46 protein-coding genes, 1 tRNA gene and 1 pseudogene (2 of these 48 cut by a window edge) are annotated in these 57,671 nt (G+C 71.0%); 30 read left to right on the plus strand and 18 right to left on the minus strand.

The window, feature by feature from the left end:
* The 14 genes from ABZS61_RS11145 to ABZS61_RS11210 all read left to right on the plus strand — a co-directional run.
* A protein-coding gene (locus ABZS61_RS11145; RefSeq protein ID WP_356417899.1) for a sugar ABC transporter ATP-binding protein crosses the window boundary here: on the plus strand, window positions 1-986 show its 3' portion. The gene continues 541 nt to the left of window position 1, outside the view; 986 of the gene's 1,527 nt are visible here — the last part of the coding sequence; the start codon falls outside the window, past its left edge; its stop codon occupies window positions 984-986.
* Window positions 983-2,035 (plus strand): ABC transporter permease, encoded by a 1,053-nt coding sequence (locus ABZS61_RS11150; RefSeq protein WP_356417901.1) that lies wholly within the window; start codon window positions 983-985, stop codon window positions 2,033-2,035. Before ABZS61_RS11145 ends, ABZS61_RS11150 begins: the two co-directional genes overlap by 4 nt.
* 67 nt (window positions 2,036-2,102) lie before the next feature.
* The gene (locus tag ABZS61_RS11155) at window positions 2,103-3,140 is read left to right on the plus strand and encodes a substrate-binding domain-containing protein (protein ID WP_356417903.1); all 1,038 of its coding nucleotides are present in this window, start codon (window positions 2,103-2,105) and stop codon (window positions 3,138-3,140) included.
* 47 nt (window positions 3,141-3,187) lie between these two features.
* Complete coding sequence (locus ABZS61_RS11160) at window positions 3,188-4,426, plus strand: Gfo/Idh/MocA family oxidoreductase (protein ID WP_356417905.1); 1,239 nt, start codon at window positions 3,188-3,190, stop codon at window positions 4,424-4,426.
* Between the two features lie 12 nt (window positions 4,427-4,438).
* Window positions 4,439-5,443, plus strand: a complete 1,005-nt coding sequence (locus tag ABZS61_RS11165) for a sugar phosphate isomerase/epimerase family protein (RefSeq protein WP_356417907.1) — start codon at window positions 4,439-4,441, stop codon at window positions 5,441-5,443.
* A 390-nt stretch (window positions 5,444-5,833) separates the two neighbouring features.
* On the plus strand, window positions 5,834-9,526 hold the full coding sequence (locus tag ABZS61_RS11170; protein WP_356417909.1) for a ThuA domain-containing protein: 3,693 nt from the start codon (window positions 5,834-5,836) through the stop codon (window positions 9,524-9,526).
* A gap of 97 nt (window positions 9,527-9,623) precedes the next feature.
* Complete coding sequence (locus ABZS61_RS11175) at window positions 9,624-10,742, plus strand: inositol-3-phosphate synthase (protein WP_356417911.1); 1,119 nt, start codon at window positions 9,624-9,626, stop codon at window positions 10,740-10,742.
* A gap of 68 nt (window positions 10,743-10,810) precedes the next feature.
* Window positions 10,811-11,935 (plus strand): SCO3242 family prenyltransferase, encoded by a 1,125-nt coding sequence (locus tag ABZS61_RS11180; protein WP_356418432.1) that lies wholly within the window; start codon window positions 10,811-10,813, stop codon window positions 11,933-11,935.
* Complete coding sequence (locus tag ABZS61_RS11185; RefSeq protein WP_356417913.1) at window positions 11,932-12,795, plus strand: sugar phosphate isomerase/epimerase family protein; 864 nt, start codon at window positions 11,932-11,934, stop codon at window positions 12,793-12,795. Before ABZS61_RS11180 ends, ABZS61_RS11185 begins: the two co-directional genes overlap by 4 nt.
* Window positions 12,789-13,412, plus strand: a complete 624-nt coding sequence (locus ABZS61_RS11190; RefSeq protein ID WP_356417915.1) for an EboA domain-containing protein — start codon at window positions 12,789-12,791, stop codon at window positions 13,410-13,412. The genes ABZS61_RS11185 and ABZS61_RS11190 overlap by 7 nt, the downstream gene beginning before the upstream one ends.
* Window positions 13,412-14,260: a TatD family hydrolase gene (locus ABZS61_RS11195; RefSeq protein ID WP_356417917.1), complete on the plus strand. Its 849-nt coding sequence runs from the start codon at window positions 13,412-13,414 to the stop codon at window positions 14,258-14,260. The genes ABZS61_RS11190 and ABZS61_RS11195 overlap by 1 nt, the downstream gene beginning before the upstream one ends.
* A gap of 4 nt (window positions 14,261-14,264) precedes the next feature.
* On the plus strand, window positions 14,265-15,440 hold the full coding sequence (eboE, locus tag ABZS61_RS11200; RefSeq protein ID WP_356417920.1) for a metabolite traffic protein EboE: 1,176 nt from the start codon (window positions 14,265-14,267) through the stop codon (window positions 15,438-15,440).
* Window positions 15,437-16,819: a nucleotide pyrophosphatase/phosphodiesterase family protein gene (locus ABZS61_RS11205; RefSeq protein ID WP_356417922.1), complete on the plus strand. Its 1,383-nt coding sequence runs from the start codon at window positions 15,437-15,439 to the stop codon at window positions 16,817-16,819. Before eboE ends, ABZS61_RS11205 begins: the two co-directional genes overlap by 4 nt.
* Window positions 16,820-16,859: 40 nt before the next feature.
* On the plus strand, window positions 16,860-17,927 hold the full coding sequence (locus ABZS61_RS11210; protein WP_356417924.1) for a sugar phosphate isomerase/epimerase: 1,068 nt from the start codon (window positions 16,860-16,862) through the stop codon (window positions 17,925-17,927).
* A gap of 73 nt (window positions 17,928-18,000) precedes the next feature.
* Here ABZS61_RS11210 and ABZS61_RS11215 read toward each other — a convergent pair whose 3' ends face one another.
* The 4 genes from ABZS61_RS11215 to ABZS61_RS11230 all read right to left on the minus strand — a co-directional run bounded on the left by ABZS61_RS11215 (window position 18,001) and on the right by ABZS61_RS11230 (window position 24,624).
* Window positions 18,001-19,392, minus strand: coding sequence for an OFA family MFS transporter (locus ABZS61_RS11215; protein WP_356417926.1), 1,392 nt, complete (start codon window positions 19,390-19,392; stop codon window positions 18,001-18,003).
* A gap of 126 nt (window positions 19,393-19,518) precedes the next feature.
* The gene (locus ABZS61_RS11220) at window positions 19,519-21,675 is read right to left on the minus strand and encodes an acetate--CoA ligase family protein (RefSeq protein WP_356417928.1); all 2,157 of its coding nucleotides are present in this window, start codon (window positions 21,673-21,675) and stop codon (window positions 19,519-19,521) included.
* Between the two features lie 2 nt (window positions 21,676-21,677).
* Complete coding sequence (gene frc / locus ABZS61_RS11225; RefSeq protein WP_356417930.1) at window positions 21,678-22,916, minus strand: formyl-CoA transferase; 1,239 nt, start codon at window positions 22,914-22,916, stop codon at window positions 21,678-21,680.
* A gap of 16 nt (window positions 22,917-22,932) precedes the next feature.
* A complete protein-coding gene (locus ABZS61_RS11230; RefSeq protein ID WP_356417932.1) occupies window positions 22,933-24,624 on the minus strand; it encodes a thiamine pyrophosphate-binding protein in 1,692 nt (563 codons plus the stop codon).
* A 166-nt stretch (window positions 24,625-24,790) separates the two neighbouring features.
* On the opposite strand from ABZS61_RS11230, the gene sucC reads away from it, so the two are divergent.
* The 3 genes from sucC (at window position 24,791) to ABZS61_RS11245 (ending at window position 28,608) form a co-directional block, all read left to right on the plus strand.
* Entirely contained in the window at window positions 24,791-25,927 is a 1,137-nt protein-coding gene (gene sucC / locus ABZS61_RS11235) for an ADP-forming succinate--CoA ligase subunit beta (RefSeq protein WP_356417934.1), read from the plus strand.
* 2 nt (window positions 25,928-25,929) lie between these two features.
* On the plus strand, window positions 25,930-26,811 hold the full coding sequence (gene sucD, locus ABZS61_RS11240) for a succinate--CoA ligase subunit alpha (protein ID WP_356417936.1): 882 nt from the start codon (window positions 25,930-25,932) through the stop codon (window positions 26,809-26,811).
* Window positions 26,812-27,054: 243 nt separating this feature from the next.
* Window positions 27,055-28,608: an aldehyde dehydrogenase family protein gene (locus ABZS61_RS11245; RefSeq protein ID WP_356417938.1), complete on the plus strand. Its 1,554-nt coding sequence runs from the start codon at window positions 27,055-27,057 to the stop codon at window positions 28,606-28,608.
* A 13-nt stretch (window positions 28,609-28,621) separates the two neighbouring features.
* Here ABZS61_RS11245 and ABZS61_RS11250 read toward each other — a convergent pair whose 3' ends face one another.
* A complete protein-coding gene (locus tag ABZS61_RS11250; RefSeq protein WP_356418434.1) occupies window positions 28,622-29,956 on the minus strand; it encodes a DUF2254 domain-containing protein in 1,335 nt (444 codons plus the stop codon).
* A 220-nt stretch (window positions 29,957-30,176) separates the two neighbouring features.
* On the opposite strand from ABZS61_RS11250, the gene ABZS61_RS11255 reads away from it, so the two are divergent.
* Together ABZS61_RS11255 and ABZS61_RS11260 are read left to right on the plus strand one after the other, a co-directional pair.
* Window positions 30,177-30,264: transfer RNA gene (locus ABZS61_RS11255), tRNA-Leu, on the plus strand.
* Window positions 30,265-30,592: 328 nt separating this feature from the next.
* The gene (locus ABZS61_RS11260) at window positions 30,593-33,259 is read left to right on the plus strand and encodes a SpoIIE family protein phosphatase (protein ID WP_356418437.1); all 2,667 of its coding nucleotides are present in this window, start codon (window positions 30,593-30,595) and stop codon (window positions 33,257-33,259) included.
* A gap of 55 nt (window positions 33,260-33,314) precedes the next feature.
* Here the strand turns inward: ABZS61_RS11260 and ABZS61_RS11265 are convergent, their stop codons facing one another.
* The gene (locus ABZS61_RS11265) at window positions 33,315-34,196 is read right to left on the minus strand and encodes an ABC transporter substrate-binding protein (RefSeq protein ID WP_356417941.1); all 882 of its coding nucleotides are present in this window, start codon (window positions 34,194-34,196) and stop codon (window positions 33,315-33,317) included.
* A gap of 275 nt (window positions 34,197-34,471) precedes the next feature.
* Here ABZS61_RS11265 and ABZS61_RS11270 point away from each other — a divergent pair.
* The 6 genes and pseudogenes from ABZS61_RS11270 to rbsD all read left to right on the plus strand — a co-directional run.
* A pseudogene (locus ABZS61_RS11270) lies at window positions 34,472-34,966 on the plus strand (glycoside hydrolase family 65 protein); the annotation flags it as partial.
* A 225-nt stretch (window positions 34,967-35,191) separates the two neighbouring features.
* The gene (locus tag ABZS61_RS11275; RefSeq protein WP_356417943.1) at window positions 35,192-36,217 is read left to right on the plus strand and encodes a LacI family DNA-binding transcriptional regulator; all 1,026 of its coding nucleotides are present in this window, start codon (window positions 35,192-35,194) and stop codon (window positions 36,215-36,217) included.
* Complete coding sequence (locus ABZS61_RS11280; protein WP_356417945.1) at window positions 36,214-37,770, plus strand: sugar ABC transporter ATP-binding protein; 1,557 nt, start codon at window positions 36,214-36,216, stop codon at window positions 37,768-37,770. The genes ABZS61_RS11275 and ABZS61_RS11280 overlap by 4 nt, the downstream gene beginning before the upstream one ends.
* Window positions 37,760-39,727, plus strand: a complete 1,968-nt coding sequence (locus tag ABZS61_RS11285) for a substrate-binding domain-containing protein (protein WP_356417947.1) — start codon at window positions 37,760-37,762, stop codon at window positions 39,725-39,727. Before ABZS61_RS11280 ends, ABZS61_RS11285 begins: the two co-directional genes overlap by 11 nt.
* A gap of 31 nt (window positions 39,728-39,758) precedes the next feature.
* The gene (locus tag ABZS61_RS11290; protein WP_356417949.1) at window positions 39,759-40,697 is read left to right on the plus strand and encodes a ribokinase; all 939 of its coding nucleotides are present in this window, start codon (window positions 39,759-39,761) and stop codon (window positions 40,695-40,697) included.
* Entirely contained in the window at window positions 40,694-41,083 is a 390-nt protein-coding gene (gene rbsD, locus ABZS61_RS11295) for a D-ribose pyranase (protein WP_356417951.1), read from the plus strand. Before ABZS61_RS11290 ends, rbsD begins: the two co-directional genes overlap by 4 nt.
* Before the next feature lie 9 nt (window positions 41,084-41,092).
* Here rbsD and ABZS61_RS11300 read toward each other — a convergent pair whose 3' ends face one another.
* Window positions 41,093-42,130 (minus strand): questin oxidase family protein, encoded by a 1,038-nt coding sequence (locus tag ABZS61_RS11300; protein WP_356417953.1) that lies wholly within the window; start codon window positions 42,128-42,130, stop codon window positions 41,093-41,095.
* Window positions 42,131-42,388: 258 nt separating this feature from the next.
* Between ABZS61_RS11300 and ABZS61_RS11305 the strand changes: the two genes are divergently transcribed.
* From ABZS61_RS11305 to ABZS61_RS11315, 3 genes are all read left to right on the plus strand, one after another.
* Window positions 42,389-43,801 (plus strand): hypothetical protein, encoded by a 1,413-nt coding sequence (locus ABZS61_RS11305; RefSeq protein ID WP_356417955.1) that lies wholly within the window; start codon window positions 42,389-42,391, stop codon window positions 43,799-43,801.
* A 121-nt stretch (window positions 43,802-43,922) separates the two neighbouring features.
* Entirely contained in the window at window positions 43,923-45,185 is a 1,263-nt protein-coding gene (locus ABZS61_RS11310) for a MoxR family ATPase (protein ID WP_356417957.1), read from the plus strand.
* Window positions 45,182-46,426 (plus strand): VWA-like domain-containing protein, encoded by a 1,245-nt coding sequence (locus ABZS61_RS11315; protein ID WP_356417959.1) that lies wholly within the window; start codon window positions 45,182-45,184, stop codon window positions 46,424-46,426. Before ABZS61_RS11310 ends, ABZS61_RS11315 begins: the two co-directional genes overlap by 4 nt.
* 18 nt (window positions 46,427-46,444) lie before the next feature.
* Here ABZS61_RS11315 and ABZS61_RS11320 read toward each other — a convergent pair whose 3' ends face one another.
* On the minus strand, window positions 46,445-46,792 hold the full coding sequence (locus tag ABZS61_RS11320) for a hypothetical protein (protein ID WP_356417961.1): 348 nt from the start codon (window positions 46,790-46,792) through the stop codon (window positions 46,445-46,447).
* A gap of 165 nt (window positions 46,793-46,957) precedes the next feature.
* On the opposite strand from ABZS61_RS11320, the gene ABZS61_RS11325 reads away from it, so the two are divergent.
* On the plus strand, window positions 46,958-48,559 hold the full coding sequence (locus ABZS61_RS11325; RefSeq protein WP_356417963.1) for a hypothetical protein: 1,602 nt from the start codon (window positions 46,958-46,960) through the stop codon (window positions 48,557-48,559).
* Here the strand turns inward: ABZS61_RS11325 and aac(3) are convergent.
* Complete coding sequence (gene aac(3), locus ABZS61_RS11330) at window positions 48,484-49,338, minus strand: aminoglycoside 3-N-acetyltransferase (protein WP_356417965.1); 855 nt, start codon at window positions 49,336-49,338, stop codon at window positions 48,484-48,486. The genes ABZS61_RS11325 and aac(3) overlap by 76 nt on opposite strands.
* A gap of 224 nt (window positions 49,339-49,562) precedes the next feature.
* On the opposite strand from aac(3), the gene ABZS61_RS11335 reads away from it, so the two are divergent.
* A complete protein-coding gene (locus ABZS61_RS11335) occupies window positions 49,563-49,979 on the plus strand; it encodes a VOC family protein (protein WP_356417967.1) in 417 nt (138 codons plus the stop codon).
* Window positions 49,980-50,109: 130 nt separating this feature from the next.
* Here the strand turns inward: ABZS61_RS11335 and ABZS61_RS11340 are convergent, their stop codons facing one another.
* The 9 genes from ABZS61_RS11340 to ABZS61_RS11380 form a co-directional block, all read right to left on the minus strand.
* Window positions 50,110-50,901 carry an N-formylglutamate amidohydrolase gene (locus tag ABZS61_RS11340; protein ID WP_356417969.1) on the minus strand — a complete coding sequence of 264 codons (792 nt, stop codon included), beginning with the start codon at window positions 50,899-50,901 and terminating at the stop codon, window positions 50,110-50,112.
* A 111-nt stretch (window positions 50,902-51,012) separates the two neighbouring features.
* Entirely contained in the window at window positions 51,013-51,993 is a 981-nt protein-coding gene (gene sph, locus ABZS61_RS11345; RefSeq protein ID WP_356417971.1) for a sphingomyelin phosphodiesterase, read from the minus strand.
* A 164-nt stretch (window positions 51,994-52,157) separates the two neighbouring features.
* On the minus strand, window positions 52,158-52,772 hold the full coding sequence (locus ABZS61_RS11350; protein WP_356417973.1) for a class F sortase: 615 nt from the start codon (window positions 52,770-52,772) through the stop codon (window positions 52,158-52,160).
* Window positions 52,773-52,853: 81 nt separating this feature from the next.
* Entirely contained in the window at window positions 52,854-53,216 is a 363-nt protein-coding gene (locus ABZS61_RS11355) for an LPXTG cell wall anchor domain-containing protein (RefSeq protein ID WP_356417975.1), read from the minus strand.
* Window positions 53,217-53,333: 117 nt separating this feature from the next.
* Complete coding sequence (locus ABZS61_RS11360; protein WP_356417977.1) at window positions 53,334-55,325, minus strand: HAMP domain-containing sensor histidine kinase; 1,992 nt, start codon at window positions 55,323-55,325, stop codon at window positions 53,334-53,336.
* A complete protein-coding gene (locus ABZS61_RS11365) occupies window positions 55,309-56,034 on the minus strand; it encodes a response regulator transcription factor (RefSeq protein WP_356418439.1) in 726 nt (241 codons plus the stop codon). The genes ABZS61_RS11360 and ABZS61_RS11365 overlap by 17 nt, the downstream gene beginning before the upstream one ends.
* 298 nt (window positions 56,035-56,332) lie before the next feature.
* Window positions 56,333-56,821 carry a GtrA family protein gene (locus ABZS61_RS11370; RefSeq protein WP_356417979.1) on the minus strand — a complete coding sequence of 163 codons (489 nt, stop codon included), beginning with the start codon at window positions 56,819-56,821 and terminating at the stop codon, window positions 56,333-56,335.
* A gap of 273 nt (window positions 56,822-57,094) precedes the next feature.
* Window positions 57,095-57,343, minus strand: a complete 249-nt coding sequence (locus ABZS61_RS11375; protein ID WP_356417981.1) for a hypothetical protein — start codon at window positions 57,341-57,343, stop codon at window positions 57,095-57,097.
* Between the two features lie 102 nt (window positions 57,344-57,445).
* A protein-coding gene (locus ABZS61_RS11380) for an ATP-grasp domain-containing protein (protein ID WP_356417983.1) crosses the window boundary here: on the minus strand, window positions 57,446-57,671 show its final stretch. It continues 872 nt past the right edge of the window; 226 of the gene's 1,098 nt are visible here — the last part of the coding sequence; its start codon lies off the right edge, out of view; it ends in the stop codon at window positions 57,446-57,448.

Consider the following 57,671-nt stretch of genomic DNA (forward strand, 5'->3'; position numbering starts at 1 on the left):
TCGACAACCTCTTCCGGATCGTCGACGGTCTCACCGCCGACGGCGTGGCCGTCGTCTACATCTCCCACCGGCTCGAGGAGATCCGCCGCATCGGCGACCGGGTGACCGTGCTCAAGGACGGCCGGGCCGTGGCCGTCGGCCTCCCCGCCAAGTCGACACCCACGCGCGACGTCGTGGCCCTGATGACGGGCCGCAATGTCGAGTACGTGTTCCCCGAGCGGCCCGGGCACTCCACGGAGCGGGCCGTGGCGGAGCCCGTACTGAAGGTCGAGGGACTGGCCAGGAAGGGCGAGTTCGCGCCCGTCGACCTGGAGCTCAGGCCCGGCGAGATCGTCGGCCTCGCCGGACTCGTCGGCTCGGGGCGCTCCGAGATCCTGGAGACCATCTACGGCGCCCGCAAGCCCACGGCGGGGCGCGTCACCGTGGCCGGAAAACCCCTGCGCCCGGGAAGCGTCCGCGCAGCCGTCGCCGCCGGGATCGGCCTGGCACCCGAGGAACGCAAGGCCCAGGCACTGCTGTTGATCGAGTCGGTCACCCGCAACGTCTCCCTCTCCTCCCTGTCCCGCTTCTCGCGCGGCGGCTGGGTCGACCGGGGCGCCGAGCGGAAGGCGGCACAGGCCGCCACCCGCGAACTCTCCCTGCGCCCGGACAACCCGGACGCCCCCGTCCGCACCCTCTCCGGCGGCAATCAGCAGAAGGCGGTCCTGGCCCGCTGGCTGCTGCGCGGCTGCCGGATCCTCCTGCTCGACGAACCCACCCGCGGTGTCGACGTCGGCGCGCGCGCCGAGCTCTACGCCGTGATCCGCCGGCTGGCCGACGAAGGCCTCGCCGTTCTGCTCGTCTCCAGCGAAGTGCCCGAAGTGCTGGGCCTCGCCGACCGGGTGCTGGTGCTCCGCGAGGGCCACGTCGTGCACACGGCGGACGCCCGGGAGCTCGACGAGCACCGCGTACTCGACCTCGTCATGGAAGGGAGCCCGACGTCATGACACAGCCCGCACCGTCGGCGCAGCACCACGGGCCGGACAAGGGGACCCTGACCGGCCCCTCCGACGCGCCGCCCTCGAAGCAGAGCGGTGGCCTGCGCGCACTCGGCCTGCGCGCCGACGTCCGGAACCTCTCGCTGCTGGGCGTACTCCTCGCCCTGGTGGCAGTCGGCGGCCTCACCGAACCCGAGGCGTTCCTGGACACCGGGAACCTCCAGCTGATCCTGACCCAGTCGTCCGTCATCGGCGTCGTCACCGTCGGCATGACCCTCGTCATCATCGGCGGCGGCATCGACCTGTCGGTCGGCGCGATGGTCGCACTCGCGTCCGTCTGGGCGACGACGCTGGCCACCCAGGAGTTCGGCTTCGCGGGCATCCTGTTCACCGCCGTGATCGTCGGGCTGGCCGCCGGCCTCGTCAACGGGGTCCTCATCGCCTACGGGCGCATGGTCCCGTTCATCGCGACGCTGGCCATGCTCGCCTCGGCCCGCGGTCTCGCCCTGCAGATCACGGACGGCAAGTCACAGATCGTCACCGTGGACTCCGTCCTCGACCTGGGTCTTCCCGACTCGTACGTCCTCGGGATCCCGCCCCTGGTCCTGGTCTTCGCCGCCGTCACCCTGGCCGGCTGGCTGATTCTGAACCGGACCACCTTCGGACGCCGTACGGTCGCCGTCGGGGGCAACGCGGAAGCGGCACGGCTCGCCGGCATCGACGTACGCCGCCAGCGGCTCTACCTGTACCTGCTCTCCGGCCTCTGCTGCGGCATCGCGGCCTTCATGCTGATCATCCTGTCCGGCTCCGGCCAGAACACCAACGGCAACCTCTACGAACTCGACGCGATCGCCGCCGCGATCATCGGCGGCACCCTGCTCAGCGGCGGCCGCGGCACGATCGTCGGCTCCGTCCTGGGCGTCCTCGTCTTCACCACCATCACCAACATCTTCGCGCTCAACAACCTGCAGAGCGATGTCCAGCAGATCGCCAAGGGCGCGATCATCGTCGCCGCCGTCCTGGTCCAGCACCGTACGACGCGCCACGGCGAGACCTGAGAAACCCCCGCACGACCACCCACCCGCTGTTCCGCATGCCACGCACCGGATGAAGGGTTTGACAGCCATGCCAGAAACCAGCCGCAGAGGACTGCTCTTCGGAACCGCAGCCGTCTCCGCGGGCGCCTTCCTCACTGCCTGTACCAGCAACGAGCCCAAGGAGAAGGCAGCAGCGCAGACCGATGTGCCCGCCGCCGACGACAAGCCCGGCAAGCCCGTCACCATCGGCTTCGCCGGCCCGCAGGCCGACCACGGCTGGCTCAACGCGATCAACGTCAATGCCAAGTCGCGGGCGGAGAAGTACTCCGAGGTGACCCTGGAGATCACCGAGGGCTCCAACGACACCGCCGCCCAGATCGGCCAGGTCAAGACCCTCATCAACAAGAAGGTCGACGTCCTCGTCATCCTCCCCGCCGACGGCAAGGCGCTCACCCAGGTCGGCCTCGAAGCCATGAAGGCGGGCATCCCCGTCGTCAACCTGGACCGGATCTTCGCCTCTCCGCAGGCCTACCGCTGCTGGGTCGGCGGCGACAACTACGGCATGGGCCTCAACGCCGGGCACTACATCGGTGAGCAGCTCAAGGGCAAGTCGAACGCCAAGGTCGTCGAGCTCGCGGGCATCGACAACCTGGAGCTCACCAAGCAGCGCAGCCAGGGCTTCGCCGACGCCCTCAAGAACTACTCCAACATCAAGCTGGTTGCCCGTCAGGCGGCCGAGTTCACCGTCGAGTCGGGCCAGGCGAAGATGGCCCAGCTCCTGCAGGCGCAGAAGCAGTTCGACGCCCTGTGGAACCACGATGACGACCAGGGTGTGGGCGCGCTGCGCGCCATCGAACAGGCCGGCCGCGACGAGTTCATCATGGTCGGCGGCGCCGGGGCCAAGTCGGCCATGGACGCCATCAAGGCCGGCGACAGCGTCCTCAAGGCCACCGTGCTGTACCCGCCGACGATGGCCGCGTCCGCGATCGACCTTGCGCGTGCTCTCGGCCAGGGCAAGGGCGTCTCGGGTCTCGCCGAGATGGAGATCCCGACATCCCTCACCCTCTACTCGGCCGTGGTCACGAAGGACAACATCGACCAGTACCTGCCGACGGGCTTCAGCTGATCCCGCACCGCCGCCGCCACCGAACCACCGACGAGGAGGAAGTCCGCATGGCCCGTAGGGAAGAGACGGAGCAGGAGCCCGCAGCTCCGCCGCCGGTACAGCAGCCGACGGCGACGCTCGGGGTCGGCATGGTCGGTTACGCGTTCATGGGCGCCGCCCACTCGCAGGGATGGCGCACCGCGGGACACGTCTTCGACCTGCCGATGAGACCCGCTCTCGCCGCGATCTGCGGACGCGACCGTACGGCCGTCGAGGCCGCCGCCGCCCGGCACGGCTGGGCGGCGGCGGAGACCGACTGGCGCGCGATGATCGCCAGGGACGATGTGCACCTCGTGGACATCTGCACCCCCGGCGACAGCCATGCGGAGATCGCCATCGCCGCCCTCGAGGCGGGCAAGCACGTGCTGTGCGAGAAGCCGCTCGCCAACACGGTGGCCGAGGCGGAGGCCATGGTGGCGGCCGCCGAGCGGGCGGCGGCGCGCGGCCAGGTGGCGATGGTGGGCTTCAACTACCGCAAGGTGCCCGCCGTCACCTATGCCCGCACGCTCATCGCGGAGGGGCGGCTGGGCAGGCTGCGACACGTGCGGGCCACCTACCTCCAGGACTGGCTGGTCGACCCGGAATCGCCGCTCACCTGGCGGCTCAAGCGGGAGCACGCCGGATCCGGTGCGCTGGGGGACCTCGGGGCCCACATCGTGGACCTCGCCCAGTACCTGACGGGGGAGCTGCTGGTCGGCGTGTCCGCGGTGAGCGAGACGTTCGTGCGCGAAAGGCCCGTGCTCGCCGGTTCCACGGCCGGTCTCTCGGGCGCAGCGGACGGTACCGCGCGGGGGGCGGTCACCGTCGACGACGCGGCGCTCTTCACGGGACGCCTGGCCTCCGGTGCGCTGGCCTCCTTCGAGGCGACGCGGATGGCGGCCGGCCGCAAGAACGCCCTGCGGCTGGAGATCAACGGGGAGCGTGGCTCGCTCGCCTTCGACCTGGAACGGCTCAACGAACTCTCCTTCCACGACCACACCGAGCCCGCCACCTCGGCCGGGTTCCGGCGGATCCTGGTCACCGAGCCCGAGCACCCCTATCTCGAGGCGTGGTGGCCGCCGGGCCATGCGCTCGGCTACGAGCACACGTTCGTCCACCAGGCCCGTGACGTGGTGCGGACGATCGCCGAAGGGGCGGCGCCCGTACCGTCGTTCGCCGACGGGCTCCAGGTGCAGCGGGTGCTCGCCGCCGTCGAGGAGAGCGCCGAGAAGAACTCCGTACACACCCCGGTACCGGTCCCGTTCTAGGAGGTCCTGCGCATGCCCCGCCCCTTCACACTCTTCACCGGCCAGTGGGCCGACCTGCCGCTGGAGGAGGTCTGCCGGCTGGCCCGGGACTTCGGCTACGACGGGCTCGAACTCGCCTGCTGGGGAGACCACTTCGAGGTCGACAAGGCCCTCTCCGACCCCGGTTACCTCGACGGGCGGCGGCAGCTGCTCGACAAGTACGGGCTCACGTGCTGGGCGGTGTCCAACCACCTGGTGGGCCAGGCCGTCTGCGACAGCCCGATCGACGAGCGCCACCAGGGGATACTCCCCGCCCGGATCTGGGGGGACGGGGAGCCCGAGGGCGTGCGCCGGCGGGCCGCCGAGGAGATCAAGAACACGGCCCGCGCCGCATCCGCGTTCGGTGTCGACACGGTCATCGGCTTCACCGGTTCGTCGATCTGGCACCTGGTCGCCATGTTCCCGCCGGTGCCGCCGCACATGATCGAACGCGGCTACGAGGACTTCGCGGAGCGGTGGAACCCGATCCTGGACGTCTTCGACGCGGAGGGCGTGCGCTTCGCCCACGAAGTGCACCCGAGCGAGATCGCGTACGACTACTGGACCACGCACCGCGCCCTGGAGGCCGTCGGCCACCGTCCCGCGTTCGGGCTGAACTTCGACCCGAGCCACTTCGTGTGGCAGGACCTCGACCCGGTCGGCTTCCTGTACGACTTCCGGGACCGGATCTACCACGTGGACTGCAAGGAGGCCCGCAAGCGCCTCGACGGGCGTAATGGCAGGCTCGGCTCCCATCTGCCGTGGGGCGATCCCCGGCGCGGCTGGGACTTCGTCTCCGCGGGACACGGCGACGTGCCGTGGGAGGACGTGTTCCGGATGCTGCGGTCCATCGACTACCAGGGTCCGATCTCCGTCGAGTGGGAGGACGCGGGAATGGACCGCCTGACCGGTGCGCCGGAGGCTCTGGCCTCGCTGAAGCGGTTCGACTTCGACCCGCCGAGCGCGTCGTTCGACGCCGCGTTCGGGGGCGGCGACTGACAGGTCCGGGCTCCGTCCTGGACCCCGCTCCGCCACCGCCGGGGAGGCTCGATGCACAGCCCGGGCACGTGAGTTGCCGCACGGCACCTCACGTGGCCCGCTGCTTCGGGCCTGCCCGGTGACCACAGCCCGCGGTTCGTGCACACCGCCGCCGGGCCGCCTCGCCCTGCCCCGGCACCGCTTTGTCCTTCCAGAGGAAAAAGGCCGATCCAAGGGCTGCGTAAGGGCTTTCCGTCCGGGACGAACAGGTCTACCGTCCACTGGGTGTACACAGCATGACTCGCGTAACCCGGGTCCCCCACGGTGCCCGGTGTCACGAGCGCGGCAGTCCCCGCGCGCAACGGTACGGCTCCACCCGCCCGTACAACCGGCACTCTCCGGAGGACGCACGTGCACAGAAGCAGCAGACGGCTCCGCGCCCGCAAGACACTCGCTCTCCTCACCGGCGGACTGCTCGCAGCCGCCACCCTCACCCTGGGGTCATCGCCGGCGGCCACCGCCGACGCCCCGGCGGCGGCTGCCGAGGACTTCCAGCAGGTCACCCTCGCCAAGGGCGCCGCCGAGACCGGCGAACCCATGTCGCTGGCGGTGCTCCCCGACCGCAGCGTGCTGCACACCTCCCGCGGCGGAGAGCTGCGCATCACCGACAGCGCCGGCAACACCCGGGTCTCCGGCACCATTCCCGTCTACTCGCACGACGAGGAAGGGCTCCAAGGGGTCGGCATCGATCCGGGCTTCGCCGAGAACCGGGCGATCTACCTCTACTACGCCCCGCCGCTGGACACCCCTGCCGGCGACGCGCCGGAGACCGGCACCGCCGCCGACTTCGCGAAGTTCGACGGTGTGAACCGGCTCTCCCGGTTCGTGCTCAAGGAGGACGGCACCCTCGACAACGCCAGCGAGAAGAAGGTCCTCGACATCCCCGCCAGCCGAGGGATCTGCTGCCACGTCGGCGGCGACATCGACTTCGACGCGCAGGGCAACCTCTACCTGTCGACCGGCGACGACTCCAACCCGTTCGCCTCGGACGGCTTCTCCCCGATCGACGACCGGCCCGACCGCAACCCGGCGTTCGACGCCCGCCGCACCTCGGGCAACACCAACGACCTCCGCGGCAAGATCCTCCGCATCAAGGTCGCGGACGACGGCTCGTACACCGCCCCCGAAGGCAATCTCTTCGCCCCCGGTACGGACAGGACCCGCGCCGAGATCTATGCGATGGGCTTCCGCAACCCCTTCCGCTTCAGCGTCGACAGGGCCACCGGCATCGTGTACGTAGGAGACTACGGTCCCGACGCGGGCGCGGCCGACCCGAACCGCGGACCCGCGGGCCAGGTCGAGTTCGCCCGGGTGACGAAGGCCGGCAACTTCGGCTGGCCGTTCTGCACCGGTGACAACGATGCCTACACCGACTACGACTTCGCTACGAAGACCTCCGGTCCCGCCTTCGACTGCGCGGCCCCGAAGAACGAGTCGGTGCACAACACCGGCCTGGTCGACCTGCCCCCCGCGCAGGCCGCGTGGATTCCGTACGACGGCGGATCCGTGCCCGAGTTCGGCACGGGCTCCGAGTCCCCGATGGGCGGACCCGTCTACCGCTACGACGCGGACCTCGACTCACCCGTCAAGTTCCCCGAGGAGTACAACGGGGACTTCTTCGCCGGAGAGTTCGGGCGGCAGTGGATCAAGCGCATCGAGCAGGACGGTGACGGAGCCGTCCAGTCCGTCAACGACATCCCGTGGACCGGGACCCAGGTGATGGACATGGCCTTCGGGCCCGACGGGGCGCTGTACGTCCTGGACTACGGCCTCGCCTGGTTCGGCGGCGACGAGAACTCCGCGCTGTACCGCATCGAGAACGCGACGGGCGGCCGCTCACCCATCGCCGAGGCCTCCTCCAGCAAGACCTCCGGCATCGCACCGCTCCGGGCGAAGTTCTCCTCCGCGGGCACGACCGACGCGGACGGCGACGCCCTCACGTACGCGTGGGACTTCGGCGACGGCGGAACGTCCACGGACGCCAACCCCTCGTACACGTACAAGAAGAACGGCACGTACACGGCCACGGTGACCGCCAAGGACCCGACGGGACGCACCGGGGCGGCGAGCGTCCACGTGACGGTCGGCAACACCGCGCCCGTCGTGAACCTGCAATTCCCCTCCGACGGACAGCAGTTCGAGTTCGGTGACGAGGTGCCTTTCAAGGCCACCGTCACCGACCCGGAGGACGGCACCATCGACTGCAGCAAGGTCGTGATCAAGTTCACCCTGGGCCACGACAGCCACGGGCACGACATCACCACCGAGCACGGCTGCGAAGGCACCATCAAGACCGCGATGGAAGGCGGGCACGACCCGAACGCCAACATCTACGGTGGCGTCTCGGCCACGTACACCGACGGCGGGGGCGGCGGCCAGGCCGCGCTCACCGGCCGCGACCAGGCCCAGCTGCAGCCGCGCCACCGGCAGGCCGAGCACTTCGACAACTCCTCCGGCATCACCACACCGGAGAAGGCGAGCGCCCACGGCGGCCGGACCGTCGGAGACATCGACAACGACGACTGGATCTCCTTCACCCCGTACATCCTCGGCGGCACCACCAAGCTCACCGCCCGCGTCTCCTCGGCCGGCGCGGGAGGCTTCCTGGAAGTGCGGACCGGATCGCCCACCGGAACGATCCTCGGCTCGGCGCCCGTACCCGTGACCGGCAGCTGGGACACCTTCCAGGACATCGACGTGCCCCTGCGCGGTGCGCCCAAGAAGGCCACCGAGCTCTTCCTGGTCTTCAAGGGCGGTGCCGGTGCGCTCTACGACGTCGACGACTTCGAGCTCTCGAACAGCGCCCCGGACAGAACGGCCAAACGCGTCCTGGTCTTCTCCAAGACCGGCGGCTTCCGCCACGACTCCATCCCGACCGGGGTCGCCGCACTGAAGGAACTGGGCAAGGACACCAACATCACCGTCGACTCCACCGAGGAGGCCGGCCAGTTCACCACCAGCAACCTGGCCCGGTACGACGCCGTCGTCTTCCTCTCGACGACCGGTGACGTCCTCAACGGCGACCAGCAGAAGGCCTTCGAGAACTACGTGGCCACCGGAGGCGGCTACATGGGCGTCCACGCGGCCGCCGACACCGAGTACGACTGGGAGTTCTACGGCGGGCTCGTCGGCGCGTACTTCGACTCGCACCCGCAGATCCAGCCCGCGACCGTCCGCGTGGAGAACCACGACCACCCGGCCACCGCCCACCTGGACGAGGCCTGGGACCGAACCGACGAGTGGTACAACTACCGCACCAACCCCCGGGACAAGGCCCAGGTCCTGGCCACACTGGACGAGACCAGCTACACCGGCGGCACGATGAAGGGCGACCACCCCATCGCCTGGTGCCAGGCCTACCAGGGCGGCCGCTCCTTCTACACCGGCCTCGGCCACACCAAGGAGTCCTACGCGGAACCCGCCCTGCGCACGCACCTGCTCGGCGGCATGCGCTACGCCACCGGCCAGGTGAAGGCCGACTGCAAGCCCGACACCGGCTACCGGTCGATCTTCAACGGCAAGACGCTCGACGGCTGGAAGCAGGGCGGCCCCGGAAAGTTCGACGTCATCGACGGTGAGCTGCGCTCCGAGGGGGGCATGGGCCTCCTGACCTACCAGGCCAAGGAGCTCAAGTCCTACTCGCTGAAGCTCGACTGGAAGATGGCGGGCGACGACAACTCCGGCATCTTCGTCGGCTTCCCGGAGTCCGACGACCCCTGGTCCGCGGTGAACAACGGCTACGAGGTACAGATCGACGCCACCGACGCCGCCGACCGCACCACCGGGGCCGTCTACACCTTTAAATCGGCCAACATCAAAGCCCGTGACCAGGTCCTCAGACCTCCCGGGCAGTGGAACACCTACGAGATCCGGGTCCAGGGCGAACGTCTCCAGATCTTCCTCAACGGAGTGAAGATCAACGACTTCACCAACACCGACCCGGTGCGCAGCCTGAAGGACGGCTACTTCGGCCTGCAGAACCACGGGGCCGCCGACCAGGTGTCCTTCCGCAACATCCAGCTGAAGGAGCTGCCCTCCACGTAGGGCGGCCACCCTCTGCCGACGGTGGGCGGGGGAGGCTCACACACCTTCCCCCGCCCGCCGTCCTCCACCCCTCTTCATCCCCCCAGGGAGGCAGCCCGTGACCGCACACGCCGCTCGTACCGGAGTCTGGTTCATCGGAGCACGCGGCTCCGTCGCCACCACCGCCACCGCGGGGTGCGCCGCCATCGCCGCGGGCCTGCACCCGGCGACCGGCATGGTCACCGAGACACCACCCTTCGCCGACAGCGGGCTGCCACCCCTGACCTCCCTGGTCTTCGGCGGCCACGACACCATCGACTGCCCGCTGCCCAAGCGGGCCGAGGCACTCGCCGCCGGAGAGGTCCTGCCGTACGGACTGCCGTCCGCCGTCCGGGCCGAACTCGCCGCCGCCGACGCGGAGATACGCCTGGGGGGACCCCTCCCCGGTGACTCCCGCTCCGACGAGGAACTCATCACGGCCTTCGCCGCGGACCTCGTCGACTTCGCCCGCCGCCACGCACTCGCCCGCACGGTCGTCATCAACGTCGCGTCGACCGAACCGGCACCCGGCGAAGACGCCACCCGCCTGCCCGCCAGCTCCCTCTACGCGGCGGCCGCGCTCCGCGCCGGCTGCTCCTACGTCAACTTCACCCCCTCCACAGGGCTCCGCAGCCCCGCACTCCAGGACGCCGTCGACTCCTGCGGACTTCCTCACGCGGGGCGCGACGGCAAAACAGGCCAGACGCTGCTCCGCTCCGTGCTCGCCCCGATGTTCGTGCAGCGCGCCCTGCCGGTACGGGCGTGGTCGGGCACGAACCTCCTGGGCGGCGGGGACGGAGCGGCGCTGGCCGACCCCGCCGCCGCGGCGGCGAAGAACGCGGGCAAGGAACGCGTACTCGCCGACACGCTCGGGGCGGCGCCCGAGGGCGAGGTCCACATCGACGACGTCCCCGCGATGGGTGACTGGAAGACCGCGTGGGACCACATCGCGTTCGACGGCTTCCTCGGCTCGCGGATGATCCTGCAGACGATCTGGCAGGGCTGCGACTCGGCGCTCGCCGCCCCACTCGTCCTGGACCTGGCCCGGCTGATGGCACGCGCCCACGAAACCGGTCTGACGGGGGCGCGCCCGGAGCTGGGCTTCTACTTCAAGGACCCGGACGGCGGCCCGGCCGCACTGTCCGAGCAGTACGCGGTGCTGCTGGCCTTCGCCGAGCAGCTGCGGGCGGCCCGGTGAGGCCGCTCCGACTGTTCGCGACGCTGACAGGGGTGCCGGCACTGCTCGGTGCCACACGTGCCCGGAGCGTGCGGAACGACGGCCGCACCCCGGGCGTGAGCTCACCAGACAGCCTGTCCGGTGGGGGCGGGACTGCGCCCGCACCGGACAGGCCCCCCACTCGGGTGCCCCTCCGCGCCTGGGCTGAACTGCTGCGGGTGTCCGCCCTGTTCACCGTCCCCGGTGACGCACTGGCCGGGGCGGCCGCCGCCGGCCGGCGCCCCACCCGTGGCACGGCCCTCGCGGTCGGGGCGTCGCTGTGCCTGTACGAGGCGGGCATGGCCCTCAACGACTGGGCCGACCGCGACGAGGACGCCGTCGACCGTCCTCACCGCCCGATCCCGTCCGGCCGGATCGCACCCGGCGCGGCGCTGGCCGCGGCGGGCGTCCTGACGGCCGCGGGCCTGACCCTGGCGGCACGCGCCGGACGCCCCGCCCTGGCAGTGGCATCCGGTCTGGCAGCCACGGTCTGGGCCTACGACCTGCACCTGAAGCACACGAAGGCGGGCCCGGCAGCCATGGCAGCCGCCCGCGCGCTGGACCTCCTCCTGGGTGCGACGGCCACGAGGCCGGCTACGACGACGGCATCGACAGCGGCTACGACGACGGCATCGGCAGCGGCCACGACGAGGAGGCCGGCGGAACGAGGAGCCACCCGCACCGCGCTCCCCGCCGCCCTCCTGCTCGGGGCGCACACCTACTCGGTCACCGCCGTCTCCCGCCACGAGGCGCAGGGCGGGTCGACGAGCGTGCCCCTCGCGGCGCTCGCGGCGACCGTGGCGCTCGGCGCCGCCGTCGTACGCGAGCGAGGGGGCGGCCAAGGCCCGACCCCGCTTCATGAGACGGGCGCGAAGGGTGCGTCGGGCGCGGCAGCGGCAGGGGGACCACCCCTCCGCCCCCGGGCCGTCACCGACCGGCTCCTGCTGACCACCTTCGCCGGGGCCTACCTCCGAACCGCCGCACCACCCCTGCTCCACGCCGCCCTCAACCCGTCCCCGCCCCTCACCCAGCGCGCTGTCGGCGGCGGCATCCGGGCCATGATCCCGCTCCAGGCCGCACTGGCCGTCCGGGCAGGGGCACCCCTCGGCGGGCTCGCCGTCATGGGACTCGTCCCCCTCGCCCGCACACTCGCACGGAAGGTGAGCCCGACATGAGCCTCCGCCTCGGCTACGGCACCAACGGTCTGACCGACCTCCGCCTCGACGACGCCCTCGGGCTCCTCGCCGACCTCGGGTACGACGGGGTCGGGCTGACCCTCGACCACATGCACCTCGACCCCCTCGCCCCCGACCTCGTCGCCCGCACCCGCCATGTGGCCCACCGACTGGTCGAGTTGGGCCTCGACGTCACCGTGGAGACGGGCGCCCGCTACGTCCTCGACCCGCGACGCAAGCACGGCCCGTCCCTCCTGGACCCCGACCCCGAAGCCCGTGCGGCCCGCACCGCGCTGCTCGTCCGGGCCGTCGACATCGCCGCCGACCTGGGCGCGCACGCCGTGCACTGCTTCAGCGGCATCACCCCGCCGGGCACCACCACGGACACCGCCTGGCAGCGGCTGACCGACGCACTCGCCCCCGTACTGGACGCCGCCACGCGCACCGGCATCCCCCTCGCCATCGAGCCCGAGCCGGGCCACCTCCTCGCGACACTCGCCGACTTCCACCACCTGCGCACCCGCCTCGGCGACCCGGAACCGCTCGGGCTCACCCTCGACATCGGCCACTGCCAGTGCCTGGAACCCGCCCCGCCCGTCGACTGCGTCAAGGCCGCCGCGCCCTGGCTGCGCCACGTCCAGATCGAGGACATGCGGCGCGGGGTCCATGAACACCTGCCGTTCGGCGACGGCGAGATCGACTTCCCTCCGGTGCTCGAAGCCCTCGCCGCCACCGGGTACGGCGGACTCACCGTCGTGGAGCTGCCGCGTCACTCCCATGCGGGGCCCGAACTCGCCCGCACCTCACTGGAGTTCCTGCGAAGCGCCGCCGGAGCGACGAACGGAGCCGCCGCGTGCTGATCAGCCGCAAGGAACTCGACGCCCTGCTGCGCGGAGCGGCCAGGGCCTGGCTGGACGAGGCGCTGGCCGAAGCCGCGCACACCGCCGCACACCCCGGCACCGACACGGGCGCCCCGCCCTGGGAACTGCGCTTCGCCTCCGCGGGCCGGCACTGCGGACTCGAACACGCCGACTCCGTACGCGCACTGCTGCTCCTCGAAGCCCGGGCCGGACTGCCCGCCGTGACCAGGCTCTACGAACAGGGCACCGCCGCCGAGCGCCGGGCCGTCCTGCTCACCCTGCACCGGCTGGACCTCGGAGCCACCGCCCTTCCGCTCGTCGAGGACGCCCTGCGCACCAACGACACCCGGCTGGTCGCCGCGGCCGTCGGCCCGTACGCCGCCGCCCACCTCGACACACACGGCTGGCGGCACGCCGTCCTCAAGTGCCTCTTCACCGAGGTCCCCGTCGAGAACGTCTCCGAGCTCGGCCGCCGTGCCCGAGGCGACGCCGAACTCGCCCGCATGCTCGGCGACTTCGCCGCCGAACGCACCGCGGCAGGCCGCGCCGTCCCGGCCGGACTTCGAACCGTCCTCGATCTCACGGCCCCCGCCCCCGCCCCCACGGAGGAGTCCTGATGCGCATCTTCGACCCCCACATCCACATGACCTCCCGCACCACGGACGACTACCGGGCGATGTACGACGCGGGCGTCCGCGCTCTCGTCGAACCCTCCTTCTGGCTCGGCCAGCCACGCACCTCGCCCGCCAGCTTCTTCGACTACTTCGACGCCCTCCTCGGCTGGGAACCCTTCCGCGCCTCCCAGTACGGCATCGCGCACCACTGCACACTCGCTCTCAACCCGAAGGAGGCGAACGACCCCCGCTGCACCCCCGTCCTGGACGCGCTGCCCCGCTACCTCGTCAAGGACTCCGTCGTCGCCGTGGGAGAGATCGGCTACGACTCCATGACCCCGGCCGAGGACACCGCCCTCGCCACCCAGCTCCAGCTCGCCGCCGACCACGGCCTGCCCGCGCTCGTCCACACCCCGCACCGCGACAAGCTCGCCGGTCTGCACCGCACCATCGACGTCATCCGCGAATCGGACCTGGCCCCGGAACTCGTCCTGCTCGACCACCTCAACGAGACGACAGTGAAGGACGCCGTCGACAGCGGTTGCTGGGCCGGCTTCTCCATCTACCCGGACACCAAGATGGACGAGGACCGCATGGTCACGATCCTCAGGAACCACGGAACCGACAAGATCCTCGTCAACTCGGCCGCCGACTGGGGCAGGAGCGACCCGCTGAAGACCCGCAAGGTCGCGGACGCCATGATCGAGGCCGGATTCACCGAGGACGACGTCGACAAGGTGCTGTGGCGCAACCCGGTCGCCTTCTACGGACAGAGCGGCCGGCTCCAGCTCGACATCACCGCCCCCGACCCCCTCCACGAGGGCAACTCCATACTCCGCGGCGGGGAGTGACACGATGCGCTTCCGCCACCCCGACGGCTCCGTCGTCCACCTCGCCTACTGCACCAACGTGCACCCGGCGGAGACCCTCGACGGAGTCCGCGCCCAACTGCGCGACCACTGCGAGCCCGTACGCAGACGGCTCGGCCGCGACCGCATCGGCATCGGTCTCTGGCTCGCCAAGGACGCCGCCCGCGCCCTGGTCAACGACCCCTCCGCACTGCGCTCCCTGCGGACCGAACTGGAGCACCGCGGCCTCGAAGTGGCGACCCTGAACGGCTTCCCGTACGAGGGGTTCGGGGCCGAGGAGGTCAAGTACCGCGTCTACACACCGGACTGGACCGACCCCGAACGGCTCGCCCACACCACCGACCTCGCCAGGCTCCTCGCCGCACTGCTGCCCGACGACGTCACCGAGGGCACCATCTCCACCCTGCCGATCGCCTGGCGCACCCCGTACGCCGCCGATCCCACAGCCGCCGGCATCGCGCAGAAGGCGCTCACCACGCTCGCACAGCGGCTCGACGCCCTCGCCGAACTCACCGGGAAGTCCATCAGGATCGGCCTCGAACCCGAGCCGGGCTGCACCGTGGAGACCACCGCCGACGCCATCGCGCCCCTGACCGCCGTGGGCCACGACCGCATCGGCATCTGCGTCGACACCTGCCACCTCGCCACCTCCTTCGAGGACCCGGACACCGCACTCGACGCCCTGTCCGCGGCCGGGGTGCCCGTCGCGAAGGCCCAGCTCTCCGCGGCCCTGCACGCGGAACACCCCCACCTGCCCGAGGTGCGCAGCGCACTGGCCGCCTTCGCCGAACCGCGCTTCCTGCACCAGACACGCACCCTCACCGCCGCGGGCCTGCGGGGGACCGACGACCTCGACGAGGCCCTGACCGGCGGGACGCTCCCCGACAGCACCCCCTGGCGCTCCCACTTCCACGTACCGCTGCACGCACCCCCGGCGCCCCCGCTCACCTCCACGCTCCCCGTGCTCCAGTCCGTGCTGGCCCGGCTCGTCGGCGGCCAGAAGCCCCTGACGCGGCACCTCGAGGTCGAGACGTACACCTGGCAGGCACTCCCGGCGGAACTGCGGCCCCGTACCCGCGCCCAGCTCGCCGACGGCATCGCCAGTGAACTCACCCTCGCCCGCGACCTCCTGGTCGACCTCGGACTCAAGGAGCTGCCATGACCACCGACCCCACCCCGCTCCTCGTCCTCGACGTCGTGGGCCTCACCCCCCAGCTCCTGGAACACATGCCGAACCTGCGGGCGATGGCGGCAGCCGGTGTGCAGGCACCCCTGTCCACCGTCCTGCCCGCCGTGACCTGCGCCGCACAGTCCACCTTCCTCACCGGCACCACCCCCGCCGAGCACGGCATCGTCGCCAACGGCTGGTACTTCCGCGAGCTCGGCGACGTCCTGCTGTGGCGCCAGCACAACGGCCTCGTCGAGGGCGACAAGCTCTGGGACGCCGCCCGCCGGGCCCACCCCGGCTACACCGTCGCCAACATCTGCTGGTGGTACGCGATGGGCGCCGACACCGACTGGACGGTCACCCCCCGCCCCGTGTACTACGCCGACGGCCGCAAGGAGCCCGACTGCTACACCCGGCCGCCGGCCCTGCACGACGAGCTCACCGAGAAGCTCGGCACCTTCCCCCTCTTCCACTTCTGGGGCCCGGGCGCCGATCTCGTCTCCTCGCAGTGGATCATCGACGCCACCCGGCACATCCTCGCCACCCGCCACCCGGACCTGGCCCTGTGCTACCTCCCGCACCTCGACTACGACCTCCAGCGCTACGGCCCCGACGACCCCCGCTCCCACCGGGCGGCGAGGGACCTCGACCGGGCCGTGGCACCCCTCATCGAGGACGCACGCGCCGAGGGCCGCACGGTCGTCGCACTCTCCGAGTACGGGATCACCCGTGTCGACCGGCCCGTCGACATCAACCGCGCCCTGCGCCGCGCCGGGCTGCTGGAGGTCCACACCCAGGACGGCATGGAGTACCTCGACCCGATGTCCTCCCGGGCCTTCGCCGTCGCCGACCACCAGCTCGCCCACATCTACGTGCGGCGCCCCGAGGACCTGGACGCGACCCGGGAAGCCCTCGCGGACCTGCCCGGCATCGAACAGCTCCTGGACGACGAGGGCAAGAAGGCCCACCACCTCGACCATCCCCGCTCCGGGGAGCTCGTCGCCGTCGCGGAGAAGGACGCCTGGTTCACGTACTACTACTGGCTCGACGACGCCCGCGCGCCCGACTTCGCGCAGCTCGTCGAGATCCACCGCAAACCCGGCTACGACCCCGTCGAGCTCTTCATGGACCCCCAGGACCCCTACGTCCGGGTCAAGGCCGTGACCGCGGTCGCCCGCAAGAAGCTCGGGATGCGCTACCGCATGGCGGTCGTCCCCCTGGACCCCTCACCCATTCGCGGCAGCCACGGCCGCCTTCCCACGAGCGACGACGAAGGTCCGCTCATCCTCTGCTCCACCCCCCACGCGTTCACCGGCCGGGTCCAGGCCACCGAAGTGAAGTCCCTGCTCCTCCAGCTTGCCGGACTGCACTGACCATCCGCTCAGCCCGCCCACCCACACAGGGAGTTACGTGATGACGAGCCGCACCCCGAAGGACTCCGAACTGGCCCGCAGACTCAGCCGCCGCAACGTCCTGGGCGTCGCCGCCGGAGCCACCGCCGCCACCCTCCTGGGCGCCGCGACAGCCCAGGCGGCAGGCACCACGAGCCAAGGACACGGCCAAGGCCACGGCCATGGTCACGGCAAGGGCCGTGCCGTCCTGCCCCCCGGCCGCCTCGGAATCCAGCTGTACAGCCTCCGCGACAAGGTCTCCACGCTCGGCTTCGCCCCCGTCTTCGCCGAGCTGGAGAACTACGGTTACGACGAGATCGAGTTCGCCGGATACACCCAGGGCTCGGCCGGCGCCATCACCCTCGCCCAGCTCAGGAAGCTGGCCAAGGACCACGGGCTGAACCCCATCGGCAGCCACGTCGGCTACTACGACGACAACAACCCGGGCGCCTACACCTTCGCCCAGAACCTCACCAAGGTCCTCGACGACGCCGAGGCCCTCGGCCTGAAGCACATCGGTACCGCGTCCGGCCCGTTCCGCTACGGCTCCACCGTGGACGGCTGGAAGCGTGCGGCCGAGGATTTCAACACCTACGGAGCGGCCGCCCGCAAGCGCGGCATGAAGTTCTACCAGCACAACCACGCGGAGGAGTTCTCCTTCGCCACCGACAAGCCGGGCGTGCGGCTCTACGACGTCCTGCTCGCCGAGACCGACCCCGACCTGGTCTACCTGGAGATGGACATCTACTGGGCGTTCTGCGCGCAGTTCCGCTTCGGGAAGAAGGCCGACGGCACTCCCGCCCCCTTCAACCCCGTCGACTACGTACTCAGGCAGCCCGACCGCTACCCCCTCTTCCACGTCAAGGACGGCACCCGTGACGACTCCGCGCGCGACGGTTACGACATGACGGACGTCGGCGACGGGGACATCGACTACAAGACCTTCCTCAGCCGCGTCACCGAGCGGACCCACCGGGGCCGCACCTACCACCACTGGCAGACCGAGCACGACAACCCGGTCGAGTCCTTCGCCTTCGCCCGCAAGTCCAGCGAGCACCTGCACTCCCTCCGGGAGCGCTGCGGCGACTGACGCCTGACAGCACCTGCGTGTGGGGCCCGGTTCCAGTAACCGGGCCCCACACGCAGGTGCTGCGGGTGTGCGATCAGTCGCTCTCCCGGCTGATCGGGGACGGGTTGGCCTTCACCAGCAGGTGCCCCTTACGGTCGCGTCCGGGTGCCGCCAGGAACAGGGCGAGGAACCCCGCGAAGAACGAGATGCTGCCCGCCAGGATGAAGGCGCCGTTGAGCCCCCAGGCGTCGACGACCAGGAAGCCCATCCCCGCCCCGAGTCCGGAGACGAGCTTGGAGCTGTAGACCATGCCGTAGTTGGTGGCGTTGTTGTTCTCACCGAAGTAGTCCGCGGTCATCGCGGCGAACATTGGGAAGATGGCGCCGCCCCCGAAGCCGGAGATGGCGGAGAAGAGCAGGAACAGCGGCAGGCTCTTCAGTTCGGCCGCCCAGATGATGCCGAACTGGGCGAGCCCCAGGATGACGCAGACGTAGAGCAGGCACTTCTTGCGGCCGTAGAGGTCGGAGAGCCAGCCGATGACGCCCCGCCCGGTGCCGTTGACGATCGCCTTGAGCGACATGGCGGTGGCCACGATCCCGGCGGCGAACCCCGCGTCCTGGCCGATGTCGATCTGGAAGGCGATACCGAAGATGTTCACGCCGGACGTACAGGCGAGGCAGCACCACATCAGCGCCACGCGGCCGGTCCTCCATGCCTCGCCCGGGGAGAACTGCTTGACGGCCGGCGGGTTCTTCTCCAGCGAACGGCGTGCCCGCGGGTCCTCGGGCGGGTTGAGCGGGTCGACCTCGGCGGGCCACCAGTTCTTCGGCGGGTCCCGGAAGAAGAAGCCGGCGCAGGCCACGAGCGCCGCGAGGAAGACGCCCACCGAGACCAGGACCCACTTGAAGTTGGTGATGTCCATGAACCCGGTGAAGATGAAGACGAACGGCACCGATCCGTAGGCGAAACCGCCGTTGACGAAGCCCGTCTTGCCGCCTCTGCGCTCCGGGTACCACTTGCCGACCATGTTCACGCAGGTGGCGTACACCATGCCCGCGCCCATGCCGGAGAACATACTGAAGCCGATGTACGCGACGATCACGTGCGGCGCGTACGCCAGTGACAGGTAGCCGAGAAGGGTGCCCGTCGCGCCGAGCATCATCGCCCAGCGGGCCGGCAGCCTGCCGGTCTCCCGCAGCCTGCCCGCGGGCATCGCGACCGCGGCCTGGAAGAACACCCAGACGGTCATCATCCAGTAGATGTGACCGCTGTCCCAGTTGTGCGCGTGGTGCAGCGTGTCCTCCGCCGACGCGAACGCGTACTCGGCCGAGCTGATGCCCATCATGCCGATCCACGGCAGGATGACCATCCACTTGCGCTTGCGGCCCATGATGTCGACATCGGTCTCGCCGATGCGGTACATGCGCCCGTTGGCGTCCGTCACCTCCCGGAAGGGGACGGGTGTGGAGATGTCAGTTGTCGTCATTGTCGATCGAACCCCTTGCGTGGAAGAAGTCTGGCCAGCGCCCCCTGCCCGTTCTCACTTCGCGTCGCGCGCGGGGTCCGCGGCCGAGCGGTCGGCCGCAGACCCCGTGGTCCGAGTCCTCTCAGGTCATCGCCCACCGCCCAACAGGCCGGCAGCGCGAGCCCACCGGTACTTGGCTCCCAGCACGGCCACGGGCTTCTCCGTGGTGTACGGGTACGCGACGACCCCGTGCTCGTAGAGGTACTGGCACGCCTCTTCCACTTCCGTGTCACCCGCCAGCGACGCCACCACCGGCTTCTCGATGCCCCGCTCCCTGAACTCCTGGACCACGCGGGCGGTCAGTTCGGCGAAGGCCATCGGGGGAGTGACGATCGTGTGCCAGTAGCCCAGCACCAGGGCGTGGATGCGCGGATCCTCCATGCCCAGCCGGATCGTCGCCTCGTACGTCGACGGCGGCTCGCCGCCCGTGATGTCGATCGGGTTCCCGGCCGCGCCGAACGGCGGGATGAACGCCTTGAACGCCGCGTCCAGATCGGGCGGAATCTCCATCAGCGAGAGCCCGTTGTCGACGAGCGCGTCCGACAGGAGTACACCCGAACCGCCCGCCCCGGTGATGATGACGACGTTGTCGCCCTTGGGCGCAGGCAGCACCGGCAACGCCCTCGCGTACTCGAGCATGTCGTTCAGCCCCGGCGCCCGGATCACCCCCGCCTGCCGCAGGATGTCGTCGTACACCGCGTCGTCGCCGGCCAGCGCGCCCGTGTGCGAACCTGCCGCCTTGGCGCCCGCGGTGGTGCGCCCGGCCTTCAGGACCACGATCGGCTTCTTCGGAACGGTCGCCCGCGCCGCCTCCACGAACGCACGACCGTCCTTGAGGTCCTCCAGATGCATGGCGATGCACTGGGTGTTGGGGTCCTCACCGAACCAGGTCAGCAGGTCGTCCTCGTCGATGTCCGACTTGTTGCCGAGCCCGACGATCGCCGACACGCCGGTCTTCGTCGAGCGGGCGAAACCGAGGATCGCCATGCCGATGCCACCGGACTGGGAGGTCAGCGCCACCCCGCCCTTGACGTCGTACGGCGTGCAGAAGGTGGCGCAGAGGTCCTGCCACGTGGAGTAGTAGCCGTAGATGTTGGGCCCCAGCAGCCGCACGCCGTACCGTTCGCCGATCGCCACGATCTCGTCCTGCAGGGCCTGTTCGCCGGTCTCGGCGAACCCTGACGGGATGAGCACGGCATTGGGAATCCCCTTGCGCCCCACCTCTTCCAGCGCCGATGCCACGAACTTGGCGGGGATCGCGAAGACCGCCACATCCACCTCACCGGGAACGTCGGTGACACTCTTGTACGCCTTGCGGCCCTGAATGTCATCGGCCCTGGGGTTCACCGGATGGATCTCGCCCGTGAAGCCGCCGTCGACGAGGTTGCGCATCACCGAATTGCCGATCTTCCCCTGCTCGTTGGAGGCGCCGATCACCGCGACCGAACGCGGCTCCATCAGCCTGCGCATCGATACGAGGATCTCCTCGCGGCCGTAGGTGCGCCGTACCTTCACCTCCTCGGTGGTGAGCAGGATGCGGATGTCCGCGGCGATCGCGCCGTCCGGCGACGCGATCACGGGATTGAGGTCCACCTCCGCGATCTCAGGGAAGTCCGTGACCAGTCGAGAGACCCGCCGGATCTGCTCCGCCAGCGCCCACCGGTCGACCGGTGGCGCGCCGCGCACGCCGCGAAGGACTTCCGCGGCGCCGATCGAGTCGAGCATCGACTGCGCCTCGTCCGCGGACACGGGAGCCAGCCGGAAGGTGATGTCCTTGAGGACCTCCACCAGGACCCCGCCGAGCCCGAACGCCACCACCTTCCCGAACGTCGGGTCGGTGACCGCCCCGATGATGACCTCCTGGCCCGGCGGAACCAGCTGCTGGACCTGCACGCCGTGGATCCGGGCGTCCGGTGCGTACGCCTTCGCGTTCTCGATGATCCGGCGGAAGGCGGACCGCACCTCCGCGGCACCCGAGACCCCGACCACGACCCCGCCCGCATCCGTCTTGTGCAGGATGTCGGGGGAGACGATCTTCAGTACGACGGACCCTCCGAGACGGTCCGCGAACGCCACGGCCTCCTCGACGTCCCGGGCCAGCTCCTCGCCCGGTACGGCGATGCCGTACGCGTCGGCGACGACCTTCCCCTCCGGTGCGGTGAGCGCGCTGCGCCCCTCGCTCCGTACGGCGTCGAGCAGCGCCCGTACCCGTTGCTGTTCCTTCTCCTCGACTGTTCCGGCCATGCTCAGATGACTCCGTTCGTCTTCAGCAACAGCAGTTCCTCGTCGCCCAGACCCAGTTCGCCGACGTACACCTCGGCGTTGTGCTCCCCGAGCAGTGGGGACGTGCGGATCTCGACGGGGGAGTCGGACAGCTTCAACGGGCTGCCGACCGTGGTGAACGTGCCGCGCTCCGGATGGTCGACGCGCACCACCATCTCGTTGGCGGCCAGGGACTCGTCCTCGACGATCTCCTTGGTGGAGAGGATCGGGCCGCACGGGATGTTGTGCGCGTTCAGCTGCTCCAGGACCTCCCACTTGGGGAGCGTGGCCGACCACTCCTCGATCAGCTGGAACATCTTCCCGAGCTTCGGAAGCCGGGACTCCGGCGACGCCCACTCGGGGTCCTCCGCCAGCTCCGGCCGCCCGATCAGTGCGGACAGGGGCTTCCAGCCGACGGGCTGCACGATGACGTACACGTAGTCGTTGGGGCCGCCCGGTGCGCACTTCACCGCCCATCCCGGCTGGCCGCCGCCACTGGCGTTGCCGCTCCGCGGCACCTCGTCGGCCCCGGCGGTGTCCTGGGCGTTGGGGTACTCGGCGAGCGCCCCGTGCGCCAGCCGCTGCTGGTCACGCAGCTTCACCCGGCAGAGGTTGAGCACCGCGTGCTGCATCGCCACGTTCACCCGCTGCCCGCGCCCGGTGTTCTCCCGCTGGAACAGAGCGGCGAGGATGCCGGCCACCGCATGGACCCCGGTGCCCGAGTCGCCGATCTGCGCACCCGTGGCGAGCGGTGGCCCGTCCTCGAAGCCGGTGGTCGACATCGATCCGCCCATGGCCTGCGCGACGACCTCGTACGCCTTGAAGTTGGTGTACGGGCCGTCGCCGAAGCCCTTGATGGAGGCATAGACGATCCGGGGGTTGATCTCCTGGATCCTCTCCCAGGTGAACCCCATGCGGTCCACGGCGCCCGGGCCGAAGTTCTCCACCATCACATCGCTGCGCCGGATGAGCTCGGTCAGGATCTCCTTGCCGCGCTCGCTCTTCGTGTTGAGGGTGATGCTCCGCTTGTTGCAGTTGAGCATCGTGAAGTAGAGGGAGTCGACGTCGGGCAGATCCCGCAACTGCTTGCGGGTGATGTCGCCGCTCGGCGCCTCCAGCTTGACCACGTCCGCCCCGAGCCAGGCGAGCAGCTGGGTGGCGGAGGGACCGGACTGTACGTGCGTCATGTCGAGGACGCGTACGCCCTCAAGAGCTTTGGTCATGCCAACGGCTCCTCTGCTACTTGTACATGGTCTGGTTCATCGTTCCTGGGGCGTACGCGTCGGGGTCGACCCAGACGTTGATGAGCGAGGGCAGACCCGACTCGCGCGCCCGCTGCAGCGCGGGGGCGATGTCGGCGGGGTCGCGCACCTCTTCGCCGTAACCGCCCAGCATCTGGGCGAACTTGTCGTAGTGGACGTCGCCGAGGGTGTTGCCGACCCGCTCGCGCTCGTCGCCGTACTTGGCCTTCTGGCCGTAACGGATCTGGTTCATCGAGGAGTTGTTGCCGACGATCCCGACGAACGGGAGCTTGTAGCGGACGAGCGTCTCGAAGTCCCACCCGGTCAGGGAGAACGCGCCGTCGCCGAAGAGCGCCACGACCTCCTTGTCGGGCCTGGCCTGCTTGGCGGCCAGGACGAACGGAACGCCGACGCCGAGCGTGCCGAGGGGCCCCGGGTCCATCCAGTGGCCCGGTGTGCGGGGCTGGACCACCTGGCCGGAGAAGGTGACGATGTCGCCGCCGTCCCCGATGTAGACGGAGTCCTCGGTCAGGAAGTCGTTGATCTCGCTGACCAGCCGGTACGGATGGATGGGTGAGGCGTCCGACCTGAGCTGGGGCAGCCGCTTGTCGATCGCGGTCTGCTCGGCGGCCCGGAGTTCGTCCAGCCACGCCTTGCGCTTCACCGAACCGCCGTTGAGCCGCCCGCTCGCCGCCTCCGTGACCGCCTTCAGCACGAGTGAGGCGTCGCCGACGATCCCGAGGTCGATGTCGCGGTTCTTGCCCACCGTGCGGTAGTCGAGGTCGATCTGGACGACGGTCGCGTCCTGCGAGAGCCTTTTTCCGTAGCCCATCCGGAAGTCGAAGGGCGTCCCCACGATCACGATGAGGTCGGCGTTGGAGAACGCGTACCGCCGCGAGAGCTGGAAGTGGTGCGGGTCGCCGGGAGGCAGGGTGCCGCGGCCCGCACCGTTCATGTACGCGGGGATGTTGAGGGTGCGGACCAGCTCGGTGGCCGAGTCCGTGGCCCGCGTCGTCCAGACCTGACTGCCCAGCAGGATGGCGGGCTTCTCCGCGTGGACGAGGAGATCCGCCAGCTTCTCGATGTCGGCCGGGTCGCCGGCCGCGCGCGTCGAGGCCCGGTACTGCCCGGCCTCGGGCACGCGAGCCCTGTCCACCGGCACCTTGGCGTCGAGGACGTCGCGCGGGATCTCCAGGAAGGAGGGCCCGGGGGCGCCGTGGTAGCACTCCCGGAACGCCATCGACACCATGTCCGCCGCCCGCGCGGTGTCCGGCACGGTGGCCGCGAACTTGGTGATCGGCGTCATCATGTCGACGTGCGGCAGGTCCTGGAGCGATCCCATCTTGTGCTGGGTGTGCGCTCCCTGACCACCGATCAGCAGCATCGGTGACTCCGCGCGGTAGGCGTTGGCGACACCGGTGACGGCGTCGGTCGTCCCCGGTCCCGCGGTGACGACGGCGCATCCGGGCTTGCCGGTGATGCGGGCGTAGCCGTCGGCTGCGTGGGCGGCGACCTGCTCGTGGCGTACGTCGACGACCTCGATGCCCTCGTCGACGCAGCCGTCGTAGATGTCGATGATGTGGCCGCCGCAGAGGGTGTAGATGCGCTCCACCCCCTCCGCCTTGAGTGCCTTGGCGACCAAGTGCCCACCGGAGATGAGGTTCTGGGTGTCGTGGCTGTCCTCAGGCATGGCGATGTCCTGTCCCTTCGTAGGGGAGTGCGGGAGCCGGTCCGCCGCTCCCGCGGTACATTGCATACAGTCGACGAATACTGTATGAAGATTGTTATCCCGCATCCGGTGGGTGGTGTCCAGGGGGCGTGCGGCACTTTCACAATCGGCACGATCGGGAGTGGCTATGGATCTGTACGAGCACCAGGCAAGGCAACTCTTCGCGGATCACGGCATATTCGTACCGGACGCCGAGGTCGTGGACGACCCGTCCGAGGCCCGCGCGGCGGCCGAACGGCTCGGCGGCCGCGTCGTCGTCAAGGCGCAGGTGAAGACCGGCGGCAGGGGCAAGGCGGGCGGGGTGAAAATGGCGGCGGACCCCGGGGCCGCCGTCGTCACCGCCCGCCAGATCCTCGGCACGGACATCAAGGGACACCGGGTCCGTACGGTCATGCTCGCCGAACCCGTCGACATCGAGGCGGAGTTCTACGTGAGCTACGTCCTGGACCGGGCCTCGGGCACCTTCCTCGCCATCGCCTCGGCGGAGGGCGGCATGGACATCGAGGAGGTCGCGGCCACCCGTCCCGAGGCGGTGGCCCGAATCCCCGTCGACCCGGTCGAGGGGGTGACGGCGGCCAAGGCGACAGAGATAGCCGCGGCCGCCGCTCTCCCGTCCGCCGCGGTCCCCGTACTCCAGGCGCTGTGGCAGGTCCTCACCCAGGAGGACGCCCTGCTGGTCGAGGTCAACCCGCTGGTCCGCACCACGGACGGCCGGATCCTCGCCCTGGATGGCAAGGTGACGCTCGACGACAACGCCGCATTCAGGCAGTTCCGTTGGGGTACTGACGCCACGGACCCGCACGGGGACCCGCTGGAGGCCGCTGCCGCCGCCAAGGGCCTCAACTACGTCAAGCTCGACGGCGAGGTCGGCATCATCGGCAACGGCGCCGGACTGGTCATGTCCACCCTCGACGTGGTCGCCGGCTGCGGGGCGAGGCCCGCCAACTTCCTCGACATCGGGGGCGGCGCCTCGGCCCGCGTCATGGCCGACGGTCTCACCGTCATCCTCTCCGACCCGTCGGTGAAGTCCGTCTTCGTCAACGTCTTCGGCGGCATCACCGCCTGCGACGCGGTCGCCGACGGGATCGTCCAGGCGCTGGATGCCGTCCACCTGACGAAACCACTGGTCGTACGCCTCGACGGCAACAACGCGGCCCGCGGCCGCGCGATCCTCGACGGCCGCGCACACCCCCTGGTCCAGCAGGCGACGACGATGGACGGCGCAGCCGACCGAGCAGCCCGACTGGCCCTGGGAGGGCACTGATCATGGCCATCTTCCTCACCAAGGAGAGCAAGGTCCTCGTCCAGGGAATGACCGGCGCCGAGGGCATGAAGCACACCCTGCGGATGCTCGCCGCGGGAACCCGGATCGTCGGGGGCGTCAATCCGCGCAAGGCCGGCCGGACCGTGGACCTCGACGACCGTCCGGTCCCCGTCTTCGGATCCGTACGCGACGGAATGGACGCCACCGGGGCGGACGTCACCGTCGTGTTCGTCCCGCCGCCGTTCGCCAAGTCTGCGGTCATCGAGGCGGCCGACGCGGGCATCGCCCTGGCCGTGGTCATCACGGAGGGCATCCCCGTCCACGACGCGTTGGCCTTCCACGCCCACGCGCGCTCACGCGGCACGCGCATCCTCGGCCCCAACTGCCCCGGCGTGATCAGCCCCGGACAGTCGAACGCGGGCATCATCCCGGCCGACATCGCGACGAAGCCCGGCCGCATCGGCCTGGTCTCCAAGTCGGGCACCCTCACGTACCAGTTGATGCACGAGCTCCGCGAGACCGGTTTCTCTTCGGCGGTGGGCATCGGCGGCGACCCGGTGATCGGGACGACGCACATCGACTGCCTGACAGCCTTCGAGAACGACCCCGACACCGAACTGATCGTCCTGATCGGCGAAATCGGCGGAGACGCGGAGGAACGGGCCGCGGCGCACATCGCGCAGCACATCACCAAGCCGGTGATCGGCTACATCGCCGGCTTCACCGCACCCGAGGGCAGGACGATGGGCCACGCGGGAGCGATCGTCTCGGGCTCCTCCGGCACGGCGGCCGCCAAGAAGCAGGCACTGGAGGCCGCAGGGGTAGCGGTCGGGGCCACACCGACGGAAACGGCCCGACTGGTGGAGGAACGGCTTCGGTACTGATCTCTACCAGTGAGGACACCCTTCAAGCCCGTCCGGGCGATCGAGGACGTTCCCGAGCCCTACGGGTGAGGGCACCCATTCAAGCCCGTCCGGCGATTGAGGACCGAGGCCCGGGGCGGAGCCCCGGTTACGGGAAGGGGCGGGCAGGGGACAAGGCCCGCCGCAGGCGCCCCACCCGCTCCGCCCCCCGGACCACAACCGCCCCACCCCCCGCCCGCGTACGTGCACCGAGAGCGGAGACCCATGAAACCCCCAGCACCCAGCACCCTCATCCTCAAACCCCACACCACCTGGCCCGAAGCCTGGCAACGCGCACGAGCAGCCGCCCCCGAGGCCTTCCAGGACGACCACGTCCGCAACCTCTGGGCCGCCACCTGGCACCAGGACGGCCGCACCCTCCCCGCCACCAGCCCCATCGACAACACCCCCATCGTCGGCCCGCCCCGCCTGGACGCGGCGACCGCCCGACAGGCCGTACGGGCCTCCCTCGACCAGCACCGCGCCTGGCGCCACATCCCCCTCCCCGAACGCCGCGCCCGCGTGGGAGCCGCCCTCGACGCACTCGCCGAGCACCGCGAGCTCCTCGCCCTCCTCCTCGTCTGGGAGATCGGCAAACCCTGGCGGCTCGCCCAGGCCGACGTGGACCGCGCCATCGACGGTGTCCGCTGGTACGCCGACACCATGGACCGGCTCCTGGCCGACCGGACCCCGTTACCCGGCCCGGTCTCCAACATCGCCAGCTGGAACTACCCCATGTCCGTACTGGTCCACGCGATGCTCGTGCAGGCCCTGGCCGGCAACGCGGTGATCGCCAAGACGCCCACCGACGGCGGCGTCGCCTGCCTCACCCTGGCCTGCGCACTCGCCGCCCGCGAGGGCATCCCGCTCACCCTCGTCAGCGGGAGCGGCAGCGAACTGTCCGCCCCCCTCGTCCGCTCGCCCGAGATCGGCTGCGTCTCCTTCGTCGGCGGGCGCGACACGGGCGCCCGTATCGCCACAGCGGTCGCCGACCTGGGCAAGCGGCACATCCTCGAACAGGAGGGCCTCAACACCTGGGGCATCTGGAACTACTCGGACTGGCCGTCCCTCACCGCCGTCATCCCGAAGCTCTTCGACTACGGCAAGCAACGCTGCACGGCCTACCCGCGCTTCGTCGTCCAGCGCACCCTCTTCGCGGACTTCCTGGCGGCCTACCTCCCCGCCGTCCGGGACCTCCGCACCGGCCACCCGCTCGCGGTGGAGCACCCTTCCGACCCGCTGCCCGCCCTGGACTTCGGCCCGCTCATCAACGCCGCGAAGGCCAAGGAGCTCGCCGACCAGGTGGCCGAGGCGATCGACAGGGGAGCGGTCCCCCTCCACCACGGGTCCGTCGCGGATGCCCGGTTCCTCCCCGGCCAGGACACCAGCGCCTACCTCCACCCCGTCACGCTGCTCAACCCGCCTCCCTCCTCCCCGCTGCACCACGCGGAGCCCTTCGGCCCGGTCGACACGATCGTTCTGGTCGACACGGAGGCGGAACTCCTGGCGGCCATGAACGCGTCCAACGGGGCGCTGGTGGCCACCCTGTCCACCGACGACCCGGCCACCTACGACCGACTGGTCCCGCAGATCCGCGCCTTCAAGACCGGCCACGGCAAGCCCCGTTCGCGGGGCGACCGCGAGGAGCTCTTCGGCGGCTTCGGCGCCTCGTGGCGCGGCGCCTTCGTGGGCGGCGAGCTGCTCGTCAGGGCAGTGACCGAGGGCCCGGCGGGGGAGCGGCTGCCCGGCAACTTCCCCGACCACCACCTGATGCCGTGACCGGCAGGCTGCGTCAGCCGATCCCCTGACGGTCCGGGTCCAGGGCGAAGGCCCGCCCGGCAGCCTCGGGCACCGTGCGCTCCACCGCCCCCACCAGGAGCGCACGGTGCCTGAGCAGCGGCTTCCTCCGCTCCTCGGCCGCGAGGACCAGCAGATCGTCGAGCCCGGCCAGCATCCGCCGTGTGACCTGCGGACTGCCGGCCGCGTGCCCTCGGATCTCCTCGAACGCGAGATCCACGAGATCCGGCCATCCCGGCACCTCCTGGACGAGCCGCACCGCACCCCGCCGGTCCCGGTGGTGCAGCGGCCCGAGCGGCAGGCGCACGGCGACGGCGAGGAACTGCACGATCCGGTCGAGGCACTGCACCGCGGTGGTCGGATCGTTCACGGACGACGACAGGGCGCGCAGGGCGATGTCCGACAACTGGCGCAGCCCGAACGCCGGATCCTGGTGCACCGTCCGCTCGACCCCGACGGAGACCGCGTACCTCAGAGCGGCCGGAGCCGGCGCGGCCCCGCCGTGTACGGCCAGCACCGGCATCCCCGGCACCATGAAGTCCCCGATCCGCGGGATCAGCCGCAGCACCACCCCGCGCCGGCGTGCGGCCCGAACCAACCGGCCCACATGCACGTCCCGCACCACGCCGGCCCGTTCCCTGTGCACGACCCGCGCCGTCTCGGGCCCGAGCAGGGCTTCCCCCGGCTCGCCTCCGGGCTGGCGCTCCAGAGCGCGGAACGACTCGCGGGCGATGTGGTCCACGACGGGACCGACCCGCATCAGCCGGAGCGTGGAGGAGACGAAGGCGACGAACAGCAGCAGGCTCAGCCCGACCATGCCGAGCGTCAGAGTGCTCTGCAGAAGGGGTACGGAGGTGATCCGCCGCGGATCGGCTGCGCTCCCTCCCTCGTACGACGTCAGGACCAGCAGCGAGAAGGCGAACGTCGCCAGGAACACCGTCAGCGTGAGCTTGCTGATCCGGCTCCGCACGAAGATCCGGACCACGCGCGGAGTGAGCTGCCCGCTCGCCATCTGGACGGCCACCAGCGAGATGCTGAAGACGACCCCGATGAAGGTCATCATGGCCGCGCTGATCGTGGTGACGATCAGCTTGGTGTCCTCGGCGAATGCGAGAAGGTCCCCGAGCTCCTCGTACGCCTGTTCTTCCTGCAGGTGGGCGACGATCTTCGTGTCCACCTCGGCGAGGACCCACCACAGCGCGAAGGCGCACGCCAGCCCCACGGTCGGTGCGAACCAGAACGTGTCGCGCAGACGCTCCCGCAGGGATGCCAGTGCGCGGGGCTGCGATGCGCGGGCAGGCAGCCCGGTGCGACCGGTCATGCCACTCATACCGTTCGTGCCACTCATGCCCGCGAAGGTAGCCCGGACAACCCCTCGTACACGGCAGGCCACGGAGCGTAAGCGCGTCGGTGCGTGCCGGTCACCGGTCGGCGCTCCGTCCCCGCCCGCACCGCACTGACCACCGAAAATGCAGGTGAGGGGCACCCCAAACCCCTGGTATTGTTTTCTTTGTCGCCACGGGGAACACACCGTGAACGACAGACACCTTGTCCGGGTGGCGGAATGGCAGACGCGCTAGCTTGAGGTGCTAGTGCCCTTTATCGGGCGTGGGGGTTCAAGTCCCCCCTCGGACACCAGAGACGTTCGCAAGATCGTCCCCAGTGCGTTCAGGAATCGCCGGTCGAGTCACATGACTCGACCGGTTTTTCGTCGTTCCCGAGGCCCTCGGTCGCGGTGATCGGCGAGGCTGAGGGGTGCGGTGGCAGATCGGATGCTGCACCCCGCTCGCTGTGGCGCCAGGTCGACCGGTGGTGCCTGAGCCCGTCCTGAGCCGCGCCCGACGGGTCGGTCACCGATACTGAGGAAATGGGCAACCTCGGGCGATACGTCCCAGCGAGCCGACGGCGCGACCGCGTGCCGCCGGAAGCCGGCCCGGACGCCCGTCACCCTTCCGCCGCCCGGCGTCTGCTGTCGTTGCTGTGGCCGCGCACCGTCGCCACCCAGGTCTTCCTGCTGCAACTGGGGGTCGTCCTGCTGCTCATCGCCACGGCCGTGGTGGTCCTCGTGATCCAGGACCGCAACCGCGCGATCCAGGAAGCCGGCGACCGGTCACTGGTGGCCGCCGAGTCGTTCGCGAACGCACCGGGCACAGCGATCGCGATGAAGAGCGAAGACCCGACGGCGGCACTCCAGCCGCACGCCGAGGCGTTGCGCGAGAAGACCGGCGTCGACTACGTCGTGGCGCTGAGCCCCTACGGCTTCCGGTGGACCCACCCGGACCCGGACCAGATCGGGAAGCACGTCTCCACCTCCTACGGCGAGGCGCTCGAAGGCGAGCCCCACCAGACCACGTTCGACAGCAGTCTGGGGAAGGCCGTCGACTCGACGGTGGCCGTCTTCGACGCGAAGGGGACCGCGGTCGGCCTCGTCACCGTGGGAGTCACGGTGAGCAAGGTGACCAGTGTGGTGCAGCACCAACTGCCGGTGATCTTCGCCGCGGGCGGTGTCGCGCTGCTGCTGGCCGCAGGCGGGTCGGCGCTGGTCAGCAGGCGCTTGCGGCGCCAGACCGGCGGCCTGGGGCCGGTGGAGATGACCCGCATGTACGAGCACCATGACGCGGTGCTGCACGCGGTCCGCGAAGGCGTGATCATTCTGGACGGTGACGGACGGCTGCTGCTGGTCAACGACGAGGCGCGCCGGCTGCTCGCACTGCCGCCGGAGGCCGAGGGTAGGGCGGTCACCGGACTGGGGCTGAGCCCGGCCCTGGCCGGGTTGCTGGGATCGGGCCGGGAAGCCACGGACAAGGTCTTCCTGGCCGGGGACATCCTGCTCGCGGTCAATGTGCGGCCGGTGGGCCCGAAGGGGGGCAGCGTGGCCACCCTGCGGGACACCACGGAGTTGCGCGCCCTCGCCGGCCGGGCGGACGTGGCGGGCGGGCGCCTGCGACTGATCTACGAGGCCAGCACGCGGATCGGCACCACCCTCGACGTGACGCGCACCGCTGAGGAGCTGACCGAGGTGGCGGTTCCGCGCTTCGCCGACTTCGCCACCATCGAGCTGCTGGAGCCCGTGCTGCGCGGTGGCGAACCGACGGTGGCGAGCTTGGAAATGTGCCGCGTCGCAGCTGCGGGCATCCGGGACGACGCGCCCCTCGACCCCGTGGGGACGCGTATGCACTACGAGCCCGGCAACCCCACGGCCCTCGGTATGACCACCGGTCGGCCCGTCCTGGTGGAGCACCTCGCCACGAGCGACGGATGGAGGGCCCAGGACCCGGAGCGGACCCAGAGGGTCATCGAATACGGTATCCACTCCATGATCTCGGTACCGCTGCAGGCTCGAGGCCAACTGCTGGGGGCCGTGGCGTTCTGGCGCTCGGAGCAGGACCCCTTCCAGTCGGACGACCTGTCCCCCGCCGAGGAACTCGCCGCCCGGGCGGCCGTGTGCATCGACAACGCACGCCGCTACACCCGTGAGCACATCACGGCCGTCGCCCTCCAGCGCAGCCTGCTGCCCGGCACGTTCCCCGAACTGTCCGCCCTGGAGGTCGGGCACCGGTACCTGCCCGCCCAGGCCGGCGTGGGCGGCGACTGGTACGACGTCATCCCGCTGCCCGGCGCCCGGGTGGCCCTGGTGGTCGGCGACGTCGTCGGACATGGCCTGCACGCCGCCGCGACGATGGGACGCCTGCGGACCGCGGTGCACAACTTCGCGGCCCTGGACCTGCCTCCGGACGAGCTTCTCGCACACCTGGACGACCTGATCACCCGGATCGACCAGGATGCGACGGCCGAGGGAAACACGGAGGCCATCACCGGTGCCACCTGCCTGTATGCGGTCTACGACCCGGTATCCGGGCGGTGTGTCGTCGCCCGGGCCGGTCATCCCGGTCCGGCGCTGGTCTCGCCCGACGGCACCGTGACCTTCCCTGACATCCCTGTCTCCCCGCCGCTCGGTGTGGGAGGAGGCCTGCCCGTCGAGACCGCCGAACTCCAGCTGGCCGCCGACAGCCGGCTGGTCCTCTTCACCGACGGCCTGGTCGAGGCCCGCGGCCGTGACATCGACACCGGGCTCGGCATGCTGAGGGAAGCGCTCGCCCGTACGGACGGCGCCTCCCCGGACGACACCTGCCGGGTGGTGCTGGACGCGATGCTGCGCACCAGGTCGAGTGACGATGTCGCCCTGCTCGTCGCACGCACCCGGCTGCTCGACCCGGAGCAGGTCGGGGAGTGGGAGGTGCCCCACGACCCCGCGGCCGTCTCCCGGATCCGCACCGAGGCCACCCGCAAGCTGGAGGCCTGGGGGCTCGGCGAGGCCACCTTCACGACCGAGCTGATCCTCAGCGAACTGGTGACGAATGCCATCCGGTACGGAGACAGCCCCATCAGCCTGCGGCTGCTGCGCGACCGCGACAGCCTGATCTGCGAGGTCGGCGACGGCACCAGCACCTCCCCGCACCTGCGCCGCGCGGCCTTCACCGACGAGGGGGGACGTGGACTGTTCCTCGTCGCGCAGATGTCACGCCGCTGGGGGACCCGGTACACCGACCGAGGAAAGATCATCTGGGCTGAGCAGGCGCTCGGTGCCGGAGCCGCCGGGGACCTGAGCGGTCTCCTGATGACGGACCTGTGAGCGGAACGCCATCAGGGCCGCCGCACACTCCGGGGCGTGCGCACGCCGGGAGCGTTCACGAGGCGTCGTCGGCCGTGAAGTACGGGATCTTGGCCGGGTCCTGGTTGAACGCGGCCCCGAGATAGACGGCCGACAGCTTGGCAAGCGTCCCGTCGTCGATGAGCTGCGTGATGATCCGGTCCAGCTCGGCCTTGTCGGCTGACCCCTTCGGGTACAGGGCCCCGTAGCCCTGGTCGGTCATGTACTGGCCCACGAGCCGCACCCTGCCCTCCCGCTTCTGGGGATACGCCAGCAGAATCGTCGTGTCGTGGACGACCGCGTCGATCCGGTCCTCCTCGAGCGCCGTGACCATCTCCGGATCGTTGGCGAAGACGGTGAGGGGCTTGGCCGGCTTGAGGCGCTCCCTGACGAACTCCTCCCCCGTGGTGCCCTCGGCCACTCCGATGCGGGCGTCGCGGATATTGTCTTCGTTGATCTTCTCGCCGTCCCTGATCAGCACTCCCAGGGTCGAGGAGAGGTACGGCGGGGAGAAGGCTGCGACCTTGCTCCGTTCCGGGGTGATCGTGATCTGCGCCAAGGCCAGGTCGAAGTCCTCGGTGCGGCCGGACACGATCTCCGGGAAGGGTGCGTTCTCCACTTTCACCCGGTCGAGTCCGGACCGGTGGGCGATGTTGGCGGCCATGCAGTACTCGTAGCCGCTCTTGACGGAGTCCGGCGTCCTGCCGTTCCACCAGCCGGGCGCGGGCAGCGTCGTCTTGACCGTGAGGGCGCCCGCTGTGACGGGCGACAGCTGGAACTCCCCGTGACGTCCCGAGACCTGGCAGTCGCCGTAGTGGGCGTTCGACGACTCCGACCCGCCATCGTCGCAAGCCGGTGTCGCGACGATCAGCGCCCCGCTGACGGCCAGGGAGACGATCGCCGCCGCGGTGCGCTTCATTGCACCTCCGGTAGGGGCGTATTCCTGGAGTCACCATAAATCACCACGATCCATACGACCGCTGGAGCCACGAGGGAGGACTTCGGGCGCGGCCGGATCGCCGTCGGCCGGTGCTCCTCAGCTGGGCCTCGTCGGCCCCTGGGCGGACCGGGGCCATGCGCCCGGCCGGGAGACAGGCCGCCCTGCGCGACGGGTGAACCGTGCGGACCGAACGTCCCGGCCGAGGGTCGACGCGCCCACCGCCGTCGCCGCGCACGATGGGACGAACAGGGGACGGTCTGTTCCATCGGCTCGGGCACGATCGTGAGGAGCAGATCCGGCGCCGCACCGTCGACTACTACCTGCAACGCACCAGCCACGGCTCCACGCTGAGCTGCCTGGTCCACGGCCGGGTCCTCGCACGCGCAAGGCGAGCTGATGCGTGGACGTTCTGCCGGGAAGCCATCGAGGGCGACATCGCCGATCTGCAGGGCGGGACCGCGGGGGAAGGGATCCACCGGCACCCTCGACCTGGTCCACCGCGGACCGACCGGTCTCGAAACCGGGTCCGGGGCACTGCGGTTGGACCCTGTAGCCCTCCCGAACGCAGCGAATGCAGTTTCGCCCTGCGTTATGGGGGCCACCGGGGCGTGCGGCTGCGCATGCGGCCCGGACGGCTCGACGTCAGTGTTCCGCCCTCCGGCTGCGCGCCGATCTCCACCGAGATCCCCGACCTGGCTGTCCCCGTCGCGCCGTCTGAATCGTCTCGGCTGACTCTCCTGGATCACTGATCCCCGGGGTTCGCCCCGCCGTCGTGAGGCGCGTCTCACGGACTGTCCTGGCGTGCGCTCTTTGCGTTGCCGCACGCGCGAACCCTCCCATCACGATCCGGTCTCGGACGCCACTCGGGGGGTTGTTTTCAGTCATGTAATCGATTCCAATCGTCCGTGTAATCGATTCCACGGCCCCGTCCGCTGGTTTCGAGGCCCTCGGAACCACAAGGAGGTGGTCCGGAAATGGCGAGCATCAAGGATGTCGCGGCCCGGGCGGGAGTCTCTGCCGCCACGGTCTCCCGCGTCCTCAACAGCCATCCCTCGGTCAGCCCGGACGCGCGCAGACGCGTTCTCGCCGCCGTCGACGCCCTCGGCTACCGGCCCAACGCCGTGGCCCGCTCGCTGCGCACCGATCAGACACGGACGCTCGGCCTGGTCATCAGCGACGTGCTCAATCCGTACTTCACCGCCCTGGCCCGCTCCGTGGAGGAGGAGGCCCGCGCGCTCGGGTACAGCGTGATCATCGGCAACGCCGACGAGCGGCCCGAGCAGCAGGACCACCACGTCCGTACCCTCCTGGACCGCCGGATCGACGGCCTCCTCGTCTCACCGGCCGACGGTGACTCCCCGCTGCTGCTGGACGTCGCGCGGACCGGTACCCCGATGGTGTTCGTGGACCGCTGGATGCCCGGCGTCGATGTCCCCGTCGTGCGCGCCGACGGGCACCGGGCGATCCAGGACCTCGTCGCCCACCTGTACGGGCTCGGCCACCGCAGGCTCGCCATCATCGCCGGCCCCGCGGCCACGACCACCGGGAACGAGCGCGTCGAGGCATTCAGGGAGGCGATGCGCACGCACGGACTCGCGCTGCCCGACGCGTACATCGGCCAGGGCGACTTCCAGGCCGACAGCGGCCGACGCGCCACCGAGCAGTTCCTCGCGCTCCCCGAACCGCCCGAGATCGTCTTCGCCGCCGACAACCTGATGGCTCTCGGCGCACTGGACGCCATCCGTGCCCGCGGACTGCGGGTTCCCGAGGACATCGGGCTCGCGGCCTTCGACGACATCCCGTGGTTCGTCCACACCGGACCGCCGATCACCGCGATCGCCCAGCCGACCGGCGACCTCGGCCGCGCCGCCGTGCGCGCACTGGTCGACATCGTCGAGGGCCGCCCCCCGCAGTCCGTCACCCTGCCCGCCCGCCTCGTCGTACGCAGCTCCTGCGGCGAGCCCACCCCGAACCTCTCGGACCGCAGGAGCGACTTGTGAGCGAGTCAGTCGAGTTGCTGCGCATCGAAGGCGTACGCAAGACCTTCCCCGGCGTGGTCGCCCTGGACAGCGTCGACTTCGACCTGCGCAGCGGCGAGGTGCACGTCCTGCTCGGCGAGAACGGGGCGGGAAAGAGCACCCTCATCAAGATGCTGTCGGGTGCCTACCGCCCGGACAGCGGCCGGATCTTCGCCCGCGGGAAGGAGGTCCGCATCCACGGTGCGCAGGACGCCGAGAAGCTCGGGATCGCCACGATCTACCAGGAGTTCAACCTGGTGCCCGATCTGACGGTCGCCGAGAACATCTTCCTCGGCCGCCAGCCGCGCCGCTTCGCGATGATCGACAGGCGCCGCATGGAAGCCGACGCCGAGGTGCTCCTCCGCCGCGTCGGCCTGCACATCTCGCCGAGGGCCAAGGTGCGCGAACTGGGCATCGCCCGGCTGCAGATGGTCGAGATCGCCAAGGCGCTCAGCCTGGACGCGCGCGTTCTGATCATGGACGAACCGACCGCCGTCCTCACCTCCGAGGAGGTCGACAAGCTCTTCGGGATCGTGCGGCAGCTGCGCGCGGACGGGGTCGGCGTCGTCTTCATCACCCATCACCTCGACGAGATCGCGGCGCTCGGCGACCGCGTCACCGTCCTGCGCGACGGCCGCAGCATCGACCAGGTGCCGGCCTCGACCCCGGAGGACGAGCTCGTCCAGCTGATGGTGGGCCGCAGCATCGACCAGCAGTACCCCCGTGAACGCCCCGAAACAGGACAGCCGTTGCTGTCCGTACGCGGACTCACCCGCAACGGGGTCTTCCACGACATCAGCTTCGAGGTGAAGGCCGGTGAGGTCGTCGGACTCGCCGGACTCGTCGGCGCGGGACGCACCGAAGTCGCCCGTGCGGTCTTCGGGGCCGACCCCTACGACGGCGGCAGCATCGACGTACTCGGCGAACGCCTCGGCAAGCACGACGTGACGGCTGCCATGGCGGCCGGGATCGGTCTCGTCCCCGAAGACCGCAAGGGGCAGGGCCTCGTACTCGACGCCTCCGTGCAGGAGAACCTCGGGCTGGTCACCCTGCGCGCCGCGAGCCGCTCCGGCCTCGTGGACCTCAAGGGCCAGCGCACGGCCGCCGCCCGCATCGCCGAACAGCTCGGCGTACGCATGGCAGGCCTCGGCCAGCACGTCCGCACTCTCTCCGGCGGCAACCAGCAGAAGGTCGTCATCGGCAAGTGGCTGCTGGCCGACACCCGCGTACTCATCCTCGACGAGCCGACCCGTGGCATCGACGTCGGTGCCAAGGTCGAGATCTACCAGCTCATCAACGAGCTGACGGCCTCCGGCCACGCGGTGCTGATGATCTCCAGCGACCTGCCCGAAGTCCTCGGCATGAGCGACCGGGTGCTGGTCATGGCCCAGGGCCGCATCGCCGGTGAACTCCCCGCCCACGAAGCCACCCAGGACGCCGTGATGGCACTCGCCGTCAGCACCGCCCCCATAGCGACGCCCACAGAAGGCGCAGCGAACGCAGAGAACGAGAAGGAGAGCCCCCGTGGCCACTGACACGCTCAAGAGCACGACGGGCGCGGGCGGCGCCGCAGGACACACGATCCGGCGCCTCCTGCTCGACAACGGCGCCCTCAGCGCCCTGGTCGTCCTGGTGGTGGCGATGTCGCTGCTCTCCGGCGACTTCCTCACCACCCAGAACCTGCTCAACGTCGGTGTGCAGGCCGCCGTCACCGCGATCCTCGCGTTCGGTGTCACCTTCGTCATCGTCTCCGCGGGCATCGACCTCTCCGTCGGCTCGGTCGCCGCGCTCTCCGCGACGGTCCTCGCCTGGTCGGCAACCTCCGCGGGGGTCCCCGTCTGGCTGGCGGTCATCCTCGCCGTCGCCACCGGTATCGCCTGCGGCTTCGTGAACGGCGCCCTCGTCTCCTACGGCAAACTGCCGCCGTTCATCGCGACGCTGGCCATGCTCTCGGTCGCCCGCGGCCTGTCCCTGGTGATCTCCCAGGGCAGTCCGATCGCCTTCCCCGACTCCGTCTCGGTCCTCGGCGACACGCTCGGCGGCTGGCTCCCCGTGCCGGTGCTCGTGATGATCGCGATGGGCCTGATCACGGCCCTCATCCTGGCCCGCACCTACATCGGCCGCTCCATGTACGCGATCGGCGGAAACGAGGAGGCGGCCCGGCTGTCGGGTCTGCGCGTCAAGAAGCAGAAGCTGGCCATCTACGCCCTGTCCGGCCTGTTCGCCGCCGTCGCGGGCATCGTCCTCGCCTCCCGGCTGGTCTCTGCACAGCCGCAGGCCGCGCAGGGGTACGAACTCGACGCGATCGCCGCGGTCGTCATCGGCGGCGCCAGCCTCGCGGGCGGCGTCGGCAAGGCGTCCGGCACCCTGATCGGCGCGCTCATCCTCGCCGTGCTGCGCAACGGCCTCAACCTCCTGTCCGTGTCCGCCTTCTGGCAGCAGGTCGTCATCGGCGTCGTCATCGCCCTCGCGGTACTGCTGGACACGCTGCGCCGCAAGGCCGGATCGGGTGCCGCCTCCGCGTCCGGTTCCTCCGCCGCACCCGGATCACCGGGATCGGGCCGCAAGGGGGTCATGAAGCTCGGCATCGCGGTGATCTGCGTGGCGGCCGTCGTGGCCGCGGTGACCTTCTTCAACTCCGGTTCCTCCGGTGGCACCACCAAGGTGGGCATGTCGCTCTCCACCCTGAACAACCCCTTCTTCGTGCAGATGAAGGAGGGCGCGCAGGCGGAGGCCAAGGCGGCCGGGGTCGACCTCACGGTCACCGACGCCCAGAACGACGCCTCGCAGCAGGCCAACCAGCTGCAGAACTTCACCGGTTCCGGCGTGGACTCCATCATCGTCAACCCGGTGGACTCCGACGCGGTCGGGCCCGGAGTCCGCAGCGCCAACACGGCCGACATCCCGGTGATCGCGGCGGACCGCGGAGTCAACAAGGCACAGACCGCGACCCTCGTCGCCTCGGACAACGTGGCAGGCGGAAAGCTCGCCGCCAGGACACTCGCCGACAAGCTCGGCGGCAAGGGCAGCATCGTCGTCCTCCAGGGCACCGCGGGCACCTCCGCCAGCCGCGAGCGCGGGGCGGGCTTCGCCCAAGGCCTCAAGGCGTACCCGGGCATCAAGGTCGTGGCCACGCAGCCCGCCGACTTCGACCGCACCAAGGGGCTTGACGTGATGACCAACCTGCTCCAGTCCCACCCCGGGATTACCGGTGTCTTCGCCGAGAACGACGAGATGGCGCTCGGCGCCGTCAAGGCGCTCGGCAGCAAGGCAGGAAAGTCTGTCTCAGTCGTCGGCTTCGACGGAACTCCGGACGGCCTGAAGGCCGTTGAGGCGGGCACCCTGTACGCCTCGGTGGCCCAGCAGCCGAAGGAACTCGGGAAGATCGCCGTACAGAACGCGGTGCGGGCTGCCGAGGACAAGAAGGTCGACAGCACGGTGAAGGTGCCGGTCAAGGTCGTCACCCGGCAGAACGTCGCCGACTTCTCCTGACCCCGCAGGCCCAAGAAAGGCAGCACCACAGATGTACGAGAACGAGGACTCCGCCCCCGTCAGGTACGACCTCCTGGTCGTCGGCTCGGCCAACGCCGACCTGGTGATCGGCGTCGACCGCCGCCCCGCACCCGGGGAGACGGTGCTCGGCTCCGACCTCGCTGTCCACCCGGGCGGCAAGGGGGCCAACCAGGCCGTCGCCGCAGCCCGCCTCGGCGCGCGTACGGCGCTGCTGGCCCGGGTCGGCGACGACGCCCACGGCCGCCTCCTGCTGGAATCGCAGCAGGACGCGGGGGTCGAAACCGGCGGAGTCCTCGTCGGCGGGGCGCCCACCGGGGTCGCCCTGATCACGGTCGACCCCTCGGGCGACAACAGCATCGTCGTCTCCCCGGGGGCCAACGCACGGCTGACCCCCGAGGACATCAAGGCGGCCGGCCCCCTGTTCCGTGCGGCCCGGGTCGTGTCCGTACAACTGGAGGTCCCCCTGGAAACGGTCGCCGAGGCGGCACGTTCCCTCGCCCCCGGAAGCCGTCTCGTCCTCAACCCCTCCCCGCCCGCACCCCTGCCCGAGGACGTACTGACGGCCTGCGACCCGCTCGTGGTCAACGAGCACGAGGCGCGGTACATCCTCGGCATCCTCGGCGACACGGCGGGCCCCGCCCCCGAGGACTGGACGCGGACCCTGCTCACGCACGGCCCGCGCTCGGTCGTCGTCACGCTGGGCGCGGCGGGCGCCCTGGTCGCCGACGGCCGTACGGCCGACTGCGTCCGCGTACCGAGCCCAGAGGTCGACGCGGTCGACACCACCGGCGCGGGCGACGCGTTCACGGCCGCGCTGGCCTGGCGCCTCGGCCTCGGCGAGGATCTCGCGGCGGCTGCCGCGTTCGCCGTCCGGGTGGGGGCGGCCGCTGTCACAGGGCAGGGCGCGCAGGCGTCCTTCCCGACCGCCGCTGAGGTCGCCGCGCTGTGAAGAAGTCGGGCATCCTCAACCGTCATCTCGCGGGGGCCCTCGCTGAGTTGGGCCACGGGGACGGCGTGCTGGTCTGCGATGCGGGCATGCCGATCCCGTCGGGCCCCCGCGTCGTCGACCTGGCCTTCCGGGCCGGTGTCCCGTCGTTCGCCGACGTGCTCGACGGGCTGCTGGACGAGCTCGTGGTGGAAGGCGCGACGGTCGCGGAGGAGGTACGCGACGCGAACCCGGAGGCAGCCCGCCTGCTGACCGCCCGCCTCCCGGCTCTCATCCACGTCCCGCACGACGAGCTCAAGGCCCTCTCGGTAAAGGCCCGGCTGGTGGTCCGGACGGGAGAGGCCCGGCCCTACGCGAACGTGCTGCTGCGGTGCGGGGTCTTCTTCTGAGGGGACGGATCACCACCGCCCGGCCGGCGGTTCGCTCAGCTCGATCGACCGCAGGGCCGCCGCCAGGGCCTGCTCGTCGCCGACGTCGAGAGCCGTGTCGGTCAGCTTGATGACGTGTTCGTCGCCGTGCGCCACGGCCCGTTCGAAGACCTCTTCGGGTGTGAAGGTGCCCGGCGGGCCGTACGCGACCGGCGCGTCGGGCGCGTACATGGCGGTCACCGCGGCAGATGCCGTCCAGGCAGCCCGCAGGCTCGGTACCCACAGGACACGCGGAAGTGCGGGAAGGGTACGCAGTACGGCATTGGGGGCCGTCGCCGCGTGGACCAGCATCGTCGCCTGGCCGTGCCCGTGCGTGGCGTACCGGTGGGTGGCGGCGCGCACGAGTTCGGTGAGGCGGCGGTGCGCCTCGTCCGGGTCCGTGACCGTTGCCGCCCACACCGGCAGCCCCGTGACGCGGCGGAGCCGCGCGGGGAAGCCGCCGTCCCGTTCGGCGATCGGGGCCACCGCGTCGAGGGCGGCCGCCGCGCTGCCCTTGCCGGGCAGCGGGGCGACACCCGCGACGGGGTGGAAGCGGGCGGCCCAGTAGCCGAGGCCGTGGGCGAGCTCGGCCAGCCGCGGCCCGGTGACCCCACCCGCCGCGGTGCTCTCGGCGACCAGGAGCGTGCGCACGGCGTGGCCCACCCGGATCACCGGGTGCGTCGAACCGCCGTACATGCCCGGCAGGAGACGGGGCCACCACTCGGTGAGTACGTCACGCCAGGAGCGGTCGGCGATCTCGCGGCCGAAGTGGTCGATCCAGTCGGCGGCCCGGCGCGAATCGCCCAGCGCTGAATGCCAGTTGCCGGCCGTGACGGCCTCGACCCGGGAAGGGAACTCCTCGAGATTGGGTGTGTACAGGTCGAGCCACCTGTGCACAGACCCGGACCGACCGTGCGCGGCCAGGGCCTCGACGGCCATCGGCGCGTGGTTGGTGAGCCGCCCGAGCCGCTCAGGCCCCGAACCGTGCAGCCGTTGGAGCGCCTCGTCGAGAATGCCTGTCGTATCCATGGCAAGGACGCTAGGGACATCACGTACGTGGCGTAACAGGCTGAGGGCGTAGGACCACCGGCCGATGGACGTACGACTTGGGGCGATGCCCGTACGCACGTCGGCCGAGGGCCCCCGCAGCCGGGTGACGCGGAGCGTGTGCGCACGGCCGAGGACGGAAATGTCTGGCAGCCCTGCGCGGAGGGCGCTAGGCTGCCCCGCGATGAAGACCTACTCCATGCACAGATTGGGGGACCCGTCCGCGCAAGGTGAGTGCTGATGCTCACTCAGACCGCGAATGGGGAATCCCTCCCGTCCTTCTGGCTGCGCGTGCGCGAGTTCGCCGTGCCGCCCTCCACGATCGAGACTGCGACTGCCCGCCGTCGTGCCGGGGACTGGGCAGGGGCGTGCGCCGCCGCAGGCGTCGACGTCGATCTCGACCTACGGTCCGTGGCACGTCTCCACGGTCAGGAACTCGCGGCCCGGATCCGGGCCGACCTCCGTCATCTGGCACCTGACCTGCTGCGCTGGCACATGCCGAGGATCGGCCCGCACGGCCTGCTGCGCCCGGGCGTGACGATCGCTCTGGCCCGGTACGAGGCCGCGCCGAACGACGGCGTTCGACCGCTGCACCTCGTGGTCCGGACCCCGCCGGCCTGGGCGGACGCGGGCCAGCGGATGAGCCTCGCGCTGTGGGACGGATCCCACGCCGGTGCGGGCGCCCGCCGCCATCCGCATCCTCACCCGAACCGGCGGTTCCGCCTCGACCTGCACCGCCACCTGTGGGACGCGCGCAGAACCGGCGAGCTGGCGATCCGGTCCGGGGCCGGCCGGCACCCCCTCCGCCGTCCCGCGGGGGACCCGGACGGCCTGGAGCTCGTGCCGCAGGGGGGCGCCTGCGCCGTCGACCGGTGGGCGGACGAGGCCGGGGTGCTGCTCCACGCCGAGGGGCGGACGTCCGGAACAGTCGCCGTGCGCCTCGGGAGCCGGCACCGGCTCCACCTGCACGTTCTCGCGGAGGGGGACGCGGATGCGGACGGTCCCGGCCCGCCCTCCCTGCGGATCGCGGAAGCAGCGGCCGATGACGGCGCCCCGGCTCCACCCGTCCTTCCGGACGCGGCGACCTGGGTACTGCCCGACCTCGAACTCCTGCGTACCGGCGCGGTCGAGGCCGACCGGCTGCACCCGCTGGTCGTCGCGGCACTCGTACCGGACCACATGCCGGCCGGCCCGTCGCCGACCCCGAACACGGCAGGACAGCCACGGCTCGTGGACTGCCGCGGCGCTCAGCACCGGATCGGCCTGGTGGACGGGGTACTGGTGCCGCTGGACCACGACCCGGTCGAGATCCGCCGGGAGGAACTGCTGGTCGCACTGACCGGCACTCCGCTTCCCTGCCTGCGGGCCATCGACGAGGCGCACCGACATCCGGACTGCCTCACCGGCGTCCGGGAACGGCTGGACCACGGCGACATCACCGGTGCGCTGGCCGTCGTCGAAGGCCTGCTGGGTCCTGGCGCGGTGCTGCGCAGCGGCGCCCTGCGGGACGAACTGGAGGCGGCCGCCCGACGGCGGATCACCTACGGCCTGTTCAGGGCGGACCTCATCGGGCCGGGCCCGGTCCGCTACCGCCCTGACCACGTGCTTCTCCGCGACCCACGCTCGCGCTCGCGTCACCTGACCCCCCGCTGACCCCGGGCCCCGTCCCGGCGCCCCGCGCCGTCCTTCGTCATCGCCGCGCCCATCCACGCCCGTCCTTCCTCGGCCCGCCGTCCTTCGTCGCGCCCCCTGCGAACCCGAAAGGTGATCACACATGTCCACATGCACGCCGCCCGTCACGAACGGCACTCCCTCCGACCGAGCCCGCCTCTCCCAACTCGCCGTCGCCGACGGGCTGATGGCCCTGCTGCGCGACACCACCACCGAAGCCCGTCCCGACGAACAGCTCGAAGCACTGACGCTGGCCGTGGCAGCCGACCTGCCCGTACTCCTGTGGGGTGAGCCCGGGATCGGGAAGACCGCGGCCATCACCCAACTCGCCGCCTCCCTGGACCTGCCGCTGACCACGGTCATCGCCAGCGTCCACGAACCGTCCGACTTCTCGGGGCTGCCCATCGTCGGCGACGACCCCGCGGCGAACGGTGTCCCGATGGCCCCGCCGGACTGGGCGGTGCGCCTCGTACGGGCCGGCCGGGGGCTGCTGTTCCTGGACGAGTTGTCCACCGCGCCGCCGGCCGTTCAGGCCGCCCTGCTCCGCCTCGTGCTCGAACGGCGGATCGGCGCCCTGCAACTGCCGCCGGGTGTCCGTATCGTGGCCGCCGCGAACCCGCGGTCCTCCGCTGCCGACGGCTGGGAACTGAGCCCGCCGCTGGCCAACCGGTTCGTCCACCTCCAGTGGCACCACGACCACGAGGTCGTGGTGCGCGGCCTCGGCGGCACATGGCCCCGCGCCACACTGCCGCAGCTCGACCCCGGGAGGCTTCCGGATGCCGTGGACTTCGCCCGCCGCGCGGTGTGCGGGCTCCTCGCCGCCCGCCCCAAGCTCGTGCACCAGCTGCCCAGCAGCGAAACGCGCCGCGGCGGCCCCTGGCCCTCGCCCCGCAGCTGGGACATGACCCTGTGCCTGATCGCCTTCGCGACCGCGGCGGGCTCCTCCCGCGACGTACTGTCCCTGCTGGTCAGGGGTGCGGTCGGGGACGGACCGGGCCTGGAGCTGCTGGCGAGCCTGGACCGGATGGACCTCCCCGACCCCGAGGAACTCCTCGCCGACCCGGCGGGTGCCGTCCTCCCCGAGCGGGGCGATCTGCGTCAGGCCGTGCTCGACGGTGTGGTGGCGGCGGTCCGCAACCGCCCCGAACGCTCCCGCTGGGATGCGGCGTGGGCGCTCCTCGTCCGGGCGCTGGAGACCGGAGCCCCGGACCTGGTGGTGGTGCCCGCGACCACACTGGCCTCGCTGCGGCAGGAGAACTGGGACGTCCCGGCGTCGATCGAACGGCTCGCCGGAGTGGTGTCCATGTCCCGGCGCGCGGACCACGCCGCTGCCCGGGCCGCAGTCGCCACGAAGGCCCGCCGATGAATCCGGGAGCCACGGGGGCTCTGGACCTCGACAAGCTCTTCGCCGCCCGGCTGCACGCCGCCCGGGCCCGCCCCTACCTGGCGACCGCGCTGTTCGCCCTGCACACCGTGGAGTCGCGGCGGGTGCCCACGATGGCCGTCGACCGGTACTGGCGCTGCTACGTCTCACCGGGGTTCGTGGCGCGCACGTCGGAGGAGGAACTGGCCGGGGTATGGGTGCACGAGGTGTCGCACCTGCTGCGCGACCACCACGGGCGCAGCGACCGGGTGGCGCGGGAACGGGGGCTGACCGGGCCCGGCGAACGGCTGCGGATGAACATCGCCGCCGACTGCGAGATCAACGACGACGCATTCGGTGACGGGCTGGTCCAGCCCGAAGGTGCTGTCCGGCCAGGGACCTTGGGGCTTTCCGAGGGCCGGCTCATGGAGGACTACCTCCGCCAGTTCCGCCTCGGGCCGTACACCGAGGGCCTCGCCTGGCTGGACTGCGGCAGCGGCGCCGACGGGCTGGAGAGGGGGTGGGACCTGGGACCGGACGGGGGGCACGGCCTCAGCGCACAGGAACGGGACGCGGTGCGGTTCAGGGTGGCGCAGGGCATCACGGGCCGTCCGGGGCGCACCCCGCAGGGGTGGCAGCGGTGGGCGGAGGAGGCGTTCCACCCGCCGCAGCCGTGGCGGGAGTTGCTCGGCGCGGCTGTCCGTTCGGCAGCGTCAGGCGCGGGAGCGGGGGAGGACTACACCTACGGCCGCCCGTCACGCCGCTCGGCCGGAATGCCCGGCGTCGTCCTGCCGAGCCTCCGGCGCAAGCCGCCCCGGGTCTCCGTGGTCATCGACACCTCCGGATCGGTCAGTGACGCCGAACTGGGCAGCGCGCTCCTCGAAGTTGCCGCGATCTCCCGTGCCGTGGGAGGGCGCCGCGACCTGGTCAGTGTTCTGCCCTGCGACGCGTCGGCCCGGGTCGTCCACCCGCTGTGCCGTGCGGAGGGGATCCCGCTGGTCGGTGGTGGCGGCACGGACCTGCGTACAGGCTTCGCGAAGGCGCTGCGGACGCAGCCCCGGCCCGACGTCATCGTGGTGCTGACCGACGGGCAGACACCCTGGCCGAGTGCGCAACCGGCGTGCCGGACGGTGGTCGGCCTGTTCCCCCGGCGGGACGCGGGCGACGGAGGATGGGACGAGGACGATCCCGACTACGTCCCGGACTCGCCGCCCGAGTGGGCCCGAGTCGTCGACATCGGGTAGCCGCCCGTGGTCACCGCCTCATGCCCGTGCGTCCACGGGACCGAGATCCAGCGGCGGGGAGGGAAGCCCGAGGCGGCCGGCGATGATCCGCACCGTGCGGGCGCCGTCGGCGTTGAAGCCGGGGTCGGTGTCGTACGGGGTGCCCCGGCCGACGATCCTCGCCTCCAGCAGCTCGCGTACGGACATGTCGGCCGTGCCTCCGGAACGCCGTGACTCACGTCGCCCGCCGAGGTTGAAGTTCGTCTGCTCGGACCCGCCGCGACTGTGGACGAACTGGAGTGGGTGTTCCGGGCAGTGAAGGACCATGTAGTTCTGCCCATGCGGGCACATGCAGGGGGCGGTGGACGCCAGGAACACGCTGTCCACGCGACCCTCATGGCTTCCCAGGTCCGCATGGTGGAAGCCGGTGATGTCGCGCGCCGGCCGGCCCCGGTTGCTGTGCAACGGCGCGCCCCGGTGGTCCGAATCCCCGCTTCGAGCAGGGTGTCCCCTGTTGCGTTTGCGTGTATCTGTCGCGATAGGGGAGCAGTTATGCAGGAGTGTCGGCCGCCGCGCTCGATGCCGAGGGCCGAACCCCTTCAGCTCCGCAGCCCCACCTCCCGGCCGCTGCCGTGGCTGATCACGGTCGCCGTGGTCTTCCTCGTCGTTCAACTGGCCGTCGTCGTACCGGGGTCGGGACTGGCCTGGGACGAGACCGTCTACGTCAGCCAGGTCGGCGGCAACGCCCCGCCCGCGTTCTTCAGCGCACCCCGTGCGCGCGGCATCTCCTACCTCGTCGCTCCGGCCGCCGCCCTCACCACCTCCACGACCGCGCTGCGGATCTACCTCGCCCTGCTCTCCGCCGCCGCGATGGTCATCGCCCTGTGGGTCTGGCGCAAGGTGCTTCCCGGGCCCGTACTCGTGGGCGCGGGCGCACTGTTCGCCGGACTGTGGCCCACCCTGTTCTACGGCCCGATGGCCATGCCGAATCTCTGGTGCGCGCTGGGAGCCCTGGCCGCTGCCGGCTGGGTCGTGAGAGCCGTGGGCGGCGCCGGTGGGCGCGCGGACATCATCGGGGCCGGGGCAGCCGTGGCCCTGGTCGCACTGATGCGCCCCGCCGACGGGGTCTGGCTGACGCTGCCGTTGGCCGCGGTGGCGGTCCTGGTGCCCGGCCGGCGCCGCCCCGACCTGTGCGCCGCGCTCGTCGTGGGACTCCTGGTGGGCTTCGCACCCTGGGTCGTCGAGGCGTACGCACACCACGGCGGCGTACGTGCCCGTCTGCACCGGGCCAGCGAGATCCAGGGAGGCCTGGGATGGAACATGGCGGTGGACGACCAGGTGCGATCCCTGGAAGGGCGAACCCTCTGCCGTCCCTGCGACATTCCGTGGAAGCGCCCGGGAACGGCTCTGTGGTGGGCGGTAGTTCCCTTCCTCGCCCTTGGGGGAACAGTCGTGGCGCGCCGGGCCGGCCGAGGCACCGCAGCCCTGGTGGCGACAGCGGTCGCGGGCTCGGTGGCCGTCCCGTACCTGTTCCTCATCGAGTACTCCGCACCCAGGTTCCTCCTCCCGGCCTACGCGTTGCTGGCCGTTCCCGTGGCCGAGTGCGTCATCCACCTGTTCACGCGGGCGCGGAACGCCCGGCGGCCGGCGGGCACGGTGTTCCTGGCCCTGGTCCTCGCAGGTCACCTCGCCGTCCAGCTGCAGGTCCTCAGCCGGGTGTCGGCCAGCAGCCACTCAACGAGCGCGGACTACGCGGCCGTCGCCGGTGCGCTGAACCGGCTCGGGGTCCGTCCACCGTGCGTGGTCAGCGGGGAGCAAGCCGTCCCCATCGCGTACTACGCCGGCTGCTCCTCGCGTCAGACCAGCGGGCACGATACGAGCATCACGCCCGGGGCCATCGGGGCAGCCGCACGACGGACACCGGTGGCCGTCCTCGTGACGGGCAGTGCCGAACCGCCCGCCTATGCCCGTGCGTGGCGTTCCGTCCCCTTGCCGCACACGCGGGGCGCCGGGCCGTACCGGGGTTTCCTGCCGTGGACGGACACCGCTCCGGGCGAGGCTGTCGCGGGACGGCCGGGCTACGGGGTTCCCCCCAGCCTCTCCTCGATCCACGTGACACCGAAGCCCACGACCTCGACGGCCTCGAACAGGTAGCTGGTCGCCGCGCCGACCTTGCCCGTGCGGCCGATTCCGGCGGCCAGCATGTCCTCGACGACGGCCTTGAACGGATCCTTGCCCCGGGACACGACGGAGGAGTAGTCGAAGGCGCCGTGCTCCGAGTCGATGTCGCGGAACCGCCGCCAGGTCCGCCGCCCGTCGACGCGGATCGGCTGCTCGTAGTCCACGAACCGCTTGCCCGGTGCCTCGGCGAGCGCCTCGGCGTGGTGCAGGAGCGTGAGGGTGTCCAGTGGGGCACCCAGGAGAAGGACCCGGCCGCCCAGGGCGACCAGTTTCGCCAACGGGCTGCCGGGGCCGTGCGGGTGGTCCCAGGGGTGGTCGGCCATCAGCGCCGGAGCGGCGGCACCGAGCGCGGCGAAGCTCGCGTCGGGGTGGCGGCTGCGGACGGCGCCCGGCCGCCGGCGCAGCGCCTCCGGCAGACGGCCGACATCGTGGTCCGCCTCGCTCAGTTCGGGGTCGTACGCCGGATGCTCCGCGCGCACGGCGTCCTGCCACGCCTGAGGCCAGTCGGTGAATCCGTAGGGCGGGGCGTCGTTCCAGCCGCAGGTCACCATCAGGGTCCCGCGGTCCCCGACGACGTCGTCGAGCGCGTCGATGACCGTCTGAGGGCCGCCCGCCACGTATCCGATGGCGGACATCCGCGTGTGGAACATCACGACGTCGCCGCCGGTGAGACCGAGCGTGGTCAGATCCTCGGCGAGCCGACCACGGGTGACGGGGCCGTCTGCACGCCGGAGTGAGGCCGAGTCGTCCATGCACGCGAAGATATCCGCCGCCCGGCAGGTGTGGGGAGGGACGCGCTAGGATCGGCCACGTGACTGCCGGGTCGGCCATGGGCCACGTACGAGAGAGGCGCCCGGCCTTGGCATGACCGCGTGGCGGGCGCGAGCCCCGCCCTCCCTCCGTGTCGTCGTCCGTCCGGTGCCCGCATGTGGCGCCGTCGTCCCAACGGAACCCACGAACCGGAGAGTTGCCACAGATGTGCAGCCAGTACACACCCGAGCAGGGTGTCACCACCGTCCAGCTCGACCACACCGCCGTGTACGCCACGGACCGGCACCTGTCGGCCGAGTTCATGGCCGCGATCCTGGGGCTGGAGGTGGGCCGCCAGTTCGGCCCGTTCCTGCCCGTCGACCTCGGCAACGGCGTGACGCTCGACTACTACGAGAAGCGGGACGAGCCGATCCAGGGGCAGCACTACGCGTTCCTCGTGCCCGACGCGCGGTTCGACGCCATGATCGGCCGCCTCGAGAAGCTGGGCGTCACCTATTACGCGGACCCCGCCCACACCGAACCCGGCCACATCAACCGGTTGTTCGGCGGCCGCGGCGCGTACTTCGACGACCCGGACGGCCACAACATGGAGATCATGACCCGGCCCTACGCGCGGCCGTAGGGGACCGCGGGCCGAGTCCCTCGCTCCGACGCCGGAGGTAGGGCTCGGCGCCGTGGAGCGGACCCCTCGCACGACGCCCGGCGCAGGGCGGTCGCCCACCCGTCCCGCGCCCGGGGTTCGTCAGGTACTGCTAGAAGCCGTCCACCAGCTCGGCCAGCGCGGTCGCCAACGCCGTCAGCCCCGGCCCCGCAGGGCCTCCCGGCTCGGTCATGTACTGATCGCGGCGGATCTCGATCATCAGGGCGCTGACCCGGCGGTCCTTCCCGTAGTGCTTCAGCGGCACATAGGTACCCGGGAACGGGCTGTCGAGCCCCGTGCCCCCGAACCCGGCGAACGCCGCCCCGGCCCCGGCCAGCAGGCCGGGCGGTGTGTGGAAACTGTCGGTGCCCAGGCAGATCGGGGGGCGCGGGCCGGCGCCGTGCAGTTCGTACGGGAGCGCCGTGCTCGGGTAGGAGTGGACGTCGATGACGACCGCACGCCCCGTGGCGGCCAGCCGTTCGTCAACCGCCTCCGTCATCGCTCGTGCGTACGGATGGAAGTAGCGGTCGAGCAGTGGCTGCGGGTCCACGCCGGGCGCGCGGAGGGGCTCGCGGAAGGTGGTGTGCGTATAGACCGCGCCCATGCCGACGGCCAGCATCTCCTCCCGGTCGTCCGGGAACCGCTCGGGGTCGACGACCAGCCGCGACAGATCGTTGACGAACTGCCACGGTGCCTTAGCGCAGGCTTCGCCGGCCAGGGCGGCGAGCGAGGCGGTGTGCGCGTCCGTGATGTGGTCGAGCTCCCGCTCCAGGGCTCCGTCGTCCAACAGGATTCCGTCGCGTACGTGAGCGGGGACGGCTCGGGAGGAGTGGGGGACGTGGAGCAGCACCGGTGATCCGGCGGCGCCCGGGACGAGTCGGAACGGCTGGGACTCAGGGGTCAAGAGGGCGGTCCTTCGGGATACGGGAGGTCGGGCCGGGCGGGTGGGGGCCGCACGCGGTGCACCCTCCACCGCGTGCGGCCCCCACCACCTGTCCGATTGTCCCGTGTGCACCTACCGGCCGGACGCGACCACCGGATAGTGGTCGGAGAGGTTCGTGTACGTGTAGTCCGTACCCCAACTGCTCACCGTCCAGGGTGCGCTGTGCTCCTTGACCACGTCGTTCGTCCATCCGGACGGTTTCGCGTGGCCCGCGCGGTGCAGGACGTGGTCCAAGTCCTCGCGGGGGTCGTCGGGGTAGCGCTCGGCGGCGATCGAGTTGTCCTGGGTGTCGAACGAGTACGGGTGTCCGGTACGGGCGTCCGGGCCCGCCAGCCCGCCGTCTGTGAGCATCGACGCGTATTCGGGGGAGTGCGAGTCGACATTGAAGTCGCCTGCCACGATGACCTGTTCGGATGCGGGGATCTTCTTCGCGTCGAGGAACGCGTCGATCTGTCTGAACTGCAGGCTGCGCATCCGGGCGGCCTCGCCCGCCCCGCATCCGGGGTCGGTCGACTGCGCATGGGTCCCGACCACGTGCACGCGGGCGCCGTTGACGTTCAACTCGGCGTATGCGAAGCCCTTGTTGGACCACCAGTCGCTCCCGCAGGCGTCCTTGTAGACGTGCTGCTCCTTGCGGACGATCGGCCACCTGCTCAGCACGGTGACGCCGCCGTCCTCCGGGGTCAACGCCGAGTAGGCCCCGCTCGTCGCGTCCCAGCCGCTCTTGCTCCGTCCCACCACCGGTGTCCGGTACGGGTACTGGGCGGAGGCGTTCTGGAGCAGGGCGTCGGACGCGGCGTTGTCGAACGCCTCCTGGAGCACGACGACGTCGTTGCCCTGGAAGAAGGCCGTCCGCGGTATCTCCTGGGCCCGGTGGTCCTGGCCCCAGTTCGGGTACAGGGTCTTGCTGAAGAGGAACGTGTTGTACGTGAGAACGCGCAGCGACGGGGTGTCCGCCGCCGATGCCTGCGGGGCGTTGAGTGCGAGCGTGGCTGCGGCGAGCGCGGCGGCCAGAGTCGCGCCGGAGATACGGCGGATCGCGTTGTGCGGCACAGGCTCTCCTGGTGTGGGGTTCGGAGCGGTGACGCCCATCAAACCAGGGGGAGTTACTCGTGGGTAGAGGCGGGATGTACGGCGCCTTGCGGCAGCGGTACGAACGGTTCGCGACGAGGGACGGGCTCAGGCCCGAGGGGTGTCTGCAGTGCTCGCCGTTCCGGTCAACTGAGGGTGGCGTAGACGATGAGGTTGTCCACCGGGTGCCCCTCGGCGTCGAACGAGCCGTCGCACGTGATGAGCCGGAGCACGCGGCCGCCGGTCTCTCCGTAGACCTTCTCGCTGGGGAAGGCGCTCTTGCTGACGGTCTCGGTGCCCGTGACCCTGAAGTGCGCCTGCTCGCCCAGCCCGTTGAGGATCGTGATGTCCGCGCCCTCGGCGATCTTCCTCAGGTCATGGAAGACGGCCCTGCCGAACCGGGTGTCGTTGTGGCCGATGACCACGGCGGCGCCCGGCTCCCCGGGAACGGCCCCTCCCGCGTACCAGCCCGCCGTCATGCCCTTCTCCGCGGGCGGCACCTCCACGGTGCCGTCCCCGTTGAGTCCCAGCCGCATCAGCTCACTCGTCACCCCGATCGATGGGATGGAGATCTGCGCGGGAGCCGGTGCGTTCGGGGGTTCCGGAGTGTTCGGTGGTTCCGACGCCCCGGAGACCGACGTGACCACGGCGTGCGGCTGCGCCGCAGTGGAGGACGAGCAGCCGGCGAGCGGGACCAGGATCAGCACGGCGGCGGACGAGGTCAAGAAGGCTCGGCGGAAGGCGTGCACGGTACGGGGCATGGTGGCTCCGGGCATAGAGGATCAGGTGGAACACCAGGTGGCGCCGCCCCGCCGTGCGAGGCGGCGCCACCCGGTGGCAGGTCAGCCGTTGCGGTGTGCGGCGGAGCGGCGGCGCAGCACGAACGCGCCGGCACCGGCCAGCAGGGCCGCCCCCGCCGCCGAGCCGTACAACGCGGTGTTGCCGCCCGTATCCGTGGCCGCACGCTCACCGGCGGCGACGCCGCCCCGGGGCGTCACCCTGCTCCTGGACTCCTCGGCCGGCGCCGGCGCCGCGGAGGGCTCGGCCCCTTCGGGAGCCGGGCTGGGAGTGGCGGTGCGCTCGGCGGCGGTCCGCGCCGGCTTGGGCGTGGCGTCGTCCGCGACGGCGGCGGCCGACGGGACGAGGACCGTGCCCGCCACGACGGCGGTGAGGACTGCGTTGCGCAGGGTCGAACGAGGGGACATGTGAAGAACTCCGATTCCAGCTCGGCCTTGGTGGGGCCCGCACGCGGATGCGCATCGGGCGCCGGGCATGCCGACAGACTGGAGTGAAGTTATGAGGAAGCTGTCAGGGCGCTGTGTTCATCGCATCAGGGCCGAGTCCGCGGGTTCAGGGACCGCCGGGGGCAGCCGCAGAGTGAAGACCGATCCCTCACCCACCGTGCTGACCACGTCGGCCGTCCCGCCATGTGCTTCGGCGAGCTTGCGGACGATGGCCAGGCCCAGCCCACTGCCTCCGGTGCGTCGGCTGCGGGACTTCTCGGCGCGCCAGAAGCGGTCGAAGACGTACCGCAGATCCTCCGGCGGGATGCCGCTGCCGGTGTCGGCGACCTCCAGCGCCACCCACTCCTCCTCCCCGGACCCCATCGCGTACGCGCGCAGGGTCACCCGCCCGCCCGCCGGGGTGTGGCGTACTGCGTTGGAGACCAGGTTGCCCACGGCCTGCCGCAGCCGCACCGGGTCGGCCGTGAGCGCCGGCAGCCGTGCCCCGGCGGTCGAGGCGGCCACCGCCAGACCGACCTCCGCCGCGTCGGCCTGGGCCTGGTGGGCCGCGGCGACATGGGCGAGCAGTTCCTCGATCCGTACCGGCTCGGGGTGCAGGCGCAGTACCCCCGCATCCGCCGCCGACAGGTCCTGGAGATCGTCGATGATGTGCTGGAGCTGCACCGCCTCCTCCAGGAGCGAGGAGATGAACGTGGCGTCGGGCTCGGCGATCCCGTCCTGCGCGCCCTCCAGCCAGCCGCGGATATTGCTGAGCGGGGTACGCAGCTCGTGGGCGACGTCGCTGACCATCACCTTGCGCTGCTCCTCCAGCCGTGCACGGTGCGCGGACATGTCGTTGAAGGCGGCGGCCAGCCGGCCGATCTCGTTGTCGGCCGCGACCACCACGGGTGCCGAGTCCTCGCCGTCGCGCATCCGCTGGGCAGCTCCCGTCAGCGCGTGCAGCGGCCGTACGAGCCGGGCCCCCGCGAGCACGGAGGCGCCCACGGTGAGCGCGAGGACGAGCGCCGCGACGCCCGTGATCCTGGCCGTGTTCGCCGGCGACAGGTCGAATGCGGGAACGGCGCCGCCGCCGGGGTCGCTGATGAACAGCAGTGCGGGCGGGGCGACATAAGAACTGAGCTGTTCCCGGCGTGCGACGCCGACGCACGAGGCGATGGCCCGGTCGTTCTCGCTGGTGAGGGCCGTGGGCGAGGCGGACGGGGCCACCCGGGCCTCACGGGGGGCGCTGCTCGGCGCCGGGGTCGGCACGGCGGTTTCCGAGACCGGGAGGGGCTCGCCCGCCGTGTCCCAGGAGAGGTCGAGGCCGAGCTGGACGGGCTCGCGGCTCTGCCGGCTCAGACAGGCGTTGGCCAGCCGGCTCAGAGCACTGAGCGCCTTCTCCTCGGTCGGGGTCGGGCGGTCCAGAGCTTCCGTCGTGCAGCGGGTGCCCTGCAAACGGTCGGGATCGTTGCCCACGTCCTGGATACGGGTCCGCCCGCTCGGCCCCTCCACGACGTCCGAGGCGATACCGGACCGGTTGAGGCACGTGGCAACCTCTTCGGCGGTGCGTCGCAGCGACGCACGCTCGGCGTCGGGCAGGCGGAACGGTCCGACGGCACGGGGGTCGACACGGTCGCTGCGGGACTTCGTCCCCACGCCGGTCGTCACGGATCCGGCCCCGGACGCCAGGGCCGCGTCCACGGACATGGGATCCACGACCGCCGATGCCTGGGGCGGCAGGGCCGGCGGGGGAGGGGAACCGTCGGCGGAGTCGGCGAGGATCCCCCGGCTCTGCGTGGTCAGCGTGATCCGCCGGCCCGAGTCGTCGGCCAGCTCGCGCACGGTGGCCCGGACTCCGTCCCAGGTGGGGTGCGCCGCCGCGTAACCGAGCAGGGTGTCGTGGATACGGGTGTCGGCGGTGAGGTTCTGACCCTGCTCCTGCTCGATCGCGCCGGACGTGGTCTGCACGGCCAGCCACGCGGTCGCGGCGACCGAACAGGCCGCGACGAGCGCGGACACGGCCAGCAGACGGCCCAGCAGGCTCTTGCGGAGCGGCAGCCGGTGCCGGTCGTTCTCACCGGCCCTGCGCACGCGAGGCACCCTTCACCGGATCCGTCAGCTTGTAGCCGACGCCGAAGACGGTGAGCAGCCGGACCGGTCGGCGGGGTGTGTGCTCGATCTTCTTCCGCAGGTTCATGATGTGCACGTCGACGGTGCGACCGCTGATGTACCGGTCGAACCCGTGCAGTTCCGCCAGCAGTTGCTCCCGTGTGAAGACGCGGTCGGGTTCGGCGGCCATCGCGGCGAGCAGCCGGAACTCGCCCGGCGTGCACTCGACCCGCACCCCGTCGGCAGCCACTTCGTGACGTACGGGATCGACGGCGAGGGCCCCCACCCGCAGCACCCCCCCCTCGCCGGGCCCGCCTTCGCCCGGATCCGCGCCGCGCCGGGTGCGCCGCAGGAGCGTACGCACCCGGGCCATCAGCTCGCGCGGACTGTACGGCTTGGTCATGTAGTCGTCCGCACCCAGGTCGAGCCCGAGCAGCAGATCATCCTCCGTCGCCCGTGCGGTCAGCATGAGGACCGCCAACTCCCTTTCCTCGGCGCGCAGTACGCGAATGACGTCCAGGCCGTCCGCCCTGGGCATCATCACGTCGAGGACGAGCAGGTCCGGCGTGCCCTGCCGGACCTGCTCGAGCGCCGCGAGACCGTCCGCCACCACCGTGACCGCGTGCCCTTCGCGTTCGAGGTAGCGGCGTACGAGTTCGGCCTGCTTCGCGTCGTCTTCCGCGACTATCACATGTGCGCACACGCGGTCGATCGTAGAGGAGCCCTGTGCACGGCTTCCCTCACCGGCCGAGCAGGTCGACGGCCTCCCGGAAGCCGGCGAGCGCCTCGCCGTACCGCTTCCCCGCGATCAGCAGGATCGACCGATCTGTCAGGGCCCGGGCGAGCGGGGCGCGGCCCTGCCCAACAAGGTGTGTGGGCAGTGCTGTTCGTCCTACGAGAACACGGCCTGACCTGTCATGACGGGTATGTCATCGCTCCTCGGGAAGGTGGCGGCGAGGCAGCGGTGGGCGAGACACTTTCGTGGGGCGTCACGCGGCCATGGCCACGGAGGTCCTGCCGAGGGCGGCATCGTTCGCGGGCGACGCGGACTGGGCGAAGACGACGACCCGCAGCAACGCGAAGCGCCCCACCCCGGCCAACGCGGAGGCCGACAGGTAGACACCCTGCTCGAGCAGCGCCGAGGGCGCGGAGTGCACGGCGTGCAGAACGAGCAGCGCCCCTGTGGTGAACGCGTAACTCACGGCCACCGTCAGCCCGGACTGCAGGTGGACGCCCCAACCCCTGCGGTCGCTTCGGAACGAGACCCGGCTGTGCAGCTCGGTCGCTATCACGGTCGAGACGACGGTGACGATCGCGTTGGCGACCATCATCGGCATCGACCCGCTGAGCAGCACGAGCACCCCGCTGGAGGCGATCCCCACGCCGCCGCCGCAGACGACGAACCGCACGAAGGCCGCGACGAGCGAGCGGGCTGTGCGCGTCGGCCGATCGTCGGGTCGGGGCGAGGGGGCGGTCACGGGGATCCTCCGGAGGGGTGCTGGGACGGTGCTTCGATTCCACCTCAGAATCTAGGGACAGCGCGTCATCCGAACGACCCGGGTGGTCCCCGACTTCGGTGGGGGGTATCCCCCAGTGGTCCCTGGGAGATACCCCCCAGTCGGTGGCGCGACGGCGGAATGGATCACTGGTCCCACGGTGCGGCGGCAGGGTGGAATCAGGGTCGAGAAACCCTTGTGCGGGGCTGGGCCGGAACCGGTCACCAAGGACCTGGAACACCCCGACGGCGGCCGCTAAGGGTGATCGTCGCAGGGCACGAACCTGCTCAGCCGGTAAGTGGTCGGCTGGACCGAACGCCCGCACAGGGTGTCGAGGCGAAGCATCGACAGGTCGACCTCCCGCCCAGCCCGGACACGACGTACGTACGCCCGCCAGTCGGCCTCGTCCTGGGTCTCGAAGACGACCTCCCAGCGCCCTGCACGTCCGGATTCCGCCGCAGCCCGCCCGGCGGCCTCCCGCTTGCGCTTCCGCTGTCCCGGCATGCGCCCCAGCCTGGCGAATCGCCCCCGCGCAGGCAAGGCAATTTATGCGAGGGCGGCGTCGAGCCGCGGACGCCGGCCTCCCGGGGTGCCGTACGGAGCACGTCAGAGTGTCGCGGGGACTTCGCCGGCCGTCGGGAGGCCGAAGCCGGGCTCCTCCGAACGCTGACCGGGCAGTACCACCGGCCGGAGCGCACGCGGCCCCGCGATCACGGAGTAGTCCTCACCGAGGAAGCCGGGGGTCAGATCGCCGGGGTCGTTGCCGAGTGCCAGACTCACCGCCGCCCAGGGCGCGTTCAGGCCGCACTGGGACAACTGGTGCAGTCCGCCG

Source organism: Streptomyces sp. NPDC005566 (assembly GCF_040605575.1).
Classification (GTDB): Bacteria; Actinomycetota; Actinomycetes; order Streptomycetales; family Streptomycetaceae; genus Streptomyces.

Excerpts from the sequence above, each read along its gene's own strand:
- ABZS61_RS11325 (WP_356417963.1), top strand. The coding sequence starts at position 46,958 with ATGCAGGAGTGTCGGCCGCCGCGCTCGATGCCGAGGGCCGAACCCCTT.
- ABZS61_RS11275 (WP_356417943.1), top strand. The coding sequence starts at position 35,192 with ATGGCGAGCATCAAGGATGTCGCGGCCCGGGCGGGAGTCTCTGCCGCC.
- ABZS61_RS11185 (WP_356417913.1), top strand. The coding sequence starts at position 11,932 with ATGAGCCTCCGCCTCGGCTACGGCACCAACGGTCTGACCGACCTCCGC.
- sucD (WP_356417936.1), top strand. The coding sequence starts at position 25,930 with ATGGCCATCTTCCTCACCAAGGAGAGCAAGGTCCTCGTCCAGGGAATG.
- ABZS61_RS11375 (WP_356417981.1), bottom strand. The coding sequence starts at position 57,343 with ATGCCGGGACAGCGGAAGCGCAAGCGGGAGGCCGCCGGGCGGGCTGCG.
- ABZS61_RS11210 (WP_356417924.1), top strand. The coding sequence starts at position 16,860 with ATGACGAGCCGCACCCCGAAGGACTCCGAACTGGCCCGCAGACTCAGC.
- ABZS61_RS11165 (WP_356417907.1), top strand. The coding sequence starts at position 4,439 with ATGCCCCGCCCCTTCACACTCTTCACCGGCCAGTGGGCCGACCTGCCG.
- ABZS61_RS11245 (WP_356417938.1), top strand. The coding sequence starts at position 27,055 with ATGAAACCCCCAGCACCCAGCACCCTCATCCTCAAACCCCACACCACC.
- ABZS61_RS11355 (WP_356417975.1), bottom strand. The coding sequence starts at position 53,216 with ATGTCCCCTCGTTCGACCCTGCGCAACGCAGTCCTCACCGCCGTCGTG.
- ABZS61_RS11335 (WP_356417967.1), top strand. The coding sequence starts at position 49,563 with ATGTGCAGCCAGTACACACCCGAGCAGGGTGTCACCACCGTCCAGCTC.
- ABZS61_RS11250 (WP_356418434.1), bottom strand. The coding sequence starts at position 29,956 with ATGAGTGGCATGACCGGTCGCACCGGGCTGCCTGCCCGCGCATCGCAG.
- ABZS61_RS11195 (WP_356417917.1), top strand. The coding sequence starts at position 13,412 with ATGCGCATCTTCGACCCCCACATCCACATGACCTCCCGCACCACGGAC.
- frc (WP_356417930.1), bottom strand. The coding sequence starts at position 22,916 with ATGACCAAAGCTCTTGAGGGCGTACGCGTCCTCGACATGACGCACGTA.
- ABZS61_RS11290 (WP_356417949.1), top strand. The coding sequence starts at position 39,759 with ATGTACGAGAACGAGGACTCCGCCCCCGTCAGGTACGACCTCCTGGTC.
- ABZS61_RS11315 (WP_356417959.1), top strand. The coding sequence starts at position 45,182 with ATGAATCCGGGAGCCACGGGGGCTCTGGACCTCGACAAGCTCTTCGCC.
- sucC (WP_356417934.1), top strand. The coding sequence starts at position 24,791 with ATGGATCTGTACGAGCACCAGGCAAGGCAACTCTTCGCGGATCACGGC.
- ABZS61_RS11230 (WP_356417932.1), bottom strand. The coding sequence starts at position 24,624 with ATGCCTGAGGACAGCCACGACACCCAGAACCTCATCTCCGGTGGGCAC.
- ABZS61_RS11305 (WP_356417955.1), top strand. The coding sequence starts at position 42,389 with ATGCTCACTCAGACCGCGAATGGGGAATCCCTCCCGTCCTTCTGGCTG.
- ABZS61_RS11300 (WP_356417953.1), bottom strand. The coding sequence starts at position 42,130 with ATGGATACGACAGGCATTCTCGACGAGGCGCTCCAACGGCTGCACGGT.
- ABZS61_RS11155 (WP_356417903.1), top strand. The coding sequence starts at position 2,103 with ATGCCAGAAACCAGCCGCAGAGGACTGCTCTTCGGAACCGCAGCCGTC.
- ABZS61_RS11265 (WP_356417941.1), bottom strand. The coding sequence starts at position 34,196 with ATGAAGCGCACCGCGGCGGCGATCGTCTCCCTGGCCGTCAGCGGGGCG.
- ABZS61_RS11215 (WP_356417926.1), bottom strand. The coding sequence starts at position 19,392 with ATGACGACAACTGACATCTCCACACCCGTCCCCTTCCGGGAGGTGACG.
- ABZS61_RS11150 (WP_356417901.1), top strand. The coding sequence starts at position 983 with ATGACACAGCCCGCACCGTCGGCGCAGCACCACGGGCCGGACAAGGGG.
- ABZS61_RS11205 (WP_356417922.1), top strand. The coding sequence starts at position 15,437 with ATGACCACCGACCCCACCCCGCTCCTCGTCCTCGACGTCGTGGGCCTC.
- ABZS61_RS11350 (WP_356417973.1), bottom strand. The coding sequence starts at position 52,772 with ATGCCCCGTACCGTGCACGCCTTCCGCCGAGCCTTCTTGACCTCGTCC.
- ABZS61_RS11220 (WP_356417928.1), bottom strand. The coding sequence starts at position 21,675 with ATGGCCGGAACAGTCGAGGAGAAGGAACAGCAACGGGTACGGGCGCTG.
- ABZS61_RS11160 (WP_356417905.1), top strand. The coding sequence starts at position 3,188 with ATGGCCCGTAGGGAAGAGACGGAGCAGGAGCCCGCAGCTCCGCCGCCG.
- eboE (WP_356417920.1), top strand. The coding sequence starts at position 14,265 with ATGCGCTTCCGCCACCCCGACGGCTCCGTCGTCCACCTCGCCTACTGC.
- ABZS61_RS11310 (WP_356417957.1), top strand. The coding sequence starts at position 43,923 with ATGTCCACATGCACGCCGCCCGTCACGAACGGCACTCCCTCCGACCGA.